This window comes from Streptomyces sp. NPDC021093, from assembly GCF_044333135.1.
GTDB lineage: Bacteria > Actinomycetota > Actinomycetes > Streptomycetales > Streptomycetaceae > Streptomyces.
This window is the reverse complement of sequence record NZ_JBIRQJ010000002.1, coordinates 373,434-431,104: the sequence shown is the minus strand read 5'-3', so window position 1 is coordinate 431,104 and position 57,671 is coordinate 373,434. Positions and strand designations below refer to the sequence as shown.

At 72.3% G+C, this 57,671-nt stretch carries 38 protein-coding genes (1 of these 38 only partly in view); 22 read left to right on the top strand and 16 right to left on the bottom strand.

Annotated elements, in window-relative coordinates:
* The 5 genes from ACH4SP_RS06895 to ACH4SP_RS06875 all read left to right on the top strand — a co-directional run.
* Window positions 1-1,353: the 3' portion of a SagB/ThcOx family dehydrogenase gene (locus ACH4SP_RS06895; protein ID WP_398410571.1), read on the top strand. It extends 186 nt beyond the left edge of the window; the window shows 1,353 of its 1,539 coding nt (coding positions 187-1,539); its start codon lies off the left edge, out of view; the stop codon is at window positions 1,351-1,353.
* Window positions 1,350-3,725 (top strand): TOMM precursor leader peptide-binding protein, encoded by a 2,376-nt coding sequence (locus ACH4SP_RS06890; protein ID WP_398410568.1) that lies wholly within the window; start codon window positions 1,350-1,352, stop codon window positions 3,723-3,725. The genes ACH4SP_RS06895 and ACH4SP_RS06890 overlap by 4 nt, the downstream gene beginning before the upstream one ends.
* Window positions 3,726-3,735: 10 nt before the next feature.
* Window positions 3,736-4,497: a DUF5944 family protein gene (locus ACH4SP_RS06885; RefSeq protein ID WP_398410563.1), complete on the top strand. Its 762-nt coding sequence runs from the start codon at window positions 3,736-3,738 to the stop codon at window positions 4,495-4,497.
* Entirely contained in the window at window positions 4,494-5,669 is a 1,176-nt protein-coding gene (locus tag ACH4SP_RS06880; protein WP_398410560.1) for a M16 family metallopeptidase, read from the top strand. Before ACH4SP_RS06885 ends, ACH4SP_RS06880 begins: the two co-directional genes overlap by 4 nt.
* Window positions 5,670-5,829: 160 nt before the next feature.
* Complete coding sequence (locus ACH4SP_RS06875) at window positions 5,830-6,936, top strand: M16 family metallopeptidase (protein ID WP_398410557.1); 1,107 nt, start codon at window positions 5,830-5,832, stop codon at window positions 6,934-6,936.
* 66 nt (window positions 6,937-7,002) lie between these two features.
* Here the strand turns inward: ACH4SP_RS06875 and ACH4SP_RS06870 are convergent, their stop codons facing one another.
* Window positions 7,003-7,521: a response regulator transcription factor gene (locus ACH4SP_RS06870; protein WP_398410554.1), complete on the bottom strand. Its 519-nt coding sequence runs from the start codon at window positions 7,519-7,521 to the stop codon at window positions 7,003-7,005.
* 346 nt (window positions 7,522-7,867) lie between these two features.
* Window positions 7,868-8,326: a helix-turn-helix domain-containing protein gene (locus tag ACH4SP_RS06865; RefSeq protein WP_398410550.1), complete on the bottom strand. Its 459-nt coding sequence runs from the start codon at window positions 8,324-8,326 to the stop codon at window positions 7,868-7,870.
* A 25-nt stretch (window positions 8,327-8,351) separates the two neighbouring features.
* On the opposite strand from ACH4SP_RS06865, the gene ACH4SP_RS06860 reads away from it, so the two are divergent.
* From ACH4SP_RS06860 to ACH4SP_RS06815, 10 genes are all read left to right on the top strand, one after another.
* On the top strand, window positions 8,352-9,596 hold the full coding sequence (locus ACH4SP_RS06860) for an MFS transporter (protein ID WP_398410547.1): 1,245 nt from the start codon (window positions 8,352-8,354) through the stop codon (window positions 9,594-9,596).
* A 134-nt stretch (window positions 9,597-9,730) separates the two neighbouring features.
* A complete protein-coding gene (locus ACH4SP_RS06855; RefSeq protein ID WP_398410542.1) occupies window positions 9,731-9,859 on the top strand; it encodes a hypothetical protein in 129 nt (42 codons plus the stop codon).
* Window positions 9,860-9,959: 100 nt separating this feature from the next.
* Window positions 9,960-11,720 (top strand): amidohydrolase family protein, encoded by a 1,761-nt coding sequence (locus tag ACH4SP_RS06850; RefSeq protein WP_398410539.1) that lies wholly within the window; start codon window positions 9,960-9,962, stop codon window positions 11,718-11,720.
* Window positions 11,717-12,730 (top strand): NAD-dependent epimerase/dehydratase family protein, encoded by a 1,014-nt coding sequence (locus ACH4SP_RS06845; protein ID WP_398410535.1) that lies wholly within the window; start codon window positions 11,717-11,719, stop codon window positions 12,728-12,730. The genes ACH4SP_RS06850 and ACH4SP_RS06845 overlap by 4 nt, the downstream gene beginning before the upstream one ends.
* A gap of 111 nt (window positions 12,731-12,841) precedes the next feature.
* Window positions 12,842-15,463 (top strand): aminotransferase class III-fold pyridoxal phosphate-dependent enzyme, encoded by a 2,622-nt coding sequence (locus ACH4SP_RS06840; protein WP_398410532.1) that lies wholly within the window; start codon window positions 12,842-12,844, stop codon window positions 15,461-15,463.
* Window positions 15,460-16,533 (top strand): 3-oxoacyl-[acyl-carrier-protein] synthase III C-terminal domain-containing protein, encoded by a 1,074-nt coding sequence (locus tag ACH4SP_RS06835; protein ID WP_398410529.1) that lies wholly within the window; start codon window positions 15,460-15,462, stop codon window positions 16,531-16,533. The genes ACH4SP_RS06840 and ACH4SP_RS06835 overlap by 4 nt, the downstream gene beginning before the upstream one ends.
* A complete protein-coding gene (locus tag ACH4SP_RS06830; protein ID WP_398410526.1) occupies window positions 16,530-16,784 on the top strand; it encodes a phosphopantetheine-binding protein in 255 nt (84 codons plus the stop codon). The genes ACH4SP_RS06835 and ACH4SP_RS06830 overlap by 4 nt, the downstream gene beginning before the upstream one ends.
* Window positions 16,781-18,511 (top strand): AMP-binding protein, encoded by a 1,731-nt coding sequence (locus tag ACH4SP_RS06825; protein WP_398410523.1) that lies wholly within the window; start codon window positions 16,781-16,783, stop codon window positions 18,509-18,511. Before ACH4SP_RS06830 ends, ACH4SP_RS06825 begins: the two co-directional genes overlap by 4 nt.
* Before the next feature lie 75 nt (window positions 18,512-18,586).
* On the top strand, window positions 18,587-20,692 hold the full coding sequence (locus ACH4SP_RS06820) for an MMPL family transporter (RefSeq protein ID WP_398410520.1): 2,106 nt from the start codon (window positions 18,587-18,589) through the stop codon (window positions 20,690-20,692).
* A 52-nt stretch (window positions 20,693-20,744) separates the two neighbouring features.
* Window positions 20,745-21,716 carry a class I SAM-dependent methyltransferase gene (locus ACH4SP_RS06815; protein WP_398410515.1) on the top strand — a complete coding sequence of 324 codons (972 nt, stop codon included), beginning with the start codon at window positions 20,745-20,747 and terminating at the stop codon, window positions 21,714-21,716.
* A 26-nt stretch (window positions 21,717-21,742) separates the two neighbouring features.
* On the opposite strand, the gene ACH4SP_RS06810 is transcribed toward ACH4SP_RS06815, so the two are convergent.
* Together ACH4SP_RS06810 and ACH4SP_RS06805 are read right to left on the bottom strand one after the other, a co-directional pair.
* A complete protein-coding gene (locus tag ACH4SP_RS06810) occupies window positions 21,743-22,792 on the bottom strand; it encodes an Ig-like domain-containing protein (RefSeq protein WP_398410510.1) in 1,050 nt (349 codons plus the stop codon).
* A 195-nt stretch (window positions 22,793-22,987) separates the two neighbouring features.
* Entirely contained in the window at window positions 22,988-23,500 is a 513-nt protein-coding gene (locus ACH4SP_RS06805) for a DUF6328 family protein (RefSeq protein ID WP_398410506.1), read from the bottom strand.
* Window positions 23,501-23,768: 268 nt separating this feature from the next.
* On the opposite strand from ACH4SP_RS06805, the gene ACH4SP_RS06800 reads away from it, so the two are divergent.
* Together ACH4SP_RS06800 and ACH4SP_RS06795 are read left to right on the top strand one after the other, a co-directional pair.
* Entirely contained in the window at window positions 23,769-28,121 is a 4,353-nt protein-coding gene (locus ACH4SP_RS06800; protein ID WP_398410502.1) for a HAMP domain-containing protein, read from the top strand.
* Window positions 28,118-30,592: a SpoIIE family protein phosphatase gene (locus tag ACH4SP_RS06795; RefSeq protein ID WP_398410498.1), complete on the top strand. Its 2,475-nt coding sequence runs from the start codon at window positions 28,118-28,120 to the stop codon at window positions 30,590-30,592. The genes ACH4SP_RS06800 and ACH4SP_RS06795 overlap by 4 nt, the downstream gene beginning before the upstream one ends.
* A 28-nt stretch (window positions 30,593-30,620) precedes the next feature.
* Here the strand turns inward: ACH4SP_RS06795 and ACH4SP_RS06790 are convergent, their stop codons facing one another.
* The 3 genes from ACH4SP_RS06790 to ACH4SP_RS06780 all read right to left on the bottom strand — a co-directional run bounded on the left by ACH4SP_RS06790 (window position 30,621) and on the right by ACH4SP_RS06780 (window position 35,055).
* Window positions 30,621-31,973, bottom strand: a complete 1,353-nt coding sequence (locus ACH4SP_RS06790; protein ID WP_398410495.1) for a glycoside hydrolase family 6 protein — start codon at window positions 31,971-31,973, stop codon at window positions 30,621-30,623.
* Between the two features lie 370 nt (window positions 31,974-32,343).
* Window positions 32,344-33,525 (bottom strand): XdhC family protein, encoded by a 1,182-nt coding sequence (locus ACH4SP_RS06785; RefSeq protein WP_398410492.1) that lies wholly within the window; start codon window positions 33,523-33,525, stop codon window positions 32,344-32,346.
* A 72-nt stretch (window positions 33,526-33,597) separates the two neighbouring features.
* Window positions 33,598-35,055: an NCS2 family permease gene (locus ACH4SP_RS06780; RefSeq protein ID WP_398410489.1), complete on the bottom strand. Its 1,458-nt coding sequence runs from the start codon at window positions 35,053-35,055 to the stop codon at window positions 33,598-33,600.
* A gap of 792 nt (window positions 35,056-35,847) precedes the next feature.
* Between ACH4SP_RS06780 and ACH4SP_RS06775 the strand changes: the two genes are divergently transcribed.
* Together ACH4SP_RS06775 and ACH4SP_RS06770 are read left to right on the top strand one after the other, a co-directional pair.
* Entirely contained in the window at window positions 35,848-37,551 is a 1,704-nt protein-coding gene (locus tag ACH4SP_RS06775) for a PucR family transcriptional regulator (protein ID WP_398410486.1), read from the top strand.
* A gap of 172 nt (window positions 37,552-37,723) precedes the next feature.
* Window positions 37,724-38,542, top strand: coding sequence for a hypothetical protein (locus ACH4SP_RS06770; protein WP_398410483.1), 819 nt, complete (start codon window positions 37,724-37,726; stop codon window positions 38,540-38,542).
* Between the two features lie 94 nt (window positions 38,543-38,636).
* On the opposite strand, the gene ACH4SP_RS06765 is transcribed toward ACH4SP_RS06770, so the two are convergent.
* Window positions 38,637-39,395, bottom strand: a complete 759-nt coding sequence (locus ACH4SP_RS06765; RefSeq protein ID WP_398410480.1) for a GntR family transcriptional regulator — start codon at window positions 39,393-39,395, stop codon at window positions 38,637-38,639.
* A 175-nt stretch (window positions 39,396-39,570) separates the two neighbouring features.
* On the opposite strand from ACH4SP_RS06765, the gene ACH4SP_RS06760 reads away from it, so the two are divergent.
* Together ACH4SP_RS06760 and ACH4SP_RS06755 are read left to right on the top strand one after the other, a co-directional pair.
* Window positions 39,571-40,449, top strand: coding sequence for a (2Fe-2S)-binding protein (locus tag ACH4SP_RS06760; protein WP_398410475.1), 879 nt, complete (start codon window positions 39,571-39,573; stop codon window positions 40,447-40,449).
* A 243-nt stretch (window positions 40,450-40,692) separates the two neighbouring features.
* A complete protein-coding gene (locus ACH4SP_RS06755; RefSeq protein WP_398410473.1) occupies window positions 40,693-41,766 on the top strand; it encodes a DUF2637 domain-containing protein in 1,074 nt (357 codons plus the stop codon).
* An 82-nt stretch (window positions 41,767-41,848) separates the two neighbouring features.
* Here ACH4SP_RS06755 and ACH4SP_RS06750 read toward each other — a convergent pair whose 3' ends face one another.
* The 4 genes from ACH4SP_RS06750 to ACH4SP_RS06735 form a co-directional block, all read right to left on the bottom strand.
* The gene (locus ACH4SP_RS06750; protein WP_398410471.1) at window positions 41,849-42,397 is read right to left on the bottom strand and encodes an ATP-binding protein; all 549 of its coding nucleotides are present in this window, start codon (window positions 42,395-42,397) and stop codon (window positions 41,849-41,851) included.
* Between the two features lie 225 nt (window positions 42,398-42,622).
* Entirely contained in the window at window positions 42,623-44,365 is a 1,743-nt protein-coding gene (locus ACH4SP_RS06745) for a pyruvate dehydrogenase (protein WP_398410468.1), read from the bottom strand.
* Window positions 44,366-44,438: 73 nt separating this feature from the next.
* Window positions 44,439-46,958 carry a protein phosphatase 2C domain-containing protein gene (locus ACH4SP_RS06740; RefSeq protein WP_398410466.1) on the bottom strand — a complete coding sequence of 840 codons (2,520 nt, stop codon included), beginning with the start codon at window positions 46,956-46,958 and terminating at the stop codon, window positions 44,439-44,441.
* Between the two features lie 132 nt (window positions 46,959-47,090).
* Window positions 47,091-50,870, bottom strand: coding sequence for a S8 family peptidase (locus ACH4SP_RS06735; RefSeq protein WP_398411800.1), 3,780 nt, complete (start codon window positions 50,868-50,870; stop codon window positions 47,091-47,093).
* A 190-nt stretch (window positions 50,871-51,060) separates the two neighbouring features.
* Here ACH4SP_RS06735 and ACH4SP_RS06730 point away from each other — a divergent pair, with 190 nt between their 5' ends.
* The gene (locus ACH4SP_RS06730; protein ID WP_398411798.1) at window positions 51,061-52,059 is read left to right on the top strand and encodes a helix-turn-helix domain-containing protein; all 999 of its coding nucleotides are present in this window, start codon (window positions 51,061-51,063) and stop codon (window positions 52,057-52,059) included.
* 160 nt (window positions 52,060-52,219) lie between these two features.
* Here ACH4SP_RS06730 and ACH4SP_RS06725 read toward each other — a convergent pair whose 3' ends face one another.
* The 4 genes from ACH4SP_RS06725 to ACH4SP_RS06710 form a co-directional block, all read right to left on the bottom strand.
* Window positions 52,220-53,707 (bottom strand): bifunctional transcriptional activator/DNA repair enzyme AdaA, encoded by a 1,488-nt coding sequence (locus ACH4SP_RS06725; RefSeq protein ID WP_398410462.1) that lies wholly within the window; start codon window positions 53,705-53,707, stop codon window positions 52,220-52,222.
* Window positions 53,708-53,936: 229 nt separating this feature from the next.
* Window positions 53,937-55,046, bottom strand: a complete 1,110-nt coding sequence (rsgA, locus tag ACH4SP_RS06720) for a ribosome small subunit-dependent GTPase A (protein ID WP_398410458.1) — start codon at window positions 55,044-55,046, stop codon at window positions 53,937-53,939.
* Between the two features lie 321 nt (window positions 55,047-55,367).
* Complete coding sequence (locus ACH4SP_RS06715) at window positions 55,368-56,579, bottom strand: matrixin family metalloprotease (protein ID WP_398410453.1); 1,212 nt, start codon at window positions 56,577-56,579, stop codon at window positions 55,368-55,370.
* 197 nt (window positions 56,580-56,776) lie between these two features.
* The gene (locus ACH4SP_RS06710; protein WP_398410449.1) at window positions 56,777-57,523 is read right to left on the bottom strand and encodes a hypothetical protein; all 747 of its coding nucleotides are present in this window, start codon (window positions 57,521-57,523) and stop codon (window positions 56,777-56,779) included.
* Window positions 57,524-57,671: the final 148 nt, after the last annotated feature.

Below are 57,671 nucleotides of genomic sequence, written 5' to 3'. Positions count from 1 at the left end.
AGACGCCTGGCGGCCCGCGCGGCGCAGCTGCGGCTCGGCGGCGAGACGTACGGCATCGGAGCCGCGGCCTCCGCGGACGCCGCCGCGCACGACGCCCGCCACGACGCCCTGGAACGCCGTACCCCTCCCGCCACCGCACGCCGGCTCACCGCCTGGTCCGACACCGTCCGCTCACCCCTGCATCCCGCGTGGGACGTCCGCCTCGACTGCCATCTGTACGGCGACGGCCGCGACGGCCTGGCCCCCTGGGTGGGGGCGGTCCTGCGGCGGAACGACCGGGAGATCCGCGCCTTCGGCTGCGACACGACGGTCCGGGGCGCCATCGGCCGCGCACTGGACGGGGTGTTGACGCTGGCCGCCGAGGACCGGTGGAGCGCGCCGGGCAAGGACCCGGAGTTCGTCGGGGAGGTCGAGGGCGTCCCGGAGGGCGAGTGGGACGAGCCGGTCGGCGCCGAGATGCGGACGGTGCACAGCGGTGCGGGCGGCACGGTCGTACAGTGCCGCCTGCCCGGGGTCGCTCCCCGGCAGGAGCCCGTCGGCCGCTTCGCACCCGTCGACCTCTCCCTCGGTTGCGACCCCGAACGCGTCCGGATCTCCCGCACCTTCCACGAGAACTCCAAGATCCGCTCCGCGTTCCGCACGCTCCCCCCGGTCGACGTCGACCGCCTGACCCCGGACACCCGGCGCGCGCTGACCCGCCCGTACCGCGACTACGGCCGCACCCGGACCGAGCAGCCGTGGCCGGTCGAGGGCGCCCGCCCCCTGCTGCCCCTGGACACGGCGGTACGACACCGGCGCTCGGCGGCACCCATGAGCCGCGCTCCGATGCAACTCGCCGATCTGGCACGGGTGTTGGAGCTCTCCGTCGGCGTCACCGGGATCGCACGCGCCCCCGACGGGGTCGAACTGCCGCTGCGGGCCACGCCGTCGGCGGGCGGACTGTGCTCGTACGACCTCTTCGTACTGGCCCGGAACGTCGAAGGTCTCGCACCCGGCGTGCACTACGTCCACCCGGGCCGCCGAGTTCTCCAACTCGTCGACGGGGAGCGCCCGTTCGAGGACATGGCCGCGCACACCGGCTACTCCGGGCGGGTCGCGGAGGCGGCGGCAGTGGTGGTGTTCGTCGCCGCGTTCCGCCGTGGCCGGTGGAAGTACGGGGAGCGCGGCTACCGCATGGCGCTCATCGAGTGCGGCCACGTCGCGCAGAGCGTGGTGACCGCCGCGGCGGCGCTCGGTCTGGTGGCGCATCCGCTCGCCGGGTTCGTCGACGACTACTTCGACCGGCTGGTCGGCGTGAACGGCACCGACGACGCCGTCGTCCATCTGACTCTCCTGGGGGAGGCCCGCGCATGATCAGCGAAGACAGTGCCATCGGGGAAGACAGCGCCGTCGGGGAGGACAGTGTCGTCCGGCTCGCCTCCGACGTGCGGCTGCACGTCCAGGACGACCACAGCGGCTTCGTGGAGTCGCCGGACGGCGTGCGCCGGCTGCGCGGCACCGGACTGCGGCTGCTCGCCGACCAGTTGCTGCCCCGGCTCGCCGAACCGGTCAGGGCCGCCGACATCGCCGCGGCCCTCTCCCCCGAGGTGTCGCGCACCCGGGTCCTGGAGCTGCTCGAAGGGCTGCGGCAGCAGCGGATCGTCGAGTACGCGCAGAACGCCCGGCTCCCTGCCCTCGGGTCCGTCGCGGTGTACGGACCGCCCGAACTCACCCGCGACCTCGTCGCCGTGCTCCGGCGGACGCGGGTGGAGGTGCGGGACCTCGGCGACTCGGCGCGGCCGCCCCGCTCCGCTGCGGACCCGGACGGTCGAGCTGCGGACCCGGACGGTTCCGCTGCGAACCCGGGTGGCTCCGCTGCCGACCCGGGTGGCTCCGCTGCCGATCCGTTCCACTCCGCTGCGGACCTGCTCATCGTCTCCACCGCGTCCCTCTTCGACCCGCGTGCCGGAGCGGTCAACGAGCGGTGCGTGCGCGAGGGCCTGCCCTGTCTCTTCTACGGCCTCCTCCCGGACGGCGGCGCGTTCGCCGGTCCGCTGTGGTCGCCGGACCGGACGGTCGCCTGCTTCGCCTGCCTGCGCACCCGGATCTTCTCCAACTCCGTGCACGGGCAGGTGTGGAGCGCCTGCACCACCTCCCTCGCCGCCTCCGGGACGCCCGCCCTGGACCGGCGGGTGCCGCCCTGGACCGCGGCCCGGCTGGCCTCCTCGGTGGCGCGGCGGGCGGCGGCCCGTCTTGAACGGCCCGCCGACGACCCGGCCGACGAACTGCTGTGGCTGGACGAGGACGGCGGCGAGACCACCCGTTTCCTGCTGCCGGTGCCGACGTGCCCGGTCTGCGCGGACCGCGAGAACGCCGGAACCGCCGGGACCGAGGACCGCAGGACCGCCGGTGCGGCAGCAGCGGCGCCGCTCACGGCGGCCGTCGACGACAAGGTCGGCGCCGTGCACACGGTCTCCGTGCGCCGCGCCGAGAGCGGGCCGCCGATCTATCTGGCCGGCAGCACCTCCCCCGACCTGTCGCTGCTGCGCCCGAACCTGGGTGTGGTCCGCAACGGCGGCGCCGGGTTCGCGAAGAAGGAGGCGCTGAACGCGACGATCGGGGAGTCCCTGGAGCGCTGCGCGGCGGGGCTGTACCGCTCGTCGCGACTGCGGACGGCGTCGTACGCGCAGTTGGGCGAGGAAGCGGTCGCACCGAGCGCGTTCGGGCTGTTCTCCGCCGAGCAGTACGCCTCCCCCGGCTTCCCTTTCGCACCGTTCGCCGAGGACACCCGGGTGCGCTGGGCGCGCGCGACCCGCTGGGCGGACGGTGTGCCGTGCTGGGTGCCGGCCTCCCAGGTGTACCTCTACTACCGGCGCGCGAAGGAGGAGACGCCGATCGCGCCGTCGATCTCCACCGGCCTCGCGGCCGGGCCCACCTTCGAGGACGCCGTCCTCGGCGGCCTGAGCGAGATCGTCGAACGGGACGCCCTCTCGGTCTCCTGGCTGCACCGGCTGCCGCCGCGCCCGGTCCCCGAGGAGGTCGTCGCCGCCTCGCCGCAGGTCAGCTACCACCTGTCCGGTGCGACCAGTTGGCGGGTCTCCTTCTACGACCTGTCCCTGGACCTCACCCCGCCGGTCGTCGTCGCCGTCATGGACCACCGCGGCGCCGGCGGCCCCGTCCTCTCCTTCGGCGCCGCCTGCCGCCGCTCCCCCGTCCGGGCCGTCGAGAAGGCGTTCCTGGAGGCCGCCCAGGGGCTGACGTACGTACGGCGTCTGGTCAAGGCGTACGAAGGCTTCGAGGCCGCCTCCGACTTCGACCGGGTCGACGAGTTCAACAAGCACGCCATCCTCTACACCCGGCACCCCGAACTGCGGTCCCGCGCGGGCTATCTCGTCCACCCGACCGTGCCCACGCCCTGCGACCGTCCGACCCGCCCGGCGGCCGCGACGGACGGCGTCGACCCGGCCGTGGCCGCGAGCGGCATCAATCCGGCGGCCGCGGACGACGTCGACCTGATCGTCAAGGAACTCTCCTCGATCGGTCTGCACACCTACGTCGTCGACCTGACGACCCCCGACGCCCGGCGGCTCGGCGTGCACGTCGTCCGGGTGCTGGTGCCGGGGCTGCAGCACCTCTCCGGCGCCCATCGGTTCCGGCTGCTCGGCAACCCCCGGCTCCACACGGTCGTACGAAAGCTGGGCTTCGACTCGGCGCCCGACAACCCGTATCCGCACCCGCTTCCCTAGGAGATCTGCCATGGCAGCCCGTTTCGTCGCCGTCCCGTCCCTGGCGATGGTCCGCAAGGAGGACTTCGACTCCACCTCCCTGATCCCCGAGGCGTACCGCCGCCACCTCACGAGCCGTTGTCTGCCGCCGGAGCACTCGCCGGTCCACTGCTCGGTGTCCGCCGAGGCGGTCGGCTCCGGTGTCCGGCTGCGTTTCTCCTCCAAGGTCGACGGCCTCGAAGGACCGGCCATGCTGACCCACAAGTTCTTCTTCGTCGACGTCGAGGAGACCCGGGAGCGCTTCCACGTGGTGACTCCGGAGAGCCCCGAGGTCACGACGGATCTGCTGGTGCTCCTCGACGGCCGGGACCGCGACTACTGCCACGCCTCGGTGTACGACGCCGAGAACCGGCTGCTCGCGGTGCACGCGATCGTCTTCGACAGGGCCGGCCGCACCGTCCCGTACCCCTTCACCCAGCGGTACGTCTCCCCGCTCGGCCTCGGCCGGGCCGACCTGGAGGAGACCGTGGACGACACCGGCCGCCGGGTCCTGCGCTTCACCGTCGGCCTGACGGACCTCACCGAACCGACCACGGTGGTCCTCGCCCGGCAGGGCATCGGCTGGATCGAGCGCGTGGAGCTGACCTGCTCGCCGGAACGGCCGGAGGTCCGCCTCGACCTGCCGCTCGACGACAACCCCCTGCTGGCGTGCGGGGACTGGGTCCTCATCGCGGTGGACGAACAGGACCGCTTCCTGGCGCAGACGCTGGTGACGCTGCAGACCGCGTCGTGACCGGCACTCCGGAACAACACGTCGGGACCGGCGCCGCCGACCCCGTCGCGACCGGCCTCGCGGACCCCGTCGGAACCGGCCTCGCGGACCGCGTCGCGACGGTCCTGCGGGTGGCACCGTCCGGCCTCCGTCTGATCACCGTCCCCCGCTCCGGGTCCCCGCTCTCGGCGGTCCTGCTGCGGCTGCCGGTGGGCAGCGCCGACGAGACGCCCGGCGAGGAAGGGCTGGCCCACGCGCTCGAACACCTCGTCGTGCGCAGCTCGTTGGCGGGAGGCCTCGTCGGCGACGGCGCGCGGACGTCGGCGCGCACCGGCCGGGAGGCCACGGTGTACGACACGGTGGTGCGCCGGGCGGACACGGTCACGGCGGTGACGGCCCTGGGCCGGATCTTCAATGAACTTGCCGTGTCCGCCGATGAGTTGGGAGCGGAGGTCACCGCGATCCGGGAGGAGCGCGCGGAACGTTCCGCCGAGCCCGCCTGGCGGCTCAGGGAAGCGCTGCTCGGGACGCTGTGGTCGGGGACCCCCTGCGCCCATCCGGTGCTGGGCAGTCAGGGGGTGCTCGACTCGCTCACCCCGGTGCGGCTCCACCAGGCCCATCGGAAGTGGTACGGGCTGCAGGGCGCGACCCTCGTGATCGTGGCGGACCGCCCGGCCGAGCTGCTGCCCGAGGTGGCCGCGACGGTCGCGCAGTGGGGGCCGGGGCGGCCCGGCCCCGCGCCCCGCCAGCCCGTACGGCCCGCGTCGGAGGGGGCCGCGGTGACCCTCGGGCCGGTGTCCGGGGTCGCCGTGACGCGTCCGGGGTTCGCCTCGGCGGCCGCTGTCCTCGCCTGCGACGCGGTCAGGGAAGCGACGGGTTTCGTCGTACAGACCCTGCCCCTGCGGGGTTGGTGGTGCGTGTGGGCCCTGATGACGGCACCGGGGTCGCAGCCGGCGCGCCAGGCGCTGCTCAAGGCCCTGTCGGCCACCCTCGTGCGGCTCACCGCGCCGGGCGGGGCGGACTGGTTGCGGGCCGCGGTGCTCATCCCCCGGCTGCGGGCGGAGGGCGACGTCGAGGCAGTCGCGCGGCGGTACGCCGAGCCGCTCTCGGGCGAGTTGGCCACGCGTTCGGTGGAGGAGGTCGCCGCCGTGCTCGCGGAGTGGCGACGCTGGTTCGAGGAGGAGTGCGGATGAACGACCGCAGCGCAGGCGGAGGAGCACCGGTGGACGACCGCAGCACAGGCGCAGGAGCACCGGTGGACGACCGCAGCACAGGCGCAGGAGCACCGGTGGACGACCGCGTCGCAACGGAGGACACACAGATGCACCACCGCGTCGCAACGGAGGAGCGCAGATGAACGACCGCGTCGCGGCAGCTGTGCCGCAGCTCCTCTTCGCCCGGCCCGACAGCCCCGCGGGCTCCGTCGCCGCGGCGAGTCTGGCCGTCCCGCTCGCCGGGGTCTCCCGGCCGGCCCTGCTCGCCGCGCCCCTGGTCGCCGCGGGGTGGGCGCGGGCGGTGGCCGTGGCCGCGCGGACCCAGGGGGTGGTCTGCCGGGTGGAACCTGTCGTGACGGCCGACCTCGCCGGAGTGACCGTCGAAGTCCTGGGTTCCGAACGGGAGTCGTTGCGCGCGCTGCCCGAGTGGTTCCGGCGGGACGCGCCGGCCCTGGACCCCTGGCTGCTGGACCGGCTGCGCGCCGAGTGCCTGGCCCGGCTGTCCTCCGGAGAACGCCGTTCCGACGTGGTCCGGCGGGCCTTCTTCGGCGACCGGCACCGGTACGGCGTCGTCCATGAGGAGCGGGTGCGCCGCGTCCGGGAGGCGGGTGCCCAGGAGGTCGCGGCGGCGACGGCCGAACTGCTCGCGGAGCACCCGGCACCCGCGCCCGTCAGCACCGTCCTCTCCCCCGGTTCCCGTACCGTCCCCGTCGAGGGCCCGCGCTCCCACTACCTCCTCGGCACCCCGGGCGTCCCGCTGTCCTCCGCACGGAAGTCCGCCCTGCATCTCGCCTGGGCCCTGCTCGGCGGCAGGGAGGGGATCCTCGACCGGCTGCTGCGCAAGGAGCGCGGGCTGACCTACTCCCTCGCCGCGTTCAGCCGGGAACTCGCGGAGGGCGGCTACGGCATGTGCTTCGCCGGATGCCGGCCCGAGGCGCTGGACGAGGTCGCCGGGTGCGTGCGCGCGGCGCTGGAGGGGCTCGGCCGGGACGCCGTACCGCCGGAGCTGCTGCGGTCGGCGAAGGAACGGCTGATCATCCAGCGGTATCGGGCGCTCCAGTCGGAGCGGGCCCTGGCCGAGCGGCTCACCGCCTACCGGGCGGCGGGCCTGGGTCCCGCCGAACTCGACGGCTATCCGGCGGCGTTGGCCGCGGTGAGCGGTGCGGAGGTGAGCGCCGTAGCCAGGGACCTGCTCGCTCCCGACACGTTGCTGGAGGTACGGACGGTGGGTGCGGCCGAGCGATGACGGGGGAGGCATCGCTCGACCGCGGTCTGTGGGGTCCTGCCGCGGGGCCGTGCGGCCCTGCCGCGGTCAGACGAGTCCGAACGCGGAGGCGCGTTCGACCGCTTCCAGTCTGCTGCGGGCACCGAACTTCGACAGCAGGTGGCGCACGTGGTACTCGACGGTGTTCTCGGTGACGTGCAGGGCGTGGGCGATGTCCTGGTTGCGCATGCCGCGCCGGAGCAGGTCGAGGACTTCGTGCTCGCGCCGGGTGAGGTGCGGGGTGGGGCCGGTGGAGCGCTCCTGGAGCAGCTGGAAGAAGCTGCGGTCGGTGACGTTGACCCCGAGTTCGTGGGCGATGCGGATCGCCTCGGCCGTGCGGTGCAGGTCGGCGGTGTCCTCCAGGTAGACCCGGCAGCCGCGCCGCTGCCAGCGCTCGCAGCGGCGCCAGTCGCGGCGGGGGCCGAGGATCGCCAGCTTCAGGTCCTCCCGGACCGCTTTCGCCCGGGAGAAGGCGCGGTGGATCTCGCTGTCGTCGATCTGTTCACCCACCAGCATCCATTCGGCCTGGACGGAATGGACGGTGGCGGCCAGCAGATCGGAATCCATGCACTGATGGATCTCCATCTTTTCATGCAGGAGGGCACCCGAAGGGAATCTCTCGACCGCCCTCCACCAACCTACGAGTATCACCGCACATTCGTCTCTGTCCGTCGTCACGCAATTCGGCGAAGACAATTCGAAGGCCATGATTCCTTCCGATACAGGAATGTGGGGGCCGAGGCGGAAAACAAATGGGGATCATAGTCGTGCATATGCATGGGACATGTAAACATGCGAAGCGGGGCAACTGTCAAGCTTGCCGCAGTCGCTCGATGGCCGGTTTTCTCTTCCTTGTGCTCGGATTTCCGGTGGATCCGCCCTAAGGAAATCCGTGGGGCCCCGGGATCTCCGGTCATGGATTCCCGTCGCGCGATGCGGTTTCCCCCATCGACAGGACCTGTCTGATCATGCCCAGCTCGTCGCGGATGCCTTCCAGCGCGTCGGCGATACGGCCGAGATCGTCCGGCGCGGGGGGCCCGGAGGACTCGGCGGACCGGGCGGACCGGGGTGGTCCTGAGGGCCGGGAGTCCGCCTCCACCTGCGCGTCGACGGATGCGCCCACCCCGTTGGGCACCACGTATCCCGCGAGGCCCATCAGTTCCCAGTAGTCGAGGCCGAGCACCTGGGCCAGCCGGTGCAGCACGCGCGGCGAGGGGGTGCCGACATAGCCGCTCTCCAGCTTGAAGAGATAGCCGGAGGAGATCTCGGCCTCTGCCGCCGCCGACTGCGTCGACCGGCTCTGCGCCTCGCGCGCCGCTCTCATCCGGTCTCCCATGAGCTGGGTCGGCCGTGGAATCTGTTGCTTGGTCACATTCACTATGGTAGTCAGGTTCACTATGGAGCACAAGCATCCGAAGGCAACCCGCAGCACGGCGGCGCTCACCGTCGCATCCCTGGCACTGGCCACCGACGCACTCGTGTACGGCATGGCCGTGCCCTTACTTCCGAAACTCACCTCCGAGAACGGCGCCCGGCCCGTCGACGTCGGCGTCCTGTTCGCCGTCTACGCAGCCGCACTCGTGGCCGTCACGCCCCTGGTCGGGCGCTGGGTGGACCGCAGGGGCAACCGCCAGCCCCTGCTGGCGGGGGTGATCGGCCTGGTCGTCTCCACCCTGCTGTTCGCCTTCTCCCACGACACGACCCCGCTACTGGTGGCGCGAGCACTGCAGGGCGCCGCCGCCGGCGTGGTGTGGACGGCCAGCCTGGCCCTGATCGCGGCCACCCACGCACCGCGGGAGCGCGGCAAGGCCATGGGCATAGCCCTGTCCTCGTTCGCGGTCGGCACCCTGGTCGGGCCGCCCCTGGGCGGACTGCTGACCAGCTGGCTCGACCCGCGCGCACCCTTCCTGCTCGCCACCGTCCTGGCCGTCGCCGACGGCGTGGCCCGCTGGTACCTCGTACCGCACGAGGGCGCGGTCCCCGAGGCGCGCGGCACGCTCGCGGAGATCCGCGGCCGCAGCGGCCTGGTCCTGGTGGCGCTGCTGACGGCGGTGGGCGCCGCACTGCTGGCGTTCCTGGAGCCCATCCTGCCGCTGCATCTGTTCACTACGGAGAATGCAGGTGTCGGTGCGGTCGGTCTGGTCTTCGGCGCGGCCGGGGTCGCCGCCGCGCTCGCCCCGCCGGTCGCGGGGATCCTGCTGCGCAAGGTCTCGCCCGGCCCGGTCGCCGCGGGCGGCTGTGTGGTGGCCGCCGTCGCGATGATCGCCGTCGGCGCCGTGGACGGCGTGATCGCGACCGCCGCCGCGCTCGCCGTGGTGACCATCGGCGCCTCGTTCGTCCTCACCCCGACCGTCACCGTCATGTCCGAGATCGCCGAGGCGAAGCAGCCGCCGGCCTACGGCTCGGTGTACGCCCTCTACACCCTCGCCTACACGGGAGGGCTCACGATCGCCCCGCTCGGTGCCGGCTGGGCCATGCAGGGTCTCGGCTTCACCGGGGCCGCCCGAGTGGCGGCGGGTGTTGCCGTGCTGGTCGCCGTCGTACTCCTGATACAGAACTGGCGCCTGTTGCAGAACCGGAGCCGCCCGAAATCCACGCCGAACGGCGCGGAAACACCGGCCGAATCAGAGAAGTCCGTTTGATCCTTTCGACCGCCGGGGCCCGGTCGAACAATTTCTCGGAGGCTAAAACTACGGAATTCCGTGATGGTCTACACTCTCCCGACTCTCGTAATGTCGTTCGGGCCAGTGCACCCAGCGAACGAGGGGAGAAAAAGATGTTCGACATCGAGATCACGGTCGTCGACGAGCAGGTTTCCAGTCTCGAAGAGATCGGTATGGACGAGGGATGTAGCAGCAGCTCTTCGAGCAGCTCGCTGGACATCTCCGACGTCGACTTCGAGTAGCCACAAGTCGTACGCCGTTCAGCGGTCCGCGGCATCCGCCGCGGGCCGCACCCTTTGCCGCCGGAGAAAAGAAGGCGCCGGAGAAGCGAGCTGGAGGGTCATGCCCAAGCCATTCGACGTGGTCGTACGCGGCGGACGCTGGTTCGACGGCACCGGGGCGGCGTCCGCCGTACGGGATCTGGGCATCAGCGACGGTGTGCTGACCGCCGTCTCGGCCCGCCCGCTGTACGCGAGGGAGGGCGGACGGACGATCGACGCCCGGGAGCGCTGGGTGCTGCCCGGCCTTCTCGACATCCACACCCACTACGACGCCGAGGTCCTGCTCGACCCGGGGCTGCGCGAGTCGGTGCGGCACGGCGTCACCACGGTGGTGATGGGCAACTGCTCCCTCTCCACCGTCCACGCGACCCCGTTGGACTGCGCCGACCTCTTCGCGCGCGTCGAGGCCGTGCCGTACGACTGCATCCTCGACGCGCTGAGCGCGCACCGCTCGTGGGACTCGGCCGAGAGCTACGTCGCCGCGCTGGAGAAGCGGCCGCTCGGCCCGAACGTGGCGGCCTTCCTCGGCCACTCCGACCTGCGGGCGCACGTGATGGGGCTCGGCCGGTCCGTCGACGCGAAGGAGCGGCCCACCGAGCGGGAACTGCGCCGGATGGAGGAGCTGTTGTCCGCGGCACGTGCGGCGGGGCTTGTCGGTCTCTCCACCATGACGAGCCCCTTCTCGCGGCTCGCCGGGGACCGCTACCGCTCGGCCCGGCTGCCCTCGACCTACGCCTCGTGGGGCGAGTACCGGCGGCTGCACCGCACGCTGCGCCGCACCGGCGGCATCCTGCAGAGCGCCCCGAACCCCGCGATGCCGCTGAACACGCTGCTGTTCCTCGCCGCCGGGGCCGGCCGGGCCAGGCCCGCGCTCAGAACGACCCTGTTGACCGCGATCGACCCGAAGGCGGCCCCCGGCCTCGCCGCCGCCCTGACCCGCTCCACCGCCGCCGCGAGCAGGCTGCTCGGTACGGATCTGCGCTGGCAGCACCTGCCGGTGCCGTTCGAGCTGTACTCCGACGGGATCGACCTGGTGGTGTTCGAGGAGTTCGGCGCGACCGCCGCCGCGCTGCACCTGCGCACCGAGGCCGAGCGGCGTGCGCTGCTCCTCGACGACGGCTTCCGCAGGCGGTTCCGGCGCGAGTACCGGCGTCCCCTGCCGCCGCGCGCCTGGCACCGCGACCTGTACGACGCCGAGATCGTCTCCTGCCCCGAACCGGGCCTGGCTGGCCGCAGCTTCGGCGCGGTCGCGGACGAGCGCGGACAGCACGCGGTGGACACCTTCCTCGACCTGGTCGCCGCACACGGCACCCGGCTGCGCTGGAGGACCACGCTCGCCAACCACCGCCCGGCCGTCCTGGACCGGCTGGCGGCCAGCCCCGTCGTGCAGTTCGGGTTCGCCGACTCCGGCGCCCACCTGCGGAACATGGCGTTCTACAACGCGCCGCTGCGGCTGCTGAAGCGGGTGCGGGACGCCGAGCTTGCGGGCCGTCCGATCCTCTCCCTGGAGGCGGCCGTGCACCGGCTGACCGGGGAGCTCGCCGCCTGGTTCGGCCTGCCCGCGGGCACCTTGCGCGAGGGGGACCGGGCCGACCTGGCCGTTGTCGACCCGGCAGGCCTCGACGACGAGCTGGCCGCCTATCACGAGGTGCCGATGGTGGCGTACGGCGGGCTGCCCCGCATGGTCAACCGCAACGACGCCGCCGTCGACGCGGTCTGCGTGGCCGGTGAAGTGGTCTTCGAGAAAGGGGAGTTCGCACCCGGGTACGGCACCACCCGGGGCACCGGACGGTTCCTTCGGCACGGCGAGGGCGCGCGATGAGGGTACTGGTGACCGGCGGGGGCGGCTTCCTGGGCGGGGCGGTGTGCGCACAGCTCGCCGCGCGCGGCGACAGCGTGCGCTCCTTCCAGCGCCGCCCGCAGCCCACGCTGGAGAAGCTCGGCGTGGAGCAGCACCTCGGCGATCTGCGCGACGCGGACGCCGTCGCGCGGGCCGTGGCGGGCCGGGACGCCGTGATCCACTGTGCCGCGCTGGCCGGGACCTGGGGCCCGGCCAGGGACTACTACGACATCAACGTCACCGGCACCGCGCACGTGCTCGCCGCCTGCCGCTCCCGGGGCGTCGCACGCCTGGTCCACTGCTCCAGCCCTTCGGTGGTGCACACGGGCGGCGACCTGGAGGGCGCCGACGAGTCGCTGCCGTACGCGACCCGGTTCCTCGCCCCCTACCCGCACAGCAAGGCGCTCGCCGAACGGCTGGTGCTGGGCGCGGACTCCGCGCGGCTGGCCACGGTCGCGCTGCGCCCGCACATCGTGTGGGGGCCGGGCGACCCGCACTTCGTGCCCCGGCTGGCCGAGCGGGCGCGGCGCGGCCGGCTGCGGCGGATCGGCAGCGCGACGAAGCGGATCGACACGGTCTACGTCGACAACGCGGCCGAGGCCCATCTGCTCGCCCTGGACCGGCTCGCGCCCGGCGCTCCCCCGGCCGGGCGGGCGTACTTCATCACCCAGGGCGACCCCCGCCCGGTCGGCGAGACCATCGACCAGCTGCTGTGGGCCGCCGGGACCGGTCCCGTGACCCGCGAACTGCCCGAGTGGGCGGCCCGCCCGCTGGCCGCCGCCCTGGAGTACGGGGCGCGGACCCTGCGGACGGGCGAGCCGCCGCTGACCCGCTTCCTGGTCGACCAGCTCACCACGGCCCACTGGTTCGACATCACGGCCGCCGGACGCGACCTCGGCTATGTGCCCCGGGTCGGCACGGACGAGGGGCTGCTGCGGCTGCGCGCCGCGTCCCTCGCAGTCCCGGCGGAACGTGCCCCGACCCCGGAGTGACCGACCCCGCGGTACCCGACCCCGCAGACCCCGACCCGCAGTACACAACCCCGCAGTGACCGCCCCCGCAGTACCCGACCCCGCAGTGACCGAAGCCAAGGAGGAGGACCGGTGAAGGCTGTCCTGGAGAGCTTCCGTGTGGCCTGGTGGACGGCCGTGCTCGTGGTGGGGTTCGGGCTCGGTCGGCGGGACAGAGTGCGGGCCGCGCGGCTGCTGCGGCGGTATCTGCTGCGAATGGGGCCGCTGTACATCAAGGCCGGGCAGGTGCTCGGCACCCAGTCGGGGCTGCTGCCGCGTCAAGTGACCGAGCAGTTCCGGGAGTTCTTCGCGCAGCTGCCGCCGATGCCGGACGCGGCGCTGGAGAAGGTGCTGCGGCGGGCGCTGGGGCGGCCGCCCGAGGAGGTGTTCGACTCCTTCGAGCGCACCCCGGTCGCCGCCGGTTCGGTGGCGCAGGTGCACCGGGCCGTGCTGGACGGGCGGGCCGTCGCGGTGAAGGTCGTGAAGGCGGGCGTGCGCGGGCGGCTTGAGGCGGGCTCGGCGGTGATCGGCCGGCTGGCCGCCGCCGCGCACCTGCTGCCCCGGCTGCGCGGCTACGACCTGTCCGGGCACTTCGGCGAGCTGCGTCCGCTGCTGGTCGGACAGTGCGACCTGCTCGAAGAGGCCGCCCGGCAGCGGGAGATCGGCGAGAACTTCCGCAACCACCCGTTCGTACGGGTGCCGTGGGTGCACGAGCAGTCGTACGGCCCCGACCTGCTGATCATGGAGTACGTCGACGGCGTGCCCGGCGACCGGGTCGAATCGGTGGCGCTGGGGCGGCCGGAGCTGGCGGCGCGCCTCCAGGACGCCTTCTACTGCATGGTCTACTTCCACGGCGTCTTCCATGTGGACCCGCACCCCGGCAACATCATCTTCGGTACGGACGGCCGGGTCACCCTCATCGACTTCGGTCTTGTCGGGCGGCTGTCCGAGGACGACAAGTGGGATCTCGCGTCCTTCTACTACGCGTGCATGCGCGGCGAGTGGGAACTGGCCGCGCGGCGCTTCACCCGGGCGTTCGCGGTGCACCCGGAGGCGGTGCTCGGGCAGGTCTCGTACGAGGAGCAGCTCGGCGAGGTGCTGCGGCGGCACTTCGAGGAGGAGTCGTCGCGCTGGTCGACGCTGGCGTTCCTCGACGACGCGATCCGGCTGCTCGGCCGGCACGGCACCCGGATCACGACGACGTTCTCGGTGCTCGCGCTGTCGCTGCTGACCGGCGAGGGCTTCATCTCGGCGGTCGACCCGGAGATCGACCTGTGGGCGACGACCCGGCGCTTCACCGGCCGGTTCTCCCCGTACCTCAACGAAGACCTGCGGGAAGCCTTCCGCGCCGAGATCGCCGAGCGGTCCCCGCGCACGGCGGCCCTGCGGGAGGAGGCCGCGCGGCATCTGGTCGCGCCCACGCACTTCGACCGGTTCGTGCTGCCGAGCCCGTTCCCGCTGGCGGTCGCCGGGGCGCGCGGTTCGCGGCTGCGGGACCTGGACGGCAACGAGTACGTCGACCTGTCCGGCGGGTACGGGCCGCACATCCTCGGCTACGCGCACCCGGCGGTGGTGACGGCGATCCAGGAGGCGGCGGCCCGGGGCGCGGTCAACGCGATCGGCAACCCGGAGGAGGTGGAGCTGGCCGCTCTGATCTCGGGGGCCTTCGGCACCAACCACAAGGCGGTGCTGAGCAATTCGGGCACCGAGGCCGTGCAGATCGCCCTGCGGATCGCCCGCGCGTACACCGGCAGGCAGCGGGTCGCCAAGTTCGAGGGGCACTACCACGGGTACTCCGACCAGGGCCTGGTCAGCTCCTGGTTCCGCTACCGCGGCGAGGCCGAGGCCCCCGAGCCGGTCGGCAACTGCGCCGGAATGCAGCAGTCGGTGGTCGACTCCACGCTCGTCCTGCAGTACGGCGAGGCGGCCTCGCTGCGCCGGATCGAGGAGCACGGCGAGACCCTCGCGTGCGTGATCGTCGAGCCGATGCCGTCCGCGCTGGGCGACTTCGACGCGGACTTCCTGCGGGAGCTGGCCCGGGTGTGCGCGGCCCACGGCGTCCTGGTCGTCCACGACGAGGTGGTGACCGGGTTCCGGGTGCACTACGGCGGGGTGCAGCACCTCGCCGGGGTGCGGCCCGACCTGACCTGCCTCGGCAAGATCATCGGCGGCGGGCTGCCGGCCGGGGCCGTGGTGGGCCGGGCGGAGCTGGTCGACACCGTGCGTACCAGCGGGGACCCGTTCCGGGACGTCGACAGCCGGGCGTTCGCGGGCGGCACGATGAGCGGCAACTCGGTGACCTCGGCCGCGGGCGCGGCGGCCCTGCGCGAGCTGCGCGACCACCCGGAGATCTACCTCCGGCTGCGCGAGCGGACCGCGTGGCTGGTCGCCGACCTCGCCGCGCAGGCCGCCGACTGCGGGGTGCCGTGCGCCGTGCGGGGCCGGGACTCGATCTTCTCGATCGCCTTCGACCACTCCGCGCCGCACCGGGTCCGCGACCGGCTGGCGGGCCTGGACGTCACCGCCACACTGGCGCTCGCCTACCACATGCGCCGGTACGGGGTCTTCCTGCCGGAGCTGCACACGATGCTGCTGAGCGCCGCGCACTCCGACGGCGATCTGGAACAGGTCTCGGTGGCGTTCGGAAAGAGCATGCGCGACATGCTGTCGACCGGTTTTTTCGATGCGCATCAGAACTCAGGGGGAATCGAGTGAAATTCCTGGCGATCGAACACAGCTTTCCGACCCGCGAGGTCACCAACGAGGAGGTGCAGGCGCGGGTGCGGGAGTCCAGCGCCCCCCATCTGTCCCCGTCCGAACTGACCACCGTCGAGGGGCTGGTCGAGGCGTGCTTCGCCTCCAGCGGCACCACCGTGCGCCGCCACCGGGCCCCGGGCGAGACACCGAGCGCGCTGGCCGCGGACGCCGGGCGGCGGGCGCTCGCGTCGGCGGGCCTGGACCCCCTGGACATCGATCTGCTGCTGTACGCGGGGATCGGCAGGGGCGTGATCGAGCCTGCCACGGCGACCACCTTCCAGGACCTGCTGGGCCTCCGCCGGGCCAGCGCCTTCGACGTGCTGGAAGCGTGCGCGAGCTGGGTGCGCGCCCTGCAGGTCGCGGACGCCTTCCTGCGCACCGGCCGCTACCGCACCATCATGATCGTGAACGCGGAGTTCGGGGCGGCCGACGTCTACCGCTACGAACTGCGCTCGCTCGCGGAGTTCGCGCACTGGCATCCGACGGTGACCCTGGGCGAGGCAGCCACCGCCACCATCGTCACCGCGCAGCCACCGGGCGAGGACGACGGCTTCGACGCGGACTTCCGTACCCACGGCGAGGCGCGCGACCTGTGCTTCGTACCGCTGCCCGGCTTCGACGCCTACTTCGCCAAGAAGCCCGCGGCGGCGGGCGAGCCGCGGCCGCTGCAGTTCGTGTCGTTCGGGCTGAGCCTGATGGAGTTCGGCACCCGCAAGCTGATCGAGCACTACCGGGAGGAGCCCCGGTTCGAGGAGTTCAAGGCCGATCTGGTCTTCGGGCACTCCGCGAGCGACGGGGCGAGCCGGCACGTCGTGGCGGAGTGCGGCATCGACGCCGCGAAGTACCGCTTCCACCATGCCCGGCACGCCAACACGGTCGCGGCGGCGATACCGGTCAGCATGTCCGAGGCGGTGCGCGACGGCGAGCTGGCGGAGGGCGACCGGGTGCTGCTCATGGTCGCCTCCGCCGGGATCACCACGGCGCTGGCCGGCTTCGTCTTCCACGGACCGCGAAAGGACGCGGCATGACCAAGAACATGATCTTCGAGAGTCTCGTCGAGACCGTCTCCGCCGTGGACGACGACATCGACGCCTCGGTGCTCCGGCTCGACGAGACGCCCTTCCATGCCTACGGGCTGAACTCGCTGAGCCAGCTGCGCCTCGGCCTCAAGCTCGCCGAGCTGTACGGCGTGCCCTTCGACGACAGCGACTCGCTGCTCGCCGTGTCCCCACTGGGCCTGGTGACGCTGGTCGAACGACGGCTGGCAGGTGCGGCATGAACTTCCTGGACGCCGTACGCGACGCCGTGCGGGAGGCCGATCCCCGCAACGGCGTACACTTCCTGACCCCCGGCAGGCCGGAGGTGTTCCTGTCGTACGACAGGTTCCTGCGCACCAGCGCCCTGCTCGGCCGCCGACTGCCCCCCGACCGGGTGGTGGTGATCGCGGCCGACGATCAACTGCCCACGCTGCAGGCGTTCTTCGCCGCCCTGTGGGCGGGCGGGCGGCCGCTGGTGCTGCCGTCGCCGCGCGCGCTCGGCGGCGAGGAGGCGTTCCGGCTCCACGTCGAGCGGACGCTGGCGCTGTTCCCGCCGGGCGGGGCGGTCCTCGCACTCCAGAAGGGCCTGACCGAGACGTCGTTCCCCGGCCCTGTGGTGACGCTGCCGCGCGAGGCCGAGGGGTACGAAGCCCTCGACGACCTCCCCGCGACGCCCGGTCCCGGCGGTGACGAGGTCGCCTTCCTGCAGGCGACCAGCGCCTCCACCGGCGACCCCAAACTGCTGGCCGTCTCGCACGCCAACGTCTGCGCCAATCTGCGCGCGCTGTACGTCTCGCTGCACGCGGGCCGCGACGACCGGGTGGTGTCCTGGCTGCCGCTCTTCCACGACATGGGTCTGGTGGGGATGGGGCTGCTGAGCTTCTTCCACGCCTGGCCGCTGTACATGATGAAGCCCACCGACTTCATCATGCGCCCGCAGCTGTGGGCGCAGACGCTCAGCCACTACCGGGGCACGATCACCGCCGCACCCAACTTCGGCTACGACCACGCCCACCGGGCCGTCGACACCCGCGAACTGGAGGGCGTCGACCTGTCGGCGCTGCGGTGCGCGGTGATCGGCGCGGAGCCGATCCGGCTGGCGACCATGGCCGGCTTCCACCGCACCTACGGCCCCTACGGCCTCGACGCCTCCAGCCTGATCTGCAGCTACGGCATGGCCGAGTCGACGCTGGCCAGCTCCATGTGGGTGCCGGGCGAGACCCCGCGCTATGTGGTCGTCGACCCCGTCGGCCTGGAGAGCGGGGCGTCCCTGCGGCTGCTGGGCGAGGGCCTGCTCGGCGAGGGGCCACCCGATGTCCGGGGCGACCGGGGGGACCGGGGCATCCCGGTGTTCTCCGTGGGGCGGGCGCTGAACGGGCTGACGGCCGCGCTGGTCGACGAGGAGGGCCGCTTGATCGAGGAGGAGGGCGTGCTCGGCGAGATCACCCTGCGCGGGACGAGCGTGTCCGTCGGCTCTCTCGACCCGGCGACCGGCGCCCCCGAGCCCTTCCCCGCGGGACTGCTGCACACCGGCGATCTGGGCTTCCTGCACCGGGGCGACCTGTTCGTCCTGGAGCGCCGCAAGCACGTCATCATCCGGCAGGGCCGCAACCACCTCGCCACGCTGCTTGAGGAGCAGGTCTCCCGCATCCTCGACCACCCCGCCCACGAGATCATCGTGCTGGAGGCCGACATCCACGACCCGGCCAGCGAGATCACCGCCCTCGTCGAACACGACGGCGCCGGCCGCGAGTTGACCCCCGAGCAGGCCGCGGCGCTGCGGCTGCTCGATCTGCCCGTCGACCTCGTCCTGTTCGCGCGCCGCCGGGTCATACCCCGGACCACCAGCGGCAAGAAGCGCTACCACACCACCCGGCAGCGGCTGGCCGACGGGAGTCTGAAGGCCGAGCGGACGGTACGGCCCCTGCTCGAATCGACGGCGCCACCGAGGCCGTCGTACCAGAAGTGACACACACCAGAGAGGTAAGTTCCCTTGCCCGACGCACCCCGTGGCCCCTCCCCCCTGCACCGCTGGGGCGCTCTCATGGCCCGGTACCGCGTTCCGGTGCTGGCCGTCTGGCTCTGTCTGCTGGTCGCGTCGGCGCTGTTCTACCCGAGCGTGGAGTCACGGCTGGCCGCCCCCGACTACACGGTCCAGAGTTCGGAGTCCGGGCAGGCGCAGCGGCTCATGGAGAAGCACTTCCCGGACTCGGGGGCGGAGCACGGCGTGGTCGTGTTCCGCTCCGCGCGGCTGACCGCCGACGACCCGGCGTACCGGGCGTCGGTCGCGCACGTGCTGGCCGCGCTGCCCGCGGACACGGCACGGCCGACCGGGCCGTACGGCACGCAGGGGCAGATCTCGGCGGACGGGCATGCCGCGGTGGCGACGTTCCCGATGACGGGCAGCCTCTCCGACCGCTCCGACCAGGCGGCGGACCTGCAGCAGCGGATCCGGGAGGCGGCCGAGGGCCAGCCGGTCGAGGCGTATCTGACCGGGCCTTCGGCGCTCACCGACGACCTGTCGGCCGTCGAACTGCGCGACCAGTCCGTCGCCGAGGCCATCGGCCTCCCGATCGCGCTGCTCGCGCTGCTGCTCGCGTTCGGCGTGCTGGTCGCGGCGCTGGTGCCGGTGGTGATGGCGGTGGGCGCGGTGCTGGTGTGCACGGCGCTGCTCGGACTCCTCGCGGGGCCGCTGAGCCTGGACCGGTTCGTGACGGTGGTCGCGACGGTCATCGGGATCGGCATCGGCATCGACTACGCGCTGTTCGTGATCAGCCGGTTCCGCGAGGAGCTGGCCCGGCGCGGGGACGACCGGGCGGCCGTGGACGCGTCCGTGTCGGTCGCGCTGCGCACCTCGGGCCGGACCGTGCTGACGGCGGGTCTGATCGTCGGCGTCGCGCTCGGGTCGATGGTCCTGATCCGGGGCCACATCTTCATGGAGATCGCGGTGGCGTCCGGGCTGATGGTCCTGTGCTGCCTGTTCACCTCGCTCACCGCGCTCCCCGCGCTGCTCGCCGTCCTGGGCCCGCGGGTGAACAGGGGCAGGCTGCCGGGTCGGCTCCGGACGACGAAGGACAACGGCCGGTGGACGCGCTGGGCGTCGACGGTGCTGCGCCACCCCTACCGGCTCGGCGTTCCCGCACTCTGCCTGCTGGTGCTCCTCGCGACCCCGCTGGCCTCGATCAGACTGGGCGTCGACTGGGGTCTTGAGTCCCTGACCGGCACCCCGTCGGGCCAGGGCCAGCGCATCGTCGCCTCGTCCTTCAGTCCGGGTGCGGTGGGCCCGGTGCAGGTCGTCGCCTGCGGGCCGACCGCCGATTCGGGGGTCCGGCAGCTGGCGGCCGACGTCGAGGACCACGAGCGGATCGCGCGGCTGCTGCCCATCGAGCGGTCGGGGGACTGCGCGAGCGTGCAGCTCGTGACGACGGAGCGCGTCGACTCCCCCGAGGCCAGCACGTTCGTCCGCGACCTGCGGTCGGGGCCTGTGCGGGACGCCTTCGCCGATTCCGGCACCCAGGTGCGCGTCGGCGGGCTCAGCGCGCAGTACGTCGACCTGGCCGACGAGACGTCCGGCAAGCTGCCGCTGGTCGTGCTCGTCATCCTCGTGCTGTCGTTCTGCTATCTGCTGGTGGTCTTCCGCAGCGTGCTCGTACCGCTCAAGGCGGTACTGCTGAACCTGGTGGCGACGGCGGCCGCGCTCGGCGCGACCACCGCGGTCTTCCAGTTCGGCTGGGGCGAGCAGATCTTCGGCTTCACCAGCTCGGGCACGCTCCAGGCGTACCTCCCGGTCGCCCTGTTCGCGGTGCTGTTCGGGCTCTCCATGGACTACGAGATCTTCCTCGTCAGCCGGATCATGGAGGAACGGTCACGCACCGGCAGCGACACGGAGGCCGTCCCGGCCGGCCTTGCGCGCACGGCCCTGCAGATCACCACGGCCGCCGCCATCATGGTGATCGTCTTCGGCAGCCTGCTCTTCGCCCGCGTCCTGGAACTCAAGCAGTTCGGCTTCGGCCTGGCCTTCGCGATCCTGCTCGACGCCACCGTCGTACGGCTGCTGCTCGTGCCCGCGGTGATGGCCGTCGCGGGCCGCGCCAACTGGTGGCTGCCCGGCTGGCTGGAGCGGCGGCTGCCCGCCGTGTGGCGGGAGTGACCCTCCAGCGCCCCCGCCGGGCCTCCCCCGCACCCTTATCGAGAGGTGGACCATGTCCCGTACGAACGGCTACCGCGGTGTCTCCCGGACGGCCGCGGCCAAGCACTACGACGTCTCCGACGCCTTCTTCCGCATCTGGCTCGGCCCAAGCCTGGCGTACGCGAGCGCCCTGTGGGACGGCGACGACGACACGCTGGAGAAGGCCCAGCTCCGCAAGACCGACTACCTCATCGGCCAGGCGGGCGTGCGGCCGGGCAGCCGGGTGCTCGACGTGGGCTGCGGCTACGGCGGGGAGATGCGGCGGATGGTCGAGGAGTACGACGTCGACTCCGTCATGGGGATCACGCTGAGCGAGGCCGCGGTCGCCTGGACGCGGAACCTGGCGATCCCGCGCGTCGACGTACGGTGCGAGAACTGGGCGGACCACCGCCCCGCCCACCCCTACGACGCGATCATCTGCGTGGAGGCGATGGAGCACTTCGCCCGTCCCGGGATGTCCGGCCGGGCCAAGATCCGCGGCTACCGGGAGTTCTTCACCCGCGCCCGCGACTGGCTCGCGCCGGAGGGTCGGCTCGTCGTGCAGACGATCACCTGGGGGCACCGCTTCCCGATGGACCCGGAGCTGCTGCGCGGCCTGTATCTGGCGAGCCAGGTGTACCCGGAGTGCAACCCCGCCTACCTGGGCGAGCTGCAGGCGGCGAGCGACGGCCTGTTCGACCTGGTCGCGGTGCGCAACGACTTCGACCACTACGGCCGTACGCTGCAGTGCTGGCTGGCCAACCTGGAGTCGGACTACGACCGTGCGGTGGAGCTGGTCGGGGAGCGCCGGGCGGACGACTTCAGGACCTGTATGACGACCGCCGTACGCGTCTTCCAGGAGGGCTGGTTCTATCTGCACCGGCTGACCTTCCGCCCGGTGCCCCGCCCGGTCGGCCCGGCCCGCCGCTTCCTGGTGAACAACGTCATCGGCCGTGACTCCCTGCCGACGCCGAAGTTCCTGCAGCAGCGGCCCGGGAGGAACTGACGACGGCCACAGGCCCCCGACTCGGCTCAGCCGGTGGGCCGTTCACCCAGTTCGCTGCCGGCCAGCCACTGGCTCCAGGGCAGGTTCCAGTCGCCGTAGCCGTTGCCGAAGTGGTCCATCGGCTTGCCGGTGGTACCGGTGACCTCGATGACGTCGCCCACGCGGCTCAGGCCGTAGAGCCACTTGGCGTCGGCCTCGGACATGCCGATGCAGCCGTGGCTGACGTTCTCCTTGCCGAAGGCCTCGGCGTTGTCGGGGGCGGCGTGGATGTACTCGCCGCTGACCGTCTCGCGCATGCTCCAGTTGTACGGGTCGTAGTACCCGTCGGGGCTCTCGCGGGGGATGCCGATGGTGCGCGAGTCCATGATCACGCGGCCGTCCTTGGAGAGGACGGTCTTGATGCCCTCGCGGGTCTTGAAGCGCTTCTCGCCGCCGCTGACGGGGATCACCCGGGCGACCTCGCCGTTGCGCACGACCGTCATGGTGTGGGCGGCCAGGTCGACCTTGTTGACCATCGAGTCGCCGACGGTGAAGGAGATCTTCCGGTCGCGGTCCACGGCGGTGCCGTCGGACAGCTTCACCCGGGCCAGACGGGCGTCGAGGGTGACCTTCGTACCGGCCGGCCAGTAGTGCTCGGGGCGGAAGTGGATCAGGGTGTCGCCCTTGGCCTCGGTCCAGTGCCAGGCGCCGGTCAGCGGGGTGGAGGTGGTGACCTTGAGCGCGCCCTCGATCCCGGCCCGCAGCGACTTGTCGACCTTGCGGCCCTTGAGGACCAGGGCGAGGGGCTGGCCGACGCCCACCGTGCTGCCGTTCAGCGGGGCCACCTGCGGGGAGACCGTCCGGCGGGGCGTACCGGTGATCTTCACGGCGGGCGGGGCGGGCTTCGCGGCCGGAGGTGCGGCCGGGGTCGCGGCCGCGGCCGGAGCGCCGGGGGCCTTGGGCTCGACGTCGGCGGCCACGGCGTTCTCGGCCGGGGTCAGCGCGCGGACCCCCTCGCCTCCGCAGGCCGTCGCGGCGAGGGCGAACGCGGTCACCGCGACAGGTATGCGTACGGCGGAGGTGACGGAGCGGCGCATTCTTCCTCGTGCTTCTTCGGGGCCCGGCAGGACGGTGGGGCAGGGCAGAGCGGGGCAGGGCAGGGCAGGGCAGGGCGGAACGGGGCGGGGGTGCTCGGTGATCTTTCAGAGTAGGAAGCGCACCGCCGTCCCCCGAGGGCCGAAGGTCCCGAATCCCCCGCCGAAAGCCCTTGATCCGCCCGATGCGCGCCGCCGTCAGTCGGTGTCCTCTGCGGTGTGCTTCCAGCGGGCCCAGAAGGGCAGCACGAACCAGCACAGGAGGTACCAGGCGACCACTCCGGCGACGAGCCACGGCGCGAAGGCGTTGTGCGTGGCCACCCGCATCACGAGGAGCAGTGCGGCCGACAGCGTGGCGAGCAGCAGGACCAGCCCGAGGAAGGTCAGCCGGGACGCCCAGGCCACGGCCTGCGGTTTGATGCGGCGGCCGGAGACGATCCGGTGGAAGGAGACCGGGCCGATGAGGGCGCCGGTGGCGAGGGAACCGAGGACCACGGTGGCGAGGTAGATGTTCTTGTCGGTCTGACCGAGGTCCTGGAAGTGCGCGGTGAAGACGACGGTCAGCAGGAAGCCGAAGAGGATCTGCACACCGGTCTGCGCCACCCGGATCTCCTGGACCAGTTCGGCCCACTGCCGGTCCGCCCGCTCGTCCTCGCTCTCGGCGCGGCCCCGGGGCCGGTCCGCTCCCGCTCCCGTATCGGTCTCCGCCATATGTGGACCCTCCTTGCACGCACCAGTTCCGGGCATGCACTCGAACACATACCCTTTCCAGTGACAGGCATGAACTCCGGGAACAGCCCCCTTCCTTGCCCGACGCCAGCGGGAGAGCGGCGAACGGGCGGTGCACAGCAATAAATTGCCGTACGACAACTGTGGCACCATGGCCGACGGAACGCCCGTTCGGAAGTGAGCTGGTCGTACTGGTACCGCCCCCTGCGCGGGCCGGTTTCGAGCAAGTCGCAAAGGGGTGGGTCAGACCATGGGAACTACGGGTTCCGAAGCAGGCGGGCGCGCGACGGCCCGCGTCGGCACGAAGGCCGCTGCCGCGGCCGGGAGTCCGACGAGCCAGACGGCAGGCCGGACGACCGACCTGTCGACGGCGGCCGCCACCGGCGGGACGGCGACGGACACCGGCACGAACACCGGAACCGGAAGCGGAACCGGCACCGTGACAAGCACGACCGTGGGCAGGGCCACGGCCCCGTCCCCGTCCCCGTCCCCGCCCCCCGCAGCAGACACCGCACCGGCCCCGAAGGCCCGCCCCGCCCGCCGTACCGCCACGAGGACCACCAGGACCGCGAAGCCGAAGCCCGCCGGCGGCACCAACTCGGCGCCCGCGCCCACCGGTTCCGTTGCCGCCCCCACGTCTCCCGGCTCCGTCGGCGAGCCCGAGCTGCGCCAGCTCCTCGCCGGTCTGACCGCCGTACGGGACGGGGACTTCGGTACCCGGCTGCCCGACGACCGCGACGGCCTGCTCGGTGAGATCGCGCTCGTCTTCAACGGCATGGTCGACCAGCTGTCGCTCTTCACCTCCGAAGTCACCCGCGTCGCCCGCGAGGTCGGCACCGACGGGCGGCTCGGCGGCCAGGCCGAGGTGCCGGGCGTGGACGGCACCTGGAAGGACCTCACCGATTCCGTCAACGCGATGGCGGGGAACCTGACCACCCAGGTGCGCGACATCGCCCAGGTGGCGACGGCGGTCGCCAAGGGCGACCTCACGCGCAAGATCGACGTGGACGCCCAGGGCGAGATCCACGAGCTGAAGAACACGATCAATACGATGGTCGACCAACTCTCGTCGTTCGCCGACGAGGTGACCCGGGTGGCCCGCGAGGTCGGCACCGAGGGCAGGCTCGGCGGCCAGGCCGACGTACAGGGCGTCTCCGGTACGTGGAAGGACCTCACCGAGTCCGTCAACGTCATGGGCGACAACCTGACCGCCCAGGTGCGCTCCATCGCCCAGGTCACCACCGCCGTCGCCAAGGGCGACCTCTCGCAGAAGATCCGAGTGGACGCGCGCGGCGAGATCCTGGAGCTGAAGGAGACCATCAACACGATGGTCGACCAGCTCTCCGCCTTCGCCGACGAGGTCACGCGGGTGGCCCGCGAGGTCGGCACCGAGGGCAATCTGGGCGGCCAGGCCACCGTGCGCGGTGTCTCGGGCACCTGGAAGGACCTCACCGACAACGTCAACGTGATGGCGTCGAACCTGACCGGGCAGGTCCGCTCCATCGCCCAGGTCGCGACCGCCGTCGCCAAGGGCGACCTCTCGCAGAAGATCAACGTCGAGGCGAAGGGCGAGGTCGCCGCCCTCGCCGGCGTGATCAACACCATGGTGACGACCCTGTCGGCCTTCGCCGACGAGGTCACCCGGGTCGCCCGCGAGGTCGGCACCGAGGGCATCCTCGGCGGCCAGGCCCACGTGCCGCACGTGGCGGGCACCTGGAAGGACCTGACCGACAACGTCAACTCGATGGCCAACAACCTCACCGGGCAGGTCCGCAACATCGCCCAGGTGACCACCGCCGTCGCGCAGGGCGATCTGACCCGCAAGATCGACGTCGACGCGCGCGGCGAAATCCTGGAGCTCAAGACCACCATCAACACGATGGTCGACCAGCTGTCGTCGTTCGCCGCCGAGGTCACCCGCGTCGCCCGCGAGGTGGGCTCCGAGGGACGGCTCGGCGGCCAGGCCGAGGTCGAGGGCGTCTCCGGCACCTGGAAGCGCCTCACCGAGAACGTGAACGAGCTGGCCGGGAACCTCACCCGGCAGGTCCGCGCCATCGCCGAGGTGACCAGCGCGGTCGCCGAGGGCGACCTCACCCTCTCCATCACGGTGGACGCGTCGGGCGAGGTGGCCGAGCTCAAGGACAACATCAACTCGATGGTGGGGTCCCTGCGCGAGACCACCCGCGCCAACCAGGAACAGGACTGGCTCAAGACCAATCTGGCCCGTATCTCGGGCCTGATGCAGGGCCAGCGCGACCTGACCGTCGTCGCCGAGCTGATCATGGACGAGCTGACGCCGCTGGTCGGCGCGCAGTACGGCGCCTTCTACCTCGCGCACGACGCCGCGCACCACGCCGAGCTCGAACTCATCGGCTGGTACGGGCACTTCATGAGTGCCCAGGACCGCCCGGTCCGCTTCGAGCCCGGTCAGTCGCTGGTCGGCCAGGTGGCCCGCAGCCGCCGTACGATCGCCGTCGACGACCTGCCGCCGGGGTACGTCACCGTGTCGTCGGGCCTCGGTTCGGCGGACGCGCGCAGTCTGCTGGTACTGCCGATCTCCGTCGAGGGGCAGATCCTCGGCGTGATCGAGCTGGCCTCGGTGGGCGGCTTCACCCCGGTGCACCGGGACTTCCTGGAGCAGCTGATGGAGACGGTCGGCGTCAACGTCAACACGATCGTCGCCAACGCCCGTACCGACGAACTGCTCGGCGAATCACAGCGACTGGCCTCCGAGTTGCAGTCACGGTCCGAGGAACTCCAGTCGCAGCAGGAGGAGTTGCAGCACTCCAACGCCGAACTGGAGGAGAAGGCAGCCCTGTTGGCGTCGCAGAACCGGGACATCGAGGCGAAGAACCTGGAGATCGAGCAGGCCCGGCAGGAGCTGGAGGACCGCGCGCAGCAGCTCTCCATCGCGTCGAAGTACAAGTCGGAGTTCCTGGCGAACATGAGCCACGAACTGCGCACCCCGCTCAACTCCCTGCTGATCCTCGCCCAGTTGCTCGCCCAGAACCCGACCCGCAACCTCTCCCCCAAGCAGGTCGAGTACGCGGGCGTCATCCACTCGGCGGGCTCCGACCTGCTCCAGCTGATCAACGACATCCTGGACCTGTCGAAGGTCGAGGCCGGAAAGATGGACGTCAACCCGGAGCCGGTGGGGCTGCGCAAGCTGCTCGACTACGTGGAGGCGACCTTCCGGCCGATGACCGCGCAGAAGGGTCTGGACTTCCGGATCAGCGTGGCGCCCGGCGCGCCCGCCGAGCTGGTCACGGACGATTCGCGGCTGCGGCAGGTGCTGCGCAACCTGCTCTCCAACGCGGTGAAGTTCACCGAGGCCGGCGCGGTGGAGCTGCGCATCGACCCGGCGGTCGGCGCCGACCTGCCGCCCCTCGTACGTCCGCACGGCCCGGCGGTCGCCTTCCGCGTCATGGACACCGGAATCGGCATCGCCGAGCAGCAGCTCGAAGCGATCTTCGGGGCGTTCCAGCAGGCCGACGGCACGACCAGCCGCAAGTACGGCGGCACCGGCCTCGGCCTGTCGATCAGCCGCGAGATGGCGCACCTGCTCGGCGGTGCGATCCAGGTGACCAGCGCCCCCGGCGAGGGCAGCACCTTCACGCTGTACATCCCGGTGGCCCGCTTCGAGTCCCCGGCCGCTTACGCGGACCCGGCCGCCCACCGGGCCGGTGACGCGTCGGGGTTCGGCGCGCCCTCCGCCGTCGTACCGGCGCAGCAGCGCAGGCTCCTGGTGATAGAGGACCGGCCGCGCGGGCTGCTCTCGCTGGTCGCGGAGAGCGCGGTGGCCGAGCTGGCGGAGGGGTCGCTGCCGGACACCAGGGGCCCCGTGCACGTACGGACCGCGGTCGGTCCCGAGGAGGCGGCCGCGGCGCTGGCATCGGACCCGTGCCACTGTGTGGTCATCGGCCTCGACATGCCCGGCGGGTCGGCGATGCGGCTGCTTGAGGCGCTGGACGGCGATCCGGCGCTGCGCCAGGTGCCGGTGCTGGCCCATCACACCCGGCCGCTGGAGGCGGTGCACGAGCGGCGGATCCTGGACTGGTCGAAGTCGAAGCCCCTCGAACTGCTGCCGAGCCTGGACGAGTTGCGGGAGCGGATCGCCCTGCATCTGACGGCCGAACGGCCCGCCGACGTACTGCCATTGGTGCGTCCGAGCGCGCCCGTGGTGGAGGTGGAGCTCGCGGTGGAACCCGCGCTCGACGGGTTGCTCGACCTGGCCGGGCGGGTGGTGCTGGTCGTCGACGACGACGCGCGCAACGTGTACGCGCTGACCGGCATCCTCGAACTGCACGGCATGCGCGTCCTGCACGCCGACAACGGCCGCAAGGGACTCGAAGTGCTCGCCCTGCACGGCGGGGTGGAGCTGATCCTGATGGACGTGATGATGCCCGAGATGGACGGGTACGCCGCGACCGCCGCGATCCGCGCCATGCCCGAGCACGCCGACCTGCCGATCATCGCGGTGACGGCGAAGGCGATGGAGGGCGACCGGGACAAGTGTCTGTCCGCCGGTGCCAGCGACTACATCACCAAGCCGGTCGACGCGGGCGACCTCGTGGACCGCATGCGCATGTGGCTCGCCCGGTGAACGGAGAACCGACACCGTACCCGGGGGACGGGGAAGCCCGTCTGCCGGACCCCGCGACGGCTCGGCTGCCTGCTCCGACCTCGTTCCCGGCTCCGGATCCGGCGGCGTACGGCATCCCCGTACCCCCGGCCCGCTCCGCGGCCGGCGAGCCGCGGCCGCTGGACGCGCTGGCCGCCACCATCGAGCAGCTGCGCCGCGATCTGTCCCTCTCCCAGGAGTCCGCCGACGCCCGCGCGCTCATCGGGATCGCCACCGGCATCCTGGTGGAGCGCGGCCAGGGCGGGCCCGCCGAGGCCTCGCTCCATCTGGAGCGCCTCGCCGAGTCGGCCCGGGTGCCGCTGCTCGAACTGGCCGCCGACATCGTCAACGGGGCGGCGGGCGACCACATGGCCGACGCGCTGCCCACGTCCGCCTACCCCTCGCCGTCCGCGCACGACACGAGCACCGGGCCCGGCACCGTACTGCGGCTGCGGACCGCCGAGACCGGTTCGATGACGGGTGACGCGCAGACCGCCGCCCGGTCGCTCTTCGAGCGGGCGCTCGCGCCGCTGGGCGCGAGTGCGCTGGCGCTGTGGGCGGCCGGGCGCGACGGTGCGCTGATACTGGCCGGGCACGCGGGCTTCTCCCGCGGCGAGGCCGAACGCTGGCGGTACGTACCGCCGGGCGTGGCGACCTGGGCGCAGCAGGTGCTGACCGAGCGCCGCCCCCGCTGGTACGGGACGCTGCCCGCCGACGCCCCCGGCATCGGCCTGCGGCAGGGCACCGACGGTGCGCGCAGCATCCTGCCCGCCGAGGTGGGCGGCCGCATCCTCGGCGTGCTCGAAGTGTGCTGGCCGCAGCCGCAGCCGCCGCTCACGCCCGCCGCGACCCGGCAGCTCGACGCGCTCGCCGACCTGTGCGCGCACACCCTGCCGGGCATCGACGTGTCCGCCGCGTCGGCAGGATCGCCCGCCGACGAGAAGGCGGGCCCGTTGGCCGACCTCGCGGACGGGCTGCTCGACCCGGCGCTGGTGCTGCTGCCGCTGCTCGACGACTGCGACAACGTCGTGGACTTCCAGATCGCGTACGCCAACGAGCGCTTCGCCGACCTCGCGGGCCGCGCCCGTTCCGTACTGACGGGGATGCGCTGGCTGGAGGCGTACCCGCTGACCGCCCATCAGGGCGGCCTGTACGAACACCTGTTGAGGGTGCACGCGACCGGTGAACCGTTCCAGGCCGGCCGGATGACCCTCAACTCCCAGGTGGACGAGGTGCCGTTGGTGTCGGTGGCGTCGGTCGGGGCGGGCCGGTACGGCGACAGCGTGTTGCTGAGCTGGCGTCTTGAGGACGAGGCGTCACGGCTCGCCTCGCTGCTCCAGCACGCCCAACGCCTGGGCAGGATCGGCGGGTTCGAGGAGAACACCGTGACCGGCGAGGTCCTGTGGAACAACCAGCTGTTCACTCTGTTCGGGCTTCCGCCCAGCTCGTCCCCGGTACCGCTGGACCGCCTCCACCACCACGCGCACGACGACGACTCGGTGACCATCGGCCGCTTCCTGCGCACCCTGCTGCACCACCGCCACTCGGCGTCCACGGCCTTCCGGCTGCGGCGCGCGGACGGGGTGATGCGGCACATCCGGATAGTCGCCGAGCCGGTCACCGACCCGGCCGGGAACATCCTGTCCGTACGCGGCGCCTACCAGGACGTGTCGTCCCAGCACTGGACCGAGGTGGCGCTCGCCGCGACCCGCGACCGGCTGGCGGACTCCGAGGAGCAGTCGGCGGCCAGGAACAGGCTCGCCCTCCAGCTCCAGCAGGCGATCATGCCGCCCACCCGGGACGCGGTGGAGACCTCCGGGCTGCTGGTGGCGGTGCGCTACCGGCCCGCCGAGGAGGAGCACCTGGTCGGCGGCGACTGGTACGACGCGGTGGCGCTGCCCGACGGCAAGGTCCTCCTCGCGGTCGGCGACGTCGCGGGCCACGGCATCCACGCCGCGACCGGCATGGTCGTCCTGCGCAACGCGCTGCGCGGCCTGGCCGCGACCGGCGCGGGCCCCGCCCAGCTCCTGGGCTGGCTGAACTCGGTGGCCCACCACCTCACCGAGCAGGTCACCGCCACCGCGATCTGCGGCGTCTACGACCCGACGACCCGGCTGCTGCGCTGGGCCCGTGCGGGCCATCCGCCGCCGGTGCTGGTACGGGACGGAGCCGCGGCGGCGCTGCCGATGCCGCCGGGGATCCTGCTCGGCGCGGTCGGCGAAGCCCCGTACACCGAGAACGAGTTGACGCTGGAGCCCGGCGACCGGCTGCTCATGTACACGGACGGGCTGATCGAACGGCGCGACCGCACCGTGCAGGAGTCCCTGGAGCAGCTCCTGGCGCTGGCGGGCAAGGCGCCGCCGGAGCTGGAGAAGCACCTGGACCGGCTGCTGACGCACAGCCGCTCCGACACCGACGACGACACCTGCCTGATCGGCATCGAGGTGCGCTGAGGGCCGGGCCCGCCGCCCGGCACGGCCGTCACCGCCCGGGATCGGGCTCCCCCTCGGCCACCCCCGCGCCCCCGCCCGCTCCGCCGCCCGGCAGGATCGGCGGGTTCGCCAGCCGTACGAGCTCCAGGGCCTGGTCCGGGAACCAGTCGCCCGCCTTGGGGTCGACGGTGTCCCGCTCCGGGTCCTTGGGCCCTGCCGTACCGCGCAGGCACAGCCCGTCGGACTCGCCCGGCGTCTTGATCCACAGCTTGGCGTCGTGCAGCGGGTCGCCGGTGCGGGTGGTGGGCCGGACGCCGAGCCCGCGCCCCGGCGGATTGCACCAGTCCTGCGGGTCGGTGTACTTCCCGGCGGGCGGCGTCCAGGCGCCCTTCCCGTTGCGGCTGGTGTCGGTGACGAAGTGCTTCATCTTCGAGGGCGGCGTCGTCACGTTCTTGTCGAGCCAGGCCTGGGCCTCGGGGCGCGGGCCCTTCTGGGAGGGGCAGGACTCGGCCTTGCCGCCGGCCTCGACGTACGCGAGACAGCTCGAAATCAGCTTCCCGTACCAGGAGTTGGCGTCGTCGGTCTGGTAGTTGGAGGCGTTGGTGTAGAAGCCGGTCGCGGTCTTGATGCCGCCCTTGACGAGGCGCGGCACGATGCTGGCGACGTCGTGCCAGGCGGAGTGGCCGGTGTCGAGATAGACACGGGTGTGGCGGAGCGCGGCAAGGGTGCCGACGGCGTGATTGACCTCTTCGTACCGGGCGGCGGTCTTCGTCCCCTGAGCGTCGTCCTGGCCGCAGTCGGAGGGGAGGAGCGCGAGGGCGTCGGGCTCCAGTACGACGATCGCGTCCCGCTTGCCGATGCCGCGGGCGACGGCGTCGATCCACTCCTTGTACTCGGCGGTGGTGCTCGCGCCGCCGCCGGAGTAGTTGGAGCAGTCGCGGCCGGGGATGTTGTAGAGCGCGAAGACGGGGATCGAGCCGTCGATGTCGGCGTCACGGGCGACGGCGCGCGCGTCCCTCTCGACCACGTCCGGCTTCTGGTCCCCGTACCAGACGGCGTGCGGCGTCCGCACCATACGGATGACGGCCGCGGCCTCCCGGAGGGTGCGGCCGCTGTTGGCGAGCCGGAGGGCCTGCTTGTACGCATCGGGGTTGGCGAGCGGCGTGTAGAGGCGGGGGCTGCCGACGAGGGCGGGCGCGGGCGGCCCGGCGGCAGGCTCCGGCGCACCGGACGCGGGAACGGACGTCAGGGCCCAGACGAGACCGGCGGCGAGCGGGGGGAGGGCGGCGAGAACGAGGACGCGGCGGCCGAAGGGGCGCGCGGGCCGGGTGTGTTTCGCGGGGCCCAGGGTCGGCACGGAGCGCGTGGGTGGCGTGTGCGGCGTGGGCGGTTCGGGTCGCATGAGGCACTCCTGGGTCGCAAGGACGTGCGGGAGCGGTTCCCGCACGAGAGTTGCCCAGGGCAATGTGCGCGTCAAGAGTGAGGAGGCTTCTGGTGCACCCGGGCCGCGAAATTAACGGTGCGTCAGGAAGGGGTGGAGAGCGAGCCGAAGAGGGCGGACGGGTGAGGGAACTAGCCCGTCCGGCGTTTGAGGACGCACGGCGCAGCCGTGCACCGGGCACAGCCCGGGACATCAGCCCCCACCGGCGCCAGCCGTGAACAGTCTTTGCCCCGCGGCCAGCGGTTTAGGGAAGGGGTGGGGAGGGGCATCGCCCGCCGCAGGCGCAACACACCCGGACCCGGACCCGGAACACAACGGCGACGGCGACGCCCTACGCCACCTCCCCGATCCTCCCCACCACCCCACTCCCCCCGTCATGATGAATCGGCGTATGCGCCCCAGTGAGCGAAACCCCCGTCCCGCCCCTCCGCGCCGCCACGATCTCCGCGCCGATCGACAGTGCCGTCTCCTCCGGCGTCCGCGCCCCCAGGTCGAGCCCGATCGGTGACCGCAGCCGCGCCAACTCGATCTCGGTGACGCCGACTTCACGAAGTCGCGCATTGCGCTCCAGGTGCGTGCGGCGCGATCCCATGGCGCCCACGTACGCCACCGGCAGCCTCAGGGCCAGCTCCAGCAGCGGCACGTCGAACTTCGCGTCGTGGGTGAGGACGCACAGCACCGTCCGCCCGTCCAGGTCCGCCGCGACGGATTCCAGGTACCGGTGGGGCCAGTCCACCACCACTTCGTCCGCCGCGGGAAAGCGCGCCTCCGTCGCGAAGACGGGCCGCGCGTCGCAGACCGTCACGTGGTGGCCCAGGAACTTCCCCACCCGTGCCAGCGACGAAGCGAAGTCGACCGCCCCGAAGACGATCATGCGCGGGGCCGGCACGCTCGACTCCACGAGCAGCGTCAGCGGCTGTCCGCAGCGCGAGCCGTCCGCGCCGATCACGAGACCGCCGGTGCGGCCCGAGTCGAGCATCGCGCGGGCCTCCGCCGCCACCGTGCGGTCCAGTTCGGGGTGTCCGCCGAACCCTCCCTCGTACGAACCGCCGAGGTGGCCGTCCGGGTGGCCGCCGGAGCGGACGAGCAGGGCGCGCCCGACGAGTTCCACCGGCCCTTCGGTGATCCGGGCGAGGGCCGCCGCTGTCCCCTGCGCGGCGGCGGCCAGGGCGGACACCAGAACCGCGCGGGCGGGTGAGTCGCCCCGTACCGGCGTGACGAGTATGTCGAGGGTTCCGCCGCAGGTCAGACCAACGGCGAAGGCGTCCTCGTCGCTGTAGCCGAAGCGCTCGACCACGCTCCCGCCGTCGGTCAGGGCCTGTCGGCACAGTTCGTAGACCGCCCCCTCCACGCATCCGCCGGAGACCGACCCGATGGCCGTGCCTTCGCTGTCGACGGCGAGGGCGGCTCCGGGCTCCCGGGGCGAGCTTCCGTGCGTGGCCACGACCGTGGCCACGGCGAACTCCCTTCCCTGCTGGGCCCACCGGTGCAGTTCATCGGCGATGTCCAGCAAGGCGCCCTCCTCGGCAGTCGGCGAACGGTTGCGTGGAGGCGGCGGGTCCACAGGTCGTTCGTACGGATATTCCTACCCGACGCCGAGCCAGCTCTCAATCGGGTGCAATGCGAAGTAAACGATGAAGATCGCCGTAAGTGCCCACATGAAGACGCCCAGTTCGCGTGCCTTGCCCTGGGCGACCTTGATGACGGTCCAGGCGATGACGCCCGCGGCGACACCGGTGGTGATGGTGTACGTGAACGGCATCAGGACGACCGTGAGGAACACCGGGACGGCGGTGGCGCGGTCGGCCCAGTCCACGTGCCGCGCGTTCTGCATCATCATCGCGCCGATCACGACCAGGGCCGCGGAGGCGACCTCCGCCGGGACGATCGCGGTGAGCGGGGTGAAGAAGAGGCAGGCCGCGAAGAAGAGGCCGGTGACGACGGCCGACAGGCCCGTACGGGCGCCTTCGCCGACACCCGTCGCGGACTCCACGAAGACGGTCTGTCCCGAGCCGCCCGCGACGCCGCCGATGGCACCGCCCGCGCCGTCGATGAACAGCGCCTTGGACAGGCCCGGCATGCGGCCCTTGCCGTCGGCGAGCTTGGCCTCGGTGCCGACGCCGATGATGGTGGCCATCGCGTCGAAGAAGCCGGCCAGCACCAGGGTGAAGACGATCATGCCGACGGTGAGTGCGCCGACATCGCCCCAGCCGGTGAACTGCACCTGGCCGAAGAGCGAGAAGTCCGGCATCGAGACCGCGCTGCCCTTGAGTTCGGGAGCGCCGCCGGTCCAGCTCTTGGGATCGATGTCGATGATCGCGTTGAGGACGACCGCGAGGACCGTGCCGGAGACAATGCCGATGAGGATCGCGCCGGGGACGTTGCGGGCCTGCAGCATGAAGATCAGCAGCAGGGTGACGGCGAAGAGCAGGACGGGCCAGCCGGCGAGTTCACCGGTCGGGCCGAGCGAGAGGACGGTCGCCTTGCCGGGGTGCACGAACCCGGCCTTCACCAGCCCGATCAGGGCGATGAAGAGGCCGATGCCCATGGTGATGCCGTGCTTGAGGGCGAGCGGGATGGCGTTCATGATCATCTCGCGCAGTCCTGTGACGACCAGCAGCATGATCACGACGCCGTACGCGACGCACATCGCCATGGCCTGGCCCCAGGTCATCTGGGGTGCGACCTGCGAGGCGAGTACGCCCGAGACGCTGAGACCGGCCGCGAGGGCCAGCGGGACCTTGCCGACGAAGCCCATCAGCAGGGTGGTGACGGCCGCCGCGAGGGCGGTCGCGGTGATCAGGGCGGGCTGGCTGAGGATGCCGCCTTCGACGTCCTTGCCGCCGAGGATCAACGGGTTGAGCAGGAGGATGTACGCCATCGCCATGAAGGTGGTGATGCCGCCGCGCACCTCCCGGGCGACGGTGGATCCCCGCTTCGTTATGTGGAAGTAACGGTCGAGCCAAGAGCGGCCGGCGGGCTGGCGCGTACCTGCGCCGGCGTCCTCCGCCGTGGCCTTCGGCTCAGTGGACTGCTGGGTCATGGTGCCTTGTCTCCCAAGGTTCAAAGGGGCATCCCAAGTACCGCGGGCGGTACGGGAATTCGGGGACGGTTGGAGGGCTGCACGACCCGGAGGACGGTCCGAGGGTGAGCATGGTGCGGGTTGTACGGATGGTGCTGATGGTGCTGATGGTGCTGTGCAACTTCCGCTAGCGAGGCGGATGTCGTCGGGACCCCGGGGGCGGGCGGAGGGAAGTGCGACCTTCCTGGAGGCCGCGTCACCCGGGGAGTGCGAGGGGCCTGACGGTGATTGAGGTCACGGTGGTGCCATGGCGCCGGACCGGCGCGGGCGCCGCGCCCGGGAACGTACCGCAGGAATCCGGGGACGCACCGCAGGAACCGGCCGCGCACGCTTCACCCGGATGGGCGTCCGCGCGGTGCCCGGACTGGTCGGCAGGGCGCAGGTGCTCCCTGATCCGGCCTCGGCGGCGAGCGCCTCCTCCCGACTGGCGGGGCGAAGGAAGTCCATGAGTGGCTCTCTCTTCGTTTCGGGGGGGGCGACTGTGCGGTGCGGCCTCCGCAAGGTTTCGGACAGCTGGTTCATGTCCTGTTCATGCAGGGGTGGCCCAAGTACACAAGCCGCCGGGAGCCCGGTGCAGTCACTGAAACCATGAAGGAGTTGGCTGGTCGCCCATCACGTCTTGTAGATTCGAACGAAAGAAGGGGATCAGTAACCTCTCTGCAATTCACATGCGTCCCAAATGACACAGTCACCGGCCCACCCACTACCGGCCACCCGACACACTCCCGACACAGAAACGGCGGCGACACGACGATGCGGCTGCGCGCCCTGCTGGAAACCGATGCGCTCGGCCTGCGCCTACTGGGCGGCGAGGACGAGCTCGACCGCACCGTGCGCGGCGTCATGACCACCGACCTGCGTGATCCCAGCCGCTACCTCTCGGGCGGCGAGCTGGTGCTGACCGGGCTGGCCTGGCGGCACTCCCCCGAGGACTCCGAGCCCTTCGTACGGCTGCTCGCCTCGGCCGGCGTCGTCGGCCTCGCGGCGGGCGAGGCCGAGCTGGGCAGCGTCCCGCAGGACCTGATCGAGGCGTGCGCCCGGCACCGGCTGCCGCTCTTCTCGGTCGCCGAGTCGGTCGCCTTCGCGACGATCACCGAGCACGTCGTGCGCCAGGTGTCGGGCGAGCGGGCCGGGGACCTGGCGACGGTCGTCGACCGGCACCGCCGGCTGATGACGTCGGGCCCGACCGGCGGCGGCCCCGAGGTCGTCCTCGACCTGCTCACCTCCGACCTGGACCTGCATGCCTGGGTGCTCTCCCCCGTCGGCCGCCAGATCGCCGGCTCCGACACCCCGCTCCCCGCCGGTGTCGGCCCCGCGCTCGCCGCCGAGCACCTGGCGGCCAGCCGCACCGGACGGCGCAGCCCGCACCGGGTGGTCCTGGGCTCCACCGCGTACTCGCTCTTCCCCATCCGTACGGCGGGCAGGGGGGCCGACCGGATCGCCGGGACCGCCGCCTCCCGCGACGTCCGGGAGAACGTGCTGTCCGACTGGCTGCTGGCCGTCGAGGCCGACGCGGGCGACTGGCCCGCCGCCCGGCTCGACCTGCTCCAGGGCGTCACCCAGCTGATCGCCGTGGAGCGGGACCGCCGCGACGCGGCCCGTACGGTACGGCGCAGGCTCGCGCAGGAGGTCCTGGAGCTGGTCCAGACGGGCGCGGCCCCCTCGGAGATCGCCGCCAGGCTGCGCGTCGCGGCCCCCGTACTGCTGCCGGGGCTCGGTGCGGCCCCGCACTGGCAGGTGGTGGTGGCCCGGGTCGAGTGGGACGGCGGCAGCGTGGAGAGCGGCCCCGCGGCGCAGGCGCTCCTTGAGGAGATCCTGGTCGATCCCACCGTCCCGGCGGACTCGACGGCGGCGGCCGAGCCCGCCGACCGTATCGCCGTGGCCCACAGCGGCGAGGAGGCCATCGCGCTCGTCCCGCTCCCCGCCGTCGCCGCCGACCAGCCGGAGGGGGCCGAGAGCCCCGGGCTGCACGCGGAGACCCTGCTTTCCGCCGTCCAGGCCCCGCTCTCGGGCGGCCTCGCCGACGACGGCCGGCTGACGCTGGGCGTCAGCGCCCCGGTGCACTCCGCCGAGGGTCTGCGCGGAGCGCTGGAGGAGGCCAGGCACGCCCGCCGGGTCGCCGCCGCACGCCCCGGCCGGGTCGCCGCCGCCGGACACCACGAGCTCGCTTCGCACGTGCTCCTGCTCCCCTTCGTCCCCGACGACGTGCGCCGCGCCTTCACCGCCCGGCTGCTCGACCCGCTGCGCGACTACGACCGGCGCCACCGCGCGGAGCTCGTCCCGACCCTGGAGGCGTTCCTCGACAGCGACGGTTCCTGGACGCGCTGCGCGACCCGGCTGCACCTGCACGTCAACACGCTGCGCTACCGGGTGGGTCGCATCGAGCAGTTGACGGGGCGCGACCTCTCCCGGCTCGAAGACAAACTGGACTTCTTCCTGGCCCTGCGCATGAGCTGACGAAAAGTCACCGGGAATTCGCCCGGTCCCAACTGTCAAGCGGTGACCGCCCTTTGTGAAAACATTCACCCGACCCCTTGGCCCCATCCGTCATTTCATGCTGTGATGCGCGCACGACCGCACGTCGACCGGTCGGACTTCACAGCTCAATGGCGCGCTCGGGGAGGGCAATGTGGCGGACACCGCCATGTCGGGTTCCACTTCTGACACAGGAGGAGCCGGAGCAGAGAGGTTCTTCGAGGGGTTCGAGGGAGGCGGGGGGCCACTCCAGACGGCGGTGTGGCGACTGCGTTCCCGTGGCTGCTGGGCCGACGCGGCAGCCCTGCTGGAATCGCGTCCCGGCGCGGCCGCCGCCCTCCAGCGGGCCTCGCTCCTCGTGGAGCGCTGTCTGTTCACGGAACACGGCTGGCCCGCGGCCGAGGAGGCTCTGCGCGGCGCGGAGGCCCTCGCCAAGGACGACGACGAGCGCGGCAGCGCCGCCTGCGAACGCGGTCATCTCGCTTACGCGTCAACGGTGTTGGGGGTCCAGGACCGGGCCGACGAGGCCCGCTCGGCGCTCGGCAGGGCAGCGGCCCTGCTGCACCCCAACTCCCCCAACCGCCCGCTCCTGGACTTCCGCCGGGGCCTGGTCGCCGAACACCTCTCGGACTCCCCGCAGTCGGCGCGGGCCGCGTACCGCAGGGCCCACGCGGGCGCGACCACCCACCGCAAGGCGCTGCTGCTCTCCTTCACCTGGCGCCATCTCGCCGGACTCGCCCTGCGCGAAGGGGAGTTGGCGGAGGCACGGCACGGTTTCGCGGAGTCGCTGCGGATAAGGGAGGAACTGGGCTACCTGGTCGGCACGGCGCCGGCGCTGGCGGCTCTGGCGGACGCGGAGCCGGAGCCGGAGGCGAGTCGGCTGCGGGCGGAGGCGGCGCGGCTCTTCCACTTGCTGGACGGCGTTCCCACGTGGCTGGCTGCCCAGCTTTCGCCGCCGGCGGCGGCCGTTTGAGGTCGCATGTCCCTGCGCGGGCAGGTGGGGGCTGGTCGCGCCCACGCGGCGGAGCCGCAGATCCGACGCAGCCCCGCGCCCCTAAAGGGCGCTCCTAATGCGCTCTGGTGAAGTGTTCTCGTACGAGTGATTGCGCTGCGGGGAGGTCCTGGGCGATCAGGGCCTCCAGCAGTGCCGTGTGTTCGGCCGCGTCCGCCACCAGGTCGGCCCGCCGGGGCACCGGCGCTCCGGCCGGCGGCCACTGTGCCCGCCGGTGCAGCCCGGCGGCGACGTCCACCAGCTGGGCGTTGCCCGCCATGGCGAGCACCGCGCCGTGAAAGGCCCGGTCCGCCTCCGCGTACGCAGCCCTGTCCCCCTTCGCCGCCGCCGCCGTGGCCGCCTCGGCGAGGGGGCGCAGCGCGCGCCAGCGGCCGGGGTCGACGGTGCGGGCGAGCCTGAGCATGGTCGGCACCTCGATCAGGGCACGTATCTCGGCCAGATCGGAGAGGTCGGACGCACCGCGTTCGGTGACCCGGAAGCCCCGGTTCGGGACGACCTCCACGGCGCCCTCCAGGGCGAGTTGCTGCATCGCCTCGCGGACCGGGGTCGCCGACACTCCGAAGCGGGCGCCGAGCGCCGGGCCCGAGTAGACCTCGCCGGGGGCCAGTTCACCGCTGACCAGGGCGGCTCGCAGCGCGTCGAGGATCTGTCCGCGCACGGAGTGCCGGACCAGCCGGGGCGCGGCGGGCCCGCTGTGGGTGTGCTCGCCACGGCTCTGCTCGCCCGGGTCCGGCCCGCCCCTGGCCCGCTCGCCACGGGTCTGCGCGGGCACGCCTGAGGGCACCGCGGGCGGGCGCCCCCTGGGCTGCTCCACCTGGTCCACCCTCCGTTGTGCGTACGTATGTCCGTGTGCAGCCTAGGTGGCTCATCCGACAGTTCAAACACATCCGTGATCGGGTAAGGTAAGGCTTACCTGCACAGCCCGCGTGTGCTCGTCCGTTGCTCGTCCGTGCTGCACACCCCCGCGATGCGATTCGGTGGTCCCCTGCATGACCGTCCCCGCCCTCCGGCCGTCCCCCGCCGCGCGACCCGCCGCCTCCTCCGCCGTTGCGGATTCGTACGCACGCCTCACCGAGGTCTTCCCCTCGCTGGTCGTGAGAGAGCTGACGGATCCGGCCGAGCAGGCGCCGCGCGGCGGCGGCTGGGTGGGCGCGGACGAGCTGGCCGAGGCGGGACCCGCCCTCGACGCCTTCCTGGCCTGGGACGACGCACAGGTACTGCGGGACTACGGACAGCAGGCGCGCCCCGACGTGATCGCCAGCTTCGCCCTGCACCGGTACGCCTGGCCCGCCTGCCTGCTGGTGACGATGCCCTGGTTCCTGCACCGCCGGGTGCCCCTGATCAAGGTCGGGGACATCGCCTTCCAGCGGGTGCTCGGCCGGATGACCGTACGGGTGGACAGCTTCGCGTGCCTGCCGGGCGACCCGGCGGCGGCGCTGCCCGGCGCCCGTGTCGTACCGGACGAGGAGGCGCTGCGGACCGAGGCGCGGGCCGCGCTCGCGGAGCAGCTGGAGCCGGTGCTCGAAGGCTTCGGGCCCCGCATGCGGCGCCGCAAGCACGCACTGTGGGGCATGGCGACGGACGAGATCGTCGAGGGCCTCTGGTACATCGCCCATCTGCTGGGCGACGAGCGGCGCGCGATGGCCGAGCTCGAACTGCTGCTGCCCGGCGCGACGGGCCCGTACCGCGCCGCCGCGGGCTTCCGCGAGCTGACCGGTCCGAACGGCGAATCACTGCCCACCCGGGACCGCGTCACCTGCTGCCTCTTCTACACGCTGCGCCCCGAGGACACCTGCACCACCTGCCCCCGGACCTGCGACGCGGACCGGGTGAAGAAGCTGAGCGCAGAGGCCGTAACCTCCGCCTGATCGCCACGCCACCCGTGCGGGTGGCACTATTCGAACCCAACTCGACCCGGTAGAGCGGTGGTTCGAGTTATTGCCACCTATCCGCATGGTGCGGACTCCCCAATGTGGTCTCTTGCCCCGAAACCCCTTGTGCACCACGCGACGTGCGCCAATATGTCGCCGAAACGCACTGAGCGCGATCCGCGGTCCGTGATCCGTCTCCATGGATGCGGTCGCCGCTGCGCTGACGCAAAGGGACTCCGCATGAGAATGACCGACATATCGCTGGACTGGCTGCTTCCTGGCGTCGTGATGATCGCGGGTGTTCTGGCGGCGGTCGCGGTGGTCGCACGCGGCAAGCGTGCGGGCGAGAAGGCGGCCGCCGCCGGCAGCGAGGACTCGTGGGAGCGCAGCGAGGAGCGGCGCAGAAGGAAGGAGGCCTTCTACGGGAGTGCCTCCTACGTCCTGCTGTTCTGCTGCGCCGCCGTCGCCGCCGCGCTCTCCTTCCACGGGCTGGTCGGCTTCGGGCAGCAGAACCTGAGCCTGTCCGGCGGCTGGGAGTACCTGGTGCCGTTCGGGCTCGACGGGGCGGCCATGTTCTGCTCCGTGCTCGCGGTGCGGGAGGCGAGTCACGGTGACGCGGCGCTCGGTTCACGGCTCCTCGTGTGGACGTTCGCAGGGGCCGCCGCCTGGTTCAACTGGGTACACGCGCCAAGGGGGTTGGGGCATGCGGGCGCACCGCACTTCTTCGCCGGCATGTCGCTCTCGGCCGCGGTGCTCTTCGACCGGGCGCTCAAGCAGACCCGCCGGGCGGCGCTGCGCGAACAGGGTCTCGTCCCGCGCCCGCTGCCGCAGATCCGGATCGTCCGGTGGCTACGGGCACCCAGGGAGACCTTCGGAGCCTGGTCGCTGATGCTGTTGGAAGGCGTACGGACGCTGGACGAAGCGGTCGACGAGGTCCGCGAGGACCGGCGGCAGAAGGAACAGAACCGGCTCCGCAGGCGGGAGCACGAGAAGCTGGAGCGGGCGCAGTTGAAGGCCATCAACCGGCAGCACCGTGCCTGGGGGCGCAGCCGGGCCGGCCGTCAGGTCGACGTGCAGCCACTGGGATCCGCCGGATCGGGCTCCGCGCCGCACGCCGTCGCGGAGCCCGCCATACCAGAGCCCGGACAACTGCCGCTTCGCAACCGGCCCTCCCTCCAGGCCGTGAAAGGCGCTGGGAGCAAGGGAGGTGACTCACGGACGGTCGACCTGACCGCCGAGGACGACACCCAGGCACTGCCCCGGCTCGACTCCCTTGAGCAGAAGCTCAAGGATCTTGAGCAGCAATTCGGCTAGCGGTGACCGTGGTTGACGCCTCGTCATATCAGGCCGGGTCAGATCACGGGAGTCGTCGTCACGGGACGGGGGCCCGGTCCGGTCAAGCGCCGGCCGGGCCCCCGTCCAGTTCGAACCAGACCACCTTGCCCGGCCCGTGCCCGTGCATCCGTACCCCCCAGGCGTCCGCGAGGGTCTGGACCAGAAGCAGTCCCCGGCCGTTCGTGTTCTCGTCGCAGGCCGCCAGCCGGGGTTCCGGAAGGCGGGACAGATGGTCGTACACCTCGACCCGCAGCTTGGACTCGGCCAGGGTCGCGTGCAGTTCCGCATCGCTCTCGGTGTGTATCAGCGCGTTGGTCACCAGCTCGCTGGTGAGCAGTTCCGCGACGTCCGCACAGTCCGGGCGTCCCCAGTTGCGCAGCAACTCGCGCAGTGCGCGCCGCACTTCGGCCACGGCTGTCAGGTCCGACCGGCCCAGTCGCCAGCGCAGGTCGAGCGCCCCGCGCGCCCTGTCGAGCCTCTCGGCCGCCTCGGTTGCCCGTATGTCCCCCTGCTGCACCGCCCGTGCGCCCTCCGACAACTTCCGTACGTCCTCCGACACCGAGCGGCCGTACGATACCGGCCCGGCCCGACCCGGCTTCTGCCTCGTCATAACCCCCACCCACACCCCGGATTGGCCCTTTCTCCCTCGAACACCCTCACGGAATGGATTCCCCGCTCCGGGATCGGCACTCATGTCCAGGAGGACCGGAGTGAAGACCGAGCGAGACGGTTCGCCCCATCGCCCGATGAGCGGATGCCGTGCCGGGCGTACGCGGTGCACGGCGGGGACGGCTGGGGAGACGTACCGGCCGTATCGCCGTGCCCTTCGCCCCGGCTAGGGGCGCGGGACGTTCCGCAGGTTGGAGCGGGCCATCTGGACCATGCGTCCCACGCCGCCGTCCAGCACCACCTTTCCTGCGGACAGGGCGAAGCCCTTCACCTGCTGGGCCTTGATCCGCGGCGGGATGGACAGCGCGTTCGGGTCGGTGACGACCTCGACCAGGGCGGGACCCCGGTGCCGGAACGCGTCCTTCAGGGCTCCGGCGAGCTGTTTGGGCTTCTCGACCCGGACTCCGTACGCACCGCAGGCACGGGCCACCGCCGAGAAGTCCGGATTGTGGTTCGTGGTGCCGTACGAAGGCAGTCCGTCGACCATCATCTCCAGTTCGACCATGCCGAGCGAGGAGTTGTTGAAAAGGACGACCTTCACCGGCAGGTCGTGCTGCACCAGGGTGAGGAAGTCGCCCATCAGCATCGAGAATCCGCCGTCGCCGGACATCGACACGACCTGCCGGTTCCGGTCGACGAACTGGGCGCCGATGGCCTGCGGCAGCGCGTTGGCCATCGAGCCGTGCGAGAAGGAGCCGATGACGCGGCGGCGGCCGTTGGGGGTGAGGTAGCGGGCCGCCCAGACGTTGCACATGCCCGTGTCGACCGTGAACACCGCGTCGTCGTCGGCGAGTTCGTCCAGTACGGAGGCCACGTACTCGGGGTGGATCGGAGTGTGCTTCTCGACCTTGCGGGTGTACGCCTTGATGACGCCCTCCAGAGCGTCGGCGTGCTTCTTGAGCATCCTGTCGAGGAAGCGGCGGTTGCTCTTGGCCCCCACCCGCGGGGTCAGACAGCGCAGCGTCTCGCGCACGTCGCCGCACACCCCGAGGTCCAGCTTGCAGCGCCGGCCGAGGTTCTCCGGCCGTACGTCCACCTGGACGATCTTCGCGTCCTTCGGATAGAAGTCGTTGTACGGGAAGTCCGTGCCGAGCAGGATCAGCAGATCGCACTCGTGCATGGCCTCGTAGGCGGCGCCGTAGCCGAGCAGGCCGCTCATGCCGACGTCGTACGGGTTGTCGTACTGGATGAACTCCTTGCCGCGCAGTGCGTGGCCGACCGGGGACTTGATCCGCTCGGCGAACTCCATCACCTCGGCGTGCGCGCCGGCGGTGCCGCTGCCGCAGAACAGGGTGATCTTCTCGGCGTCGTCGATCAGCGCGGTCAGCCGTGCGAGGTCGGCCTCGCCGGGGCGCACCGTCGGCCGCGAGGTGACCAGCGCCTGCTCGGAGGGTTCGTCGGCGACCGGCTCGCCCGCCACGTCGCCGGGCAGCGAGACCACGCCGACGCCGCCGCGGCCGACCGCGTGCTGGATCGCGGACTGGACGACCCGGGGCATCTGCTTGGGGGAGGAGATCAGCTCGTTGTAGTGGCTGCACTCGTCGAAGAGCTTGTCGGGGTGGGTGGCCTGGAAGAAGTTCAGGCCGATCTCGCCGGACGGGATGTGCGAGGCGAGGGCGAGCACCGGGGCCATCGAGCGGTGTGCGTCGAAGAGGCCGTTGATGAGGTGGAGGTTGCCAGGACCGCAGGAACCCGCGCAGGCGGCGAGCCTTCCGGTGATCTGGGCCTCGGCCCCGGCCGCGAAGGCGGCGGTCTCCTCGTGCCGGACGTGCACCCAGTCGATGGCGTCGTTGCGGCGGATGGCGTCCACGACCGGGTTCAGACTGTCGCCGACGACCCCGTACAGGCGCTGGACCCCCGCCTGCACGAGGATGTCGACGAACTGCTCGGCCACCTTCTGCTTCGCCATGACGTGGGCACACCCTCTCGGTCGGACTCGGCGTCGGACTCCTCGCCTGTCCATGAACCCATGAAATATGCGGTTATGCCTCCCAGACCGCTGCCGCGGTCCTGTCGTCCGCGTACCCCTTCGCCCTCAGTGTGACGTCAGCGAGGAAGGTGGCGAGGCCGGGCGGGGGCTGCTGGTCGCCCCAGCGTTCGGCCAGCTCCCTGGCGAGGGCGGGCTCGCCGCGCACCGGCTCCGCGAGGCCCGCGCTGGTCAGCAGCAGTACGTCGGCCGGCCTGGCCACCGAGGCCCGGAACCGGAACGGTGAGGTGGGCGGCACGCTGTCCACGTGCGGGGCCGGCGGCGTGGTGATGCCCAGGTCCATGGTGAGCCGGTCACCGTCCGGGCCCTCCTCGGACGGCTCGTCCTCCGCCGGTACGGAGCCGAAGCCGACCACCGGTTCACCGGTGAGGGCGTCGGGGCGGGGCTCCGGGGGCTCTATGTCCTGCCAGACCCCGTCGCGCAACCGGAACAGGCCGCCGTCGCCGACGCCGAAGTAGATCCTGGTGCGGCAGTCCGGGTCGGCGGAGAGCAGCAGGCAGCGCAGGTCGGCGGTGTACTCCCCCGGCTCCAGGCCGAGCTCGGCGGCGTGGGCGCGGAGCTTGCCGTAGCTGCGGTCGGTGAGCCGGTGCAGCCCCGACTTGAGGTCGCCGCGCCGCCCTGCCCTTATGTCCTCGGCCAGCCTGGCGTGACTGCGGCCGACCGCTCCGGCGATCCACCGGCAGGCGTCGGCGGCGGCGAGGTGCGCGCCCTCGGCGGCGCGGGCACCGCTGGCGACGGCGACCAGTACGAGGCCGCCGGGGCCGTTGCCGAAGCGGGCGGTGAGCAGGGTGTCGCGGCGGGGCTCGCCGCGGTACCGGGCGGAGTCCCCGCGCACGGAGGCCGCCCGCAGGGTGTACGACCCGTACTGCGCGCCGTCGAGCACGGTGTCCGCGACGAGCCCGTCCAGCTCCTGCGGATCGGCGGCGGCGAGCGCGGTCGGCTCGGCGTCGTAGGTGGGCGGACCGTCGCCGACGTGGGCGAGGACGGGGCGCGGGGCGGGGAAGGGCGTGAGGGCCGCAGGTTCAGGCGCAGGTACAGGTACAGGCGTGGATGTGGGTGCTGCCGGAGCCGGTGGTGCCGCCGGGGGTACGAGGGGGGCTGCGGGCGGCACCGGGGGCGCGTCCCACACGGCCCACTCGGCGGTGCTGGCGCGCTCCGGGAGGCCCATGCCGCCCGGGTCCTGCGGGCCGCCCTGCGTGTCCTGCACGCGGCCGCGCTGCACGGGGTCCTGCACGGGGTCCTGCGCGGGGTCCTGCCCGGGGCTCTGCGCGGGGTCCTGGTCGCCGGACCACCGTGGGAAGGAGGTGGGCAGGGGCGGGATGTCTCGGAGGGGGCCCTCGGCACGGGTCTCGGTGCGCCGGGGGCCCTCCGCGCGGGTCTCGGTGCGCCGGGGGTCGGGGGCAGGCTCGGCCGACGTGCCCGGGGTGCCCGGCTCAGCCGACGTGCCCGGCGTGCCCGGCGTGCCCGGCGTGCCCGGGTCGCCGTCGGCTCCGGTGTCCGCTTCCGTACCGGCGGGCCCTGCCGTCGCGTCGGAGCCCCGGACGGAGGGCGTGCCCGCGCCGGGGGCCGGGGACGTGCCCGGTGCCCGGCTCGTCACGGTGGTCGCGTCCGGGTCGGGCTCGGGGTCGGGCGGTGGCGCTCCGTGGGGTCCCGGCTCGTCCCACAGGCGGCGGGTGCGATGGCGGTCCTGACGGGGGCGGGGAACACCGGGCGGGCCGGGCGGCGAAGGCGGCGGGCCCCAGGTCGCGGAGGTTGACGAAGTGTCATCCACCCTCGTGAACCGGAAGGTTGACACGTCCGGCACGGGCGGAGCGTGCGGGCCGAGGTCCTTCGGCGCGGCATCCGGCGCGGCATCCGCAACGGCCCCCGGCTCCGCGTCGGCGACCGAGTCCCGGGGGGCGCGCTCCGTCCATCCGTCCCTCTCCTGCCGCCTGTCCCGCTCCGGCCAGCTGTCCCGCTCGGCGCGGCCGACCCAATCCGGCTCGCCCTCGCGCTCCGTCCGACCGGACGGCTCCGGGCCGGTGGGCTCAACGCCCTTCTTGTGCCGTGGTGTTGGCAGCCAGGCGTCCCACACCTGGGCCTGTCCAGGCCCGTCCTCCGGCCCGCCATCCGACTCGCCCGCCCGCGACTCCTCCCGCTCCTCCTCCCGGCGGGGCGCGGCAGCACGCGGGTCGGGTCCGGGGGCGCGGGGCGAGGCAGGGGGATCCTCGTGCTCCGGTGGCTCCCACGGAGCACGGGCGGGCGGCGCCGGGAAGGGGTTGCCGCGATCGGGGAGGACCGGCAACTCCGGTTCCGCGCGCCGCGGTTCCCTCGACGATTCCGCCGGAGGTGCGGGCGGCGGGTCGGGTGTCCCGGCCGGCCTCCGGTCGGAGATCATGCCCGGTGTCGAGTCGAAGTGGTCGTCCACGGTCTGGTCCGTGCCCGTCGTCGGGCCGGTTTCCGGAGTGGCCTCGTCGTACAGCCTGTCCCACCAGTCGTCCTCGGCGTGCGTGCGCCGCTCCCCCTGCTGACTCATGCCCCTATTGTCCACCGCTGAGACGATTCGGAAACGGGGCAAGCCGAAAAAATGGTCCGCCGGGCCGCCCCACCCCCCACGGGAAAGGCTGCCCGGCGGACCCTCAGTGGCCGACGCGCGATCGGTGCACGGTCAACGTACGTCGTACGCGCGGGCCACGAGCTGGGTGACGGAGTTGCCGTGTGCGTCCGTCAGTTCGGTTTTCAGGGTGACCTGTTTGCCGGTGGCACCGGCGTGGTCGACGGTGGCCGTCCAACTTCCGCCGGAGGACGCCGTCTTCGCCTCGGTCCAGGTCTTGCCCCGGTCGTACGAGTAGGACAGCTTGGCCGACTTGAGCGCACCCGGGGTGTAGCCCGCGTGGCCCGAGACGGAGAGGCCGATCCGCTGGCCGTCCTTCGCGGGGAGCGTCTTCAGGCCGTCCTCGGGGAGCGCGTAGCCAGGGAAGAGGATCGGGATCGGCACGGAGTAGGTGTTCGCGTCCAGTTCGGAGGTGAACTTCCAGGTGGTGCTGACCGATTCGGAGCGCTTCCAGAACTCGGCCGGGTTGCCGGTCTTGGTGATGTCCTGGGTGAGCTCGTAGGCGCCCCGCTCCGCCGGGACCTCGAAGACGCCGGAGGGCCAGGCGCTCCGGCCGAGCGAGACGCCGTCGCGCTTCAGCTCCAGCGAGCCGATGTCCCCGAAGCTGCCCGGGACGGCCGCGTGCTCGCTGTCGCCCCACATGGCGTTCGCGAATCCGATGAGGCCGCCCTGGCGCTCGGAGACCAGCAGCGGCTTGCCCTGCTCGTCGCGCGGTGCGGTCGGTACGACGGCGCCGCCGTACCAGGACTCGGCGAGCTTCTGCCCCGGGCGCAGCACCCGGTTCGGCGCGACCATGTACTCGCCGAACGGGAAGCTGCTGGCGACGGTGCGGCCCCAGGCCGATCCGTCGGCGGAGTACAGCTCGGTGCGGGTGCCGGGGACGGGCAGCAGGTCGGCGAGCGAGGAGGTGAAGACGCGGGAGCCGTTCGGGCGGAGCGCGTCGACGGAGCCGACGAAGTCCCCCGCGACGCCCATGGCCCGGTAGGTGGACTCCACCGCGGCCAGCTTCCGGTCCGAAGTGTGGTACTTCCGGGCCGACTTGAGCGGCCCCTCCTCCTGGAAGGCGAGGTGGTAGACGTACGGGCTGCGGGCGGTGGCCTGCCAGTCGAGCGTGACCGTGCCGTCGGACAGCCGCGCCTTGAGGTCCTTGGCCTCGACGGCCGGGACGGCGAGGACCGGGACGGCTCCGCCCCCGAACCCGAAGCTCGGGTACCACGTGCCGGTCGACGGGCGGTGCGCCAGGACGGCGACGGCGCCCTCGGCCTTGGCCGACTGCGCGACCGTACCCAAGTAGCTGTCGTCGTCGGGTACTTCGACCAGGGCGACACGGCCCTTGACGCCCGCCGCCTTGAGCTCCGCGGGGCTGCCCCTGCCCGCGTCGACGAGTGCGGCGCTGCCCCTGCCGTCGAGGTTCACGGAGCCGAGTCCGCCCACGACGGCGTGCAGGGCGGGGCCGCCCTTGACCTTGAGGCTGCTCAGCAGCGGGGCGGCCAGCTGCCAGTAGCTGCCGAACTCGAAGTCGCCCTTGTTCGCGCGGCCCTGGATGTCGGCGTAGTAGTCGGTGACGCCCCGGCCCGCGCTGACGGTGCCGGAGTGCCGCCAGGTGTCCTTCCAGGAGCGGTCGAAGGCGAAGGTGGTGGTGCGCTTCTCGCCAGGACGGTCCGTGTCGACGCTCAGCCGGTGTGCCTTGCGGGCGTCGAGGACGACCGTGGTGTCCTTCTTGACCTCAAGCTGCGGGTGGGCGAGGTAGCTCAGCGAGCCGACGCCCCGGCCGGTCGGGTCGCCGGCGTCCGGGGTGGCGACGAAGGAGGAGAGGAAGTACGAGCCGGGCCTGACCTCGTAACGCTGCTCCGGCTTCCCGTCGTTGGAGCGGATCTCGCCGCTCTCGTCGTCGGTGCCGATGACGTCGAGGGTGCTCGGTCCGGTGGCGGGCCTGCCGTCGCGGTCGACGAGCTTGACCCGCAGGGTGACCGTCTCGGGCTGTACGTACAGGGAGAACGGCGTCGAGACGGTGATGCCGCCGGGGGCGGTGGCCAGGACGCGGCCGGTGACGTCGCCGTACTGGCCGCGCTCCAGGCGTGCGGCCGGGTCGAGGGTCAGCGGCACCTTGACGGTGGCACCGGCCGGGACGGTCACGCGGTTCTTGCCGAGCGAGGCGATCCGGGAGCGGACGGCGGAGCCGTCGTTTCCGGTGGGCCGTTGGACGCTGAGGTCCAGGGTGACCGACTTCTCGGAGGTGTTCGTGTACGGCAGGTCGACGGTGGTGCGGTCACTGCTGTGCTGCGGCCAGTTGAACGTACCGCCCTGGACGGCGGGTGCGCCGGTGACCTTGGGGCTGAGCGCGGCCTTGACGTCGAGGCGGCCGCCGCCGGTCTCCTTCACGTCGCCGGGGACGGCCTTCGCGGAGGAGACCAGGGCCGCCTTGATCTGCTGGGCGGACCAGTCGGGGTGGGCCTGCTTGACGATCGCGGCGGCGCCCGCGACGTGCGGGGCGGCCATCGACGTACCGGACATGGCCTGGTAGGCGTACACGCCCCGGCCGCCCGCGGCGGCGGCGGAGATGGCGACGCCGGGGGCGGCGATCTCCGGCTTCAGGTTGTGGTTGACGATCGACGGGCCGCGGCTGGAGAACGGGGCCGTGGAGTCGTCGCGGTCGACGGCGCCGACGGTGAGGACGCCGGGGGCGCAGCCGGGCGAGGAGACGGAGTTCGCCCGCGGCCCGGAGTTCCCTGCGGCGACCACGAACAGCGTGTCCCTGCCCTTCGCCAGCTCCTCGGCCGCGACGCTCAACGGGTCGGTGCAGTCGGTGGGTTCGGGGGCGCCGAGGCTCATGGAGACGACGTCGGCCTTCTGGTCGACGGCCCACTGCATGCCCGCGATGATCCACGACTCGGCGCCCGAGCCGCCGTCGTTGAGCACCTTGCCGTTGAGGAGCTGGGTGCCCGGGGCGACTCCCTTCTTCTTGCCGTCGCTGGCCGCGCCTGAGCCGCCCACGGTGGAGCTGGTGTGGGTGCCGTGCCCCTGGACGTCGCCGGTGTCGGCGGAGTCGGTGAAGTTCTGGGCGGCGGCGATGCGTCCCTTGAGGTCGGGGTGCTCGGCGTCGACGCCGGTGTCGAGGACGGCGACCTTGGTGCCCTTGCCGTCGAACCCGGCGGCCCACGCGGACGGCGCGTTCACCTGCTTCGTCGACCGGTCGAGGGTGGTGGAGACCTTGCGGTCGAGCCACAGTTTCGCGAGGTCGGACGCGGCACGCGAGCGGGTGTCGGTGACGTCCGCCCAGAAGTCGGCGGCCTTCGCCTTGTCGGCCTTGAGGGCGACACCGCCGACGGGCGCGAGGACCGGGCCACGGGTGGCCGCGCGCGGGGTCGGGGGAAGGGCCCGGGAGACGTTCACGGACTTGTCATAAACGGCGATCAGCGGCAGCGACTTGGCGTGCGCGTCGTCGTACCCCTGCCGGATCAGGCCGGAGACGTTGAAGAGCTCCCGGTCGACGCGGCCCGAGGCGAGGGCGCCGGACGCGGACTCGGGGAAGACGTAGAGGTCCTTGTCACGGCCGGAAGTACGGGTCTGGAGGACGGGCACCGTGCCGTCCTGGCGGGGCAGCGCGGTGGCGGCCTCGGGGCCCGAACTCCCTTGCAGGACCTGGACCTTGTCCCCGGTCACCAGGGTGACGACAAGGGTATTGGCCTGCCCGCCACCCGCCTTCGCACTGCCCGTGATCGGTCTCTTCCCGGCCGCCGGGTCCGTGGGCGCGGCCACGGACGGAGCGACCGCGGTGACGGCGAGGACGGCGGCGGTGGCCACTCCCAGCGCCGTACGCGATATAGGACGCATCATGCTCCCCAAGTCGGTCAATTCATGCCAAGTCGGCCCGGCCCATGGGCTGATGACCGGTGGCGACAGGTTGGCAGAGGTGCAGGTGATGCAGGGATGATGTGGTGAGGCGGGTTTGTGCCGTGGCTCATTCCCGCCAGCTGTGTGCTGCGGGTGGCGAGCGGTGTGTGCGGGAAGGGTGAGTACCGAGGTGCTGAGTGCGATAGGGCTCGACGAGGCCCAGGAGGCGACGTATCGGACGCTGGTCGCGGTCGGTGCGGCCGAAATGTCCGACCTGGCGCACCGGTTGGGGTCCACGGAACCGGAGACGGAGCGGGCCCTGCGCCGCCTGGAGCGGCAGGGCCTGGCCGCCCAGTCCTCCTCGGACACGCAGCGCTGGGTGGCCGCACCCCCCGGTGTGGCGCTGGGCGCGCTGCTCACCCAGCAGCGGCACGAGCTGGAACAGGCGGAACTGGCGGCGGTGCTCCTCGCGGAGGAGTACCGGGCGGAGGCCTCGGAGCCGTCGGTGCACGACCTGGTGGAGATCGTGACGGGGGCGAGCGCGGTGGCACACCGGTTCGCACAGCTGCAGCTGGGGGCGGTGGAGGAGGTGTGCGCCCTGGTCACCGGGCATCCGGTGGCCGTCACCGGTTACGACAACGCGGCGGAGGAGCGGGCGACGGCGCGCGGGGTGACGTACCGGGTGGTCATCGAACGGGAAGTGCTCACGCTGCCGCGCGGCGTGGTGGAGCTGACGGCGGCCCTCGGCCGGGACGAGCAGGTCCGGGTGGTCGACCGCGTCCCGACCAAACTGGTCGTCGCCGACCGGGCGCTGGCCATGGTCCCGCTGACCGGCCGGGACACGGAGCCGGCCGCACTGGTGGTGCATGCGAGCGGGCTGCTGGAGTCGCTGATGGGACTGTTCGAGGCGGTGTGGCGGGAGGCACGGCCGGTAAGGCTGGGCCTGGAGGGGCAGCCCGGCGCCGGGACCGCCGTGGAGGTGCCGGACTGCGGCCCGGACGGAATGGACCTGCAGATCCTGTCGCTGCTGCTGGCGGGAATGACGGACGCGAGCGTGGCGAAGCAACTGGAGGTGGGGCTGCGGACGGTGCAGCGGAGGGTGAAGGGGCTGATGGAGGAGGCGGGGGTCACGACGAGGCTGCAGCTGGGGTGGCATGCGTACGAGAGGGGATGGGTGGGACGCACCTAACCCGTCCGGGCACCTTCAGCCCGTCGAGGGGGTACCCCCTGGTCCTTAAGACCTTGGGGGAGTTTGAGGACGCGCGGCGCAGCCGTGCACGGGGCGCAGCCCCGAACATCAGCCCCCACCGGCGCCAGCCGTGAACCGTCTTTGCCCCGCGGCCAGCGGTTTAGGGAAGGGGCGGGGAGGGGCAATGGCCCGCCGCAGGCGCAAACCCACCCGCACCCACCCCCGCACCAGCACGCACCCCGCCGAGCATCAGATGCCTGGTGGCGTACGAACGCCAAGGCCGCCAGGCCTCGTCGTCGAGCCCCCGGGGAAGCACCACATCCGGATCACCCAGCGCCCGCATCCGAATCATGCCGACGGCGTACGCGTCCAGCCCGGGAACCGCCGCCAGAGCCCGGCCGGCCTCCTCCCGGTCCGCCCCCGGATCAAGCCGTACGGTGCCGTCCGCAAGGGCCGCGGCAAGAGCCCCTGCCGCAGGGTCGTCGACGAGCGCACCGGGCGCCGGAAAGAGCCGATCGAGAGTCCCACAGGGCTCGGCAACGGGCTCCCCGTACGCCTCCACCAGCGCAGCGGCCCGATCCCGGCCCACCCGGGCCCGTACCGCCAACTCGTCAGGATCGGCCGCCCCCGGCGAGCGCAGACCGGGCCGGGCCTCCACCAACGGCGCCAGCCGCGGATCCGCACCGAGCCGCTCGTCGACCGCGTAGGGGTCCGCGTCCAGGTCGAAGAGCCGCCGCAGACGGTGCACGGCGGTGGTGAGGTCACGGAGGTCGGAGAGCGTGAGCCGGGCTTCCAGCCAGCCGGGGCGGGGGGACTCGTCGACGGACGCGATCCCGGTGCCGTGCGGGAGACGGAGGGTACGGCGGTAGGTGCGCTCCCCCGGGACTCCCAGCACCTCTTCGACACGGGGTACGGCCTCGTGGGCGAGGACGTCGAAGACCTCGCGGGCGGCATAGGGGCCGCGGTAGGCAAGCCGCAGGGGGATGCCCGCGGCAGGGCGGCCCGGGGCCGCAGGGGAACCGGAGCCACCAGAGGAATCGGACTTACCGGGCGCGAGCCGGGTCCCCCTCTCCGCCCTCAGCTCGGAGGGAGTACGGGCGTAGATCTGCCGCACCGTGTCGTTGAACTGGCGGACGCTGGCGAAGCCGGACGCGAAGGCGATCTCGGTGATGGGCAGGGGCGTCGTCTGCAGCAACAGCCGTGCGGTGTGGGCACGTTGGGCACGGGCGAGGGCCACAGGGCCCGCGCCCAGTTCGGCGGTCAGCTGGCGCTGGACCTGGCGGGCGCTGTAGCCGAGCCGCCCGGCCAGGCCGGGTACGCCCTCGCGGTCCACCACCCCGTCGCCGATCAGCCGCATGGCGCGGCCGACCGCGTCGGCCCGCACGTTCCACTCTGCGGAGCCGGGCACCGCGTCCGGGCGGCAGCGCCGGCAGGCCCGGAAGCCGTTGCCCTGGGCCGCTGCCGCCGTGGGGTAGAAGCGGACGTTGCGGCGCTTGGGGGTGACCGCTGGGCAGCTCGGACGGCAGTAGATGCCGGTGGTCGTCACCGCGAAGAAGAAGACCCCGTCGAAACGGGCGTCACGGCTGCTCACGGCCTCGTACTGGGTGTCTTCGCGGGTGGTCCCACCGGTGCTCTCGGGCGCGGTCATGCCTCCAGTGTGCGCCTGCGACCGGCCCCGGACTCGCGGGATTCGGACATCGAGTCCGGCAGCGGATGCTCGGGGCGGAGCGGCCCACCCCCGTAGGCCCGCTCCCGTACGCACACCCCCGTACGCCCGCCCCTCCCCCCGCGTGGTTCTTTCCCGCTCCCCGTACGTGTAACAAGGAAGCGCGGGGGACGTACGTGGCGGCGTACGTCCCCCGCCCCTCCCCCCACGGCTACCGCGCCCGGCCGCCCCGCTTGACCGCCATGTTCGCCCGGCCCTCAACGCTCAGCTGCTTCCAGCCGCGCAGCATCTCCTGGCGCAGCCGCGCGTCGGTCTTGGCGACGATGCGCTGGTTCTCGCGCATCAGCTTGCGCCAGCTCTCCAGCCGCCGCTCGGGCAGCGAACCGTCCTCGATCGCCGCGAGCACGGCGCAGCCGGGCTCGGCCCCGTGCCCGCAGTCGTGGAAGCGGCACTGCTCGGCCAGCTCGGCGATCTCCGAGAAGACCTGGCCGACCCCGGCCTCGGAGTCCCACAGTCCGACGCCCCGCAGCCCGGGGGTGTCGATGAGCACTCCGCCGCCGGGCAGCACGAGCAGATTGCGGGTGGTGGTGGTGTGCCGGCCCTTGCCGTCGACGTCGCGGGCGGCCTGCACCTCCATCACGTCGGCCCCCAGGAGGGTGTTGGCGAGGGTCGACTTCCCGGCGCCCGAAGCGCCGAGCAGCACGCTGGTGCCGTCGGCGACGAGCGCCGCGAGCACGTCGAGCCCCTGGCCCGTCTCGGAGCTCACCGCGAGCACCTGGACGCCGGGCGCGGTCGTCTCGACGTCCTCGACGAGGTACGAGAGCCCGGTGGGGTCGGGCACGAGGTCGGCCTTGGTGAGGACGACGAGGGGCTGGGCCCCCGATTCCCAAGCCAGGGCCAGATACCGCTCGATCCGGCCGAGGTCCAGCTCGACGGCGAGCGAGACCGCGATGATCGCGTGGTCGACGTTGGCCGCGAGGATCTGGCCCTCCGACCGCTTGGAGGAGGTGGAACGTACGAAAGCGGTACGGCGCGGCAGCAGGGCCCGGATCAGCTGGGGGTCACCGGCGGGCTCGACCGCCGCCCAGTCGCCGGTGCAGATGACGCGCAGCGGGTCGTGCGGGGTGACCAGCGCGGTGTCGGCGCGGATCAGCCCGTCCGTGGTGAAGACGTCTGCCTGACCGCGGTCGACCCGTACGACCCGGCCGGGCAGCAGCCCCTGCTCGGCGTACGGGGCGAAGTCGGCGGCGTAGCCGTCGTCCCAGCCGTACGCGGCGAGGGTGTGCTGAGGGGTGGAAGTGTGGAACGGCAGGTGGGACAAGGGGAACCCTTCACAGGGTGGCCCCGGCGTCGCGCTCGTGCGCGGAGAGTCAGGTGGTGATCAGCCGGAGGCCACGGAGACGGCAATGAAGTCGTGGGTGCGGGCGGAGCCCTGCGCGACGGCATTCATCGAAGGCCACCTCCTGATCTCGCATGTCTGCGTACGTGCTCAACGGCTTGCGCTGCCGAGCGTAGGGGGCGGGGGCGCCGCGACGCCAACCCTTTTTCTCCGCGGCATTCACGGCACTTCGCGGCGCCCGCCTGACGCACCTCCTGAGTGCTCGGACGAATGCTCTGATCAGCCCTGTGCGGGTGGGCAGGGTCAGCGGTGGGTGATGCTGTAGTTTCCGCTGGCGGTCTTGTCGTGGCTGCCGCCCGCCGGGCAGACGCCGGAGGTCGGGTGGCCGCCGTAGAGGAGTCCCTGACACTTGCGGCACCAACGCCAGTTGTCCTGCTGTCCCGGCGCGTTGCCCGCCGAGAACTGGAGGCTGTAGTTGCCGCTGGGGGTCTTGTCGTGCGCCCCGCCGGTCGGGCAGACCGAGCCCGGGTTCCCGCCGAAGTGCAGGCCCTGGCACTTGCGGCACCAGCGCCACTCGCGCTGCCAGCCGGGGGTGGGGATCATGTTGTGGGCGAGGGTGTAGTTTCCGCTGCCCACCTTGTTGTGGCCGCCGCCCGCCGGGCAGACCGAGCCGGGGTTGCCGCCGAAGAACATGCCCTCGCACTTGCTGCACCAGCGCCAGTCGCTCTGGTGCGGGTAGAGCGCGCGGGCACCGTTGATGTCGTCCGAAGTGAGGGCGCGTTTGGTGGAGTTGGCGGAGACGGTCGGTGCCATCACCGCACCCGCGACGCCGGAGTGGCCGAGGCCGATGATGTGGCCGATCTCGTGCAGGGCGACGGTCTCGACGTCGAAGCCGCCCGCGACCGCACCGATGCTCCACAGGTGTTCGGTGTCGTCGAAGTGGACCGGTTTGGGCAGGTTGTTGGTGACCACGGAGCAGCCGGGCGGGAAGTCCGCGTGGGCCAGGACGCCGCCGACCATGCTGTGGTCGGGGTCGTTCGCCGGGCGCCAGCCGACCCGGATGTCGGGCGAGGACTGGGTACCGACTTCCGCGAAGGTCAGCGGAATGACCGACGCCCAGGTGCGGAACGCGTTGCGTACGGCGATGAATTCGCCGGCGCAGTCGGCCGTTCCGATGTCCTGGGCGAATTTCAGGCTCCATTTGTTCCAGGAGCACTGGGTGGCGAAGTCGATTCCGTGGTCGAGGTCGGGCATGGCGCAGCGCGACTGCGTCATGGCCTGCTGGGTGGAGTCGTCGAAGATCCCGGACTCCTGGATCCCGTTGAAGCTCTGGTACTTCTGGAGTGCGGCCGACGTCTGGTCGTCGAGCTCCTCCGGCTGGTACGTCGTTTCTTCGAGGTATCCGAAACGCACCAGGAAATTCTGTACGAGTTCGAGCCCCGGGCTGTTCTCGCCGGTTTTCGTCGGCTGGACGGCGGCGATTCCCGCGAATGGCGCGAGCGATTCCTTGGCCATGGCTTCCCCCATGGGTGCTGGCCTGTTGTTGCCGTGGGACGGCTTCCTGAATTCGGAAGCTACTCCGCCGGGGCGCGCGGTCAACGGGCCGGGAGGAATGACGAGAAGAATTACGCCTTACCGGCCCGCCGCCGCCGTCTCGCGCCCCGGGTGCCCCCGTCGCCCCGCGCACCGGCCCGCCGCCGTCAGAGCCGTCGTCAGAGGTGTCGGGTGAGGACCTGGGCCACCGTGTCGAGCGCCGTGTGCAGTTCCAGGTGGTCGTGGGCTTCGAGGGTGGTGTCCAGGAGCGGGCTGTCGGAGCTGAGGGTGGTGAATCCGGTGGCTTCCTCGCTGCCGAGCGTCGCGGTGAGGGTGTCGCCCGACCGGAGGGTGAGGGTGACCGTGGCGGCGGTGGGCAGCGGCTGGAGGAAGGCGATCTCGGCGTCGGTGCGCCGGGTCTGCGCGCCGAGCCGGCGCTGGGTGCTGCGCGACGCCCGGTAGAGGTGCGAGTGGTGCAGGGCGATCTGGAGCCGGTCGGAGAGCTCCTCGGCGGTCTCCTCGCGGTCGGCGTCCGGGAGCTCGTCGAGCAGCAGGGCGGCGATGGCGCGGTACGCGATGGCCAGCTGCCAGGTCACGGTGGTGAGCGGGCCGGGGTCCTGCGTGTCGTGGACCAGCGGGCCGAACGTTTCCTCGGCCAGCCGGGCCACCGCGTGCACGGCGTCGGCGGTGACCACGTCCGGGCGGGGTGCGGGCGCCTCGTCCCGGTCCTGCCGGTCGATGCCGCGCGCCGTGAGGTCGGCGTACACGGCGTCCCGGCCGATGCCCGCGGCCGAGGCGAGCTCGGCGGGGTTGCGGGTGCCGGAGCGCCAGGCGGCCTCGATGAGCTCGGCGCGGTTCGCCTCGGTGCTCCCGCCGAGAGCGGTGAGCGCGTTCAGCCGGGCCGAATCCGTGTCAGATGCGTTCATATCGGTCACCGTAGGGCGGATCCGCCGTGCGGCACCGCACCACCGCGCCGTACCGCCGTGGGGGGGGGCCCCCCGGGGGGGGGGGGGGGCCGCCGGGGCGGCCGCCCCCCCCCGCCCCGCCCGCCCCCCCCCCCCCCCCCCCCCCCCG

Excerpts from the sequence above, each read along its gene's own strand:
- ACH4SP_RS06825 (WP_398410523.1), top strand. The coding sequence starts at position 16,781 with ATGAACTTCCTGGACGCCGTACGCGACGCCGTGCGGGAGGCCGATCCC.
- ACH4SP_RS06800 (WP_398410502.1), top strand. The coding sequence starts at position 23,769 with ATGGGAACTACGGGTTCCGAAGCAGGCGGGCGCGCGACGGCCCGCGTC.
- ACH4SP_RS06805 (WP_398410506.1), bottom strand. The coding sequence starts at position 23,500 with ATGGCGGAGACCGATACGGGAGCGGGAGCGGACCGGCCCCGGGGCCGC.
- ACH4SP_RS06710 (WP_398410449.1), bottom strand. The coding sequence starts at position 57,523 with ATGAACGCATCTGACACGGATTCGGCCCGGCTGAACGCGCTCACCGCT.
- ACH4SP_RS06820 (WP_398410520.1), top strand. The coding sequence starts at position 18,587 with ATGGCCCGGTACCGCGTTCCGGTGCTGGCCGTCTGGCTCTGTCTGCTG.
- ACH4SP_RS06850 (WP_398410539.1), top strand. The coding sequence starts at position 9,960 with ATGCCCAAGCCATTCGACGTGGTCGTACGCGGCGGACGCTGGTTCGAC.
- ACH4SP_RS06740 (WP_398410466.1), bottom strand. The coding sequence starts at position 46,958 with ATGAGTCAGCAGGGGGAGCGGCGCACGCACGCCGAGGACGACTGGTGG.
- ACH4SP_RS06845 (WP_398410535.1), top strand. The coding sequence starts at position 11,717 with ATGAGGGTACTGGTGACCGGCGGGGGCGGCTTCCTGGGCGGGGCGGTG.
- ACH4SP_RS06790 (WP_398410495.1), bottom strand. The coding sequence starts at position 31,973 with ATGCGACCCGAACCGCCCACGCCGCACACGCCACCCACGCGCTCCGTG.
- ACH4SP_RS06755 (WP_398410473.1), top strand. The coding sequence starts at position 40,693 with ATGAGAATGACCGACATATCGCTGGACTGGCTGCTTCCTGGCGTCGTG.
- ACH4SP_RS06830 (WP_398410526.1), top strand. The coding sequence starts at position 16,530 with ATGACCAAGAACATGATCTTCGAGAGTCTCGTCGAGACCGTCTCCGCC.
- ACH4SP_RS06725 (WP_398410462.1), bottom strand. The coding sequence starts at position 53,707 with ATGACCGCGCCCGAGAGCACCGGTGGGACCACCCGCGAAGACACCCAG.
- ACH4SP_RS06760 (WP_398410475.1), top strand. The coding sequence starts at position 39,571 with ATGACCGTCCCCGCCCTCCGGCCGTCCCCCGCCGCGCGACCCGCCGCC.
- ACH4SP_RS06815 (WP_398410515.1), top strand. The coding sequence starts at position 20,745 with ATGTCCCGTACGAACGGCTACCGCGGTGTCTCCCGGACGGCCGCGGCC.
- ACH4SP_RS06855 (WP_398410542.1), top strand. The coding sequence starts at position 9,731 with ATGTTCGACATCGAGATCACGGTCGTCGACGAGCAGGTTTCCAGTCTC.
- ACH4SP_RS06775 (WP_398410486.1), top strand. The coding sequence starts at position 35,848 with ATGCGGCTGCGCGCCCTGCTGGAAACCGATGCGCTCGGCCTGCGCCTA.
- ACH4SP_RS06715 (WP_398410453.1), bottom strand. The coding sequence starts at position 56,579 with ATGGCCAAGGAATCGCTCGCGCCATTCGCGGGAATCGCCGCCGTCCAG.
- ACH4SP_RS06750 (WP_398410471.1), bottom strand. The coding sequence starts at position 42,397 with ATGACGAGGCAGAAGCCGGGTCGGGCCGGGCCGGTATCGTACGGCCGC.
- ACH4SP_RS06860 (WP_398410547.1), top strand. The coding sequence starts at position 8,352 with ATGGAGCACAAGCATCCGAAGGCAACCCGCAGCACGGCGGCGCTCACC.
- ACH4SP_RS06735 (WP_398411800.1), bottom strand. The coding sequence starts at position 50,870 with ATGCGTCCTATATCGCGTACGGCGCTGGGAGTGGCCACCGCCGCCGTC.
- ACH4SP_RS06875 (WP_398410557.1), top strand. The coding sequence starts at position 5,830 with ATGAACGACCGCGTCGCGGCAGCTGTGCCGCAGCTCCTCTTCGCCCGG.
- ACH4SP_RS06885 (WP_398410563.1), top strand. The coding sequence starts at position 3,736 with ATGGCAGCCCGTTTCGTCGCCGTCCCGTCCCTGGCGATGGTCCGCAAG.
- ACH4SP_RS06745 (WP_398410468.1), bottom strand. The coding sequence starts at position 44,365 with ATGGCGAAGCAGAAGGTGGCCGAGCAGTTCGTCGACATCCTCGTGCAG.
- ACH4SP_RS06890 (WP_398410568.1), top strand. The coding sequence starts at position 1,350 with ATGATCAGCGAAGACAGTGCCATCGGGGAAGACAGCGCCGTCGGGGAG.
- ACH4SP_RS06780 (WP_398410489.1), bottom strand. The coding sequence starts at position 35,055 with ATGACCCAGCAGTCCACTGAGCCGAAGGCCACGGCGGAGGACGCCGGC.
- ACH4SP_RS06870 (WP_398410554.1), bottom strand. The coding sequence starts at position 7,521 with ATGGATTCCGATCTGCTGGCCGCCACCGTCCATTCCGTCCAGGCCGAA.
- ACH4SP_RS06810 (WP_398410510.1), bottom strand. The coding sequence starts at position 22,792 with ATGCGCCGCTCCGTCACCTCCGCCGTACGCATACCTGTCGCGGTGACC.